General features: G+C 68.0%; 53 protein-coding genes (2 of these 53 cut by a window edge). 16 read left to right on the top strand and 37 right to left on the bottom strand.

All coding sequences use genetic code 11. The features are described 5' to 3' along the window. The 5 genes from WG212_RS18905 to WG212_RS18885 form a co-directional block, all read right to left on the bottom strand. Positions 1-1,152: the 5' portion of a hypothetical protein gene (locus WG212_RS18905; protein WP_337188671.1), read on the bottom strand. Its footprint begins 216 nt before the window's first position; 1,152 of the gene's 1,368 nt are visible here — the first part of the coding sequence; it begins with the start codon at positions 1,150-1,152; the stop codon falls past the left edge of the window. A 31-nt stretch (positions 1,153-1,183) separates the two neighbouring features. Further along, positions 1,184-2,140: a hypothetical protein gene (locus tag WG212_RS18900; RefSeq protein ID WP_337188670.1), complete on the bottom strand. Its 957-nt coding sequence runs from the start codon at positions 2,138-2,140 to the stop codon at positions 1,184-1,186. After that, on the bottom strand, positions 2,137-2,535 hold the full coding sequence (locus WG212_RS18895) for a hypothetical protein (protein WP_337188669.1): 399 nt from the start codon (positions 2,533-2,535) through the stop codon (positions 2,137-2,139). Before WG212_RS18895 ends, WG212_RS18900 begins: the two co-directional genes overlap by 4 nt. A gap of 14 nt (positions 2,536-2,549) precedes the next feature. Continuing rightward, positions 2,550-3,125, bottom strand: a complete 576-nt coding sequence (locus WG212_RS18890) for a hypothetical protein (RefSeq protein WP_337188668.1) — start codon at positions 3,123-3,125, stop codon at positions 2,550-2,552. Between the two features lie 66 nt (positions 3,126-3,191). Next, positions 3,192-3,704: a hypothetical protein gene (locus WG212_RS18885; protein ID WP_337188667.1), complete on the bottom strand. Its 513-nt coding sequence runs from the start codon at positions 3,702-3,704 to the stop codon at positions 3,192-3,194. Positions 3,705-4,061: 357 nt separating this feature from the next. Here WG212_RS18885 and cas1 point away from each other — a divergent pair, with 357 nt between their 5' ends. Next, positions 4,062-5,075 (top strand): CRISPR-associated endonuclease Cas1, encoded by a 1,014-nt coding sequence (cas1, locus tag WG212_RS18880; protein WP_337188666.1) that lies wholly within the window; start codon positions 4,062-4,064, stop codon positions 5,073-5,075. A 17-nt stretch (positions 5,076-5,092) separates the two neighbouring features. Here the strand turns inward: cas1 and WG212_RS18875 are convergent, their stop codons facing one another. Together WG212_RS18875 and WG212_RS18870 are read right to left on the bottom strand one after the other, a co-directional pair. Next, a complete protein-coding gene (locus tag WG212_RS18875) occupies positions 5,093-5,698 on the bottom strand; it encodes a BRCT domain-containing protein (protein WP_337188665.1) in 606 nt (201 codons plus the stop codon). 124 nt (positions 5,699-5,822) lie between these two features. Next, the gene (locus WG212_RS18870; RefSeq protein ID WP_337188664.1) at positions 5,823-11,921 is read right to left on the bottom strand and encodes a DUF3320 domain-containing protein; all 6,099 of its coding nucleotides are present in this window, start codon (positions 11,919-11,921) and stop codon (positions 5,823-5,825) included. 337 nt (positions 11,922-12,258) lie between these two features. Between WG212_RS18870 and recA the strand changes: the two genes are divergently transcribed. The 3 genes from recA to WG212_RS18855 all read left to right on the top strand — a co-directional run bounded on the left by recA (position 12,259) and on the right by WG212_RS18855 (position 17,174). Next, positions 12,259-13,341: a recombinase RecA gene (gene recA, locus WG212_RS18865; RefSeq protein ID WP_337188663.1), complete on the top strand. Its 1,083-nt coding sequence runs from the start codon at positions 12,259-12,261 to the stop codon at positions 13,339-13,341. Positions 13,342-13,749: 408 nt separating this feature from the next. After that, positions 13,750-16,398: an alanine--tRNA ligase gene (gene alaS / locus WG212_RS18860; RefSeq protein WP_337188662.1), complete on the top strand. Its 2,649-nt coding sequence runs from the start codon at positions 13,750-13,752 to the stop codon at positions 16,396-16,398. A gap of 110 nt (positions 16,399-16,508) precedes the next feature. After that, positions 16,509-17,174 carry a PEPxxWA-CTERM sorting domain-containing protein gene (locus WG212_RS18855; RefSeq protein WP_337188661.1) on the top strand — a complete coding sequence of 222 codons (666 nt, stop codon included), beginning with the start codon at positions 16,509-16,511 and terminating at the stop codon, positions 17,172-17,174. A gap of 87 nt (positions 17,175-17,261) precedes the next feature. On the opposite strand, the gene WG212_RS18850 is transcribed toward WG212_RS18855, so the two are convergent. Continuing rightward, positions 17,262-17,645 carry a VOC family protein gene (locus tag WG212_RS18850; protein WP_337188660.1) on the bottom strand — a complete coding sequence of 128 codons (384 nt, stop codon included), beginning with the start codon at positions 17,643-17,645 and terminating at the stop codon, positions 17,262-17,264. Between the two features lie 121 nt (positions 17,646-17,766). Between WG212_RS18850 and WG212_RS18845 the strand changes: the two genes are divergently transcribed. Beyond that, positions 17,767-18,027, top strand: coding sequence for a hypothetical protein (locus WG212_RS18845; protein WP_337188659.1), 261 nt, complete (start codon positions 17,767-17,769; stop codon positions 18,025-18,027). A 79-nt stretch (positions 18,028-18,106) separates the two neighbouring features. On the opposite strand, the gene WG212_RS18840 is transcribed toward WG212_RS18845, so the two are convergent. Then, positions 18,107-19,321 (bottom strand): NADP-dependent isocitrate dehydrogenase, encoded by a 1,215-nt coding sequence (locus WG212_RS18840; protein ID WP_337188658.1) that lies wholly within the window; start codon positions 19,319-19,321, stop codon positions 18,107-18,109. Positions 19,322-19,573: 252 nt separating this feature from the next. Between WG212_RS18840 and WG212_RS18835 the strand changes: the two genes are divergently transcribed. From WG212_RS18835 to WG212_RS18805, 7 genes are all read left to right on the top strand, one after another. Next, on the top strand, positions 19,574-20,356 hold the full coding sequence (locus WG212_RS18835) for an RNA methyltransferase (RefSeq protein ID WP_337188657.1): 783 nt from the start codon (positions 19,574-19,576) through the stop codon (positions 20,354-20,356). Continuing rightward, the gene (locus WG212_RS18830) at positions 20,353-21,513 is read left to right on the top strand and encodes a nitronate monooxygenase (RefSeq protein ID WP_337188656.1); all 1,161 of its coding nucleotides are present in this window, start codon (positions 20,353-20,355) and stop codon (positions 21,511-21,513) included. Before WG212_RS18835 ends, WG212_RS18830 begins: the two co-directional genes overlap by 4 nt. After that, positions 21,510-22,751 carry a DUF1254 domain-containing protein gene (locus tag WG212_RS18825; protein WP_337188655.1) on the top strand — a complete coding sequence of 414 codons (1,242 nt, stop codon included), beginning with the start codon at positions 21,510-21,512 and terminating at the stop codon, positions 22,749-22,751. The genes WG212_RS18830 and WG212_RS18825 overlap by 4 nt, the downstream gene beginning before the upstream one ends. A 46-nt stretch (positions 22,752-22,797) precedes the next feature. Further along, complete coding sequence (locus tag WG212_RS18820; RefSeq protein ID WP_337188654.1) at positions 22,798-24,126, top strand: DUF1254 domain-containing protein; 1,329 nt, start codon at positions 22,798-22,800, stop codon at positions 24,124-24,126. 305 nt (positions 24,127-24,431) lie between these two features. Then, the gene (locus WG212_RS18815; protein WP_337188653.1) at positions 24,432-25,907 is read left to right on the top strand and encodes a serine hydrolase domain-containing protein; all 1,476 of its coding nucleotides are present in this window, start codon (positions 24,432-24,434) and stop codon (positions 25,905-25,907) included. A 194-nt stretch (positions 25,908-26,101) separates the two neighbouring features. Further along, positions 26,102-26,719 carry a 30S ribosomal protein S4 gene (gene rpsD / locus WG212_RS18810; RefSeq protein WP_337188652.1) on the top strand — a complete coding sequence of 206 codons (618 nt, stop codon included), beginning with the start codon at positions 26,102-26,104 and terminating at the stop codon, positions 26,717-26,719. An 88-nt stretch (positions 26,720-26,807) separates the two neighbouring features. Then, positions 26,808-27,173 carry a hypothetical protein gene (locus WG212_RS18805; protein WP_337188651.1) on the top strand — a complete coding sequence of 122 codons (366 nt, stop codon included), beginning with the start codon at positions 26,808-26,810 and terminating at the stop codon, positions 27,171-27,173. A gap of 98 nt (positions 27,174-27,271) precedes the next feature. On the opposite strand, the gene WG212_RS18800 is transcribed toward WG212_RS18805, so the two are convergent. Genes WG212_RS18800 through WG212_RS18770 form a run of 7 tightly spaced genes read right to left on the bottom strand, consistent with a single transcriptional unit; the run spans position 27,272 to position 31,479 of the window. Beyond that, the gene (locus tag WG212_RS18800) at positions 27,272-28,354 is read right to left on the bottom strand and encodes a mechanosensitive ion channel domain-containing protein (protein WP_337188650.1); all 1,083 of its coding nucleotides are present in this window, start codon (positions 28,352-28,354) and stop codon (positions 27,272-27,274) included. Between the two features lie 9 nt (positions 28,355-28,363). Continuing rightward, the gene (locus tag WG212_RS18795; RefSeq protein ID WP_337188649.1) at positions 28,364-28,813 is read right to left on the bottom strand and encodes a thioesterase family protein; all 450 of its coding nucleotides are present in this window, start codon (positions 28,811-28,813) and stop codon (positions 28,364-28,366) included. Next, positions 28,810-29,151 (bottom strand): Grx4 family monothiol glutaredoxin, encoded by a 342-nt coding sequence (gene grxD / locus WG212_RS18790; protein ID WP_337188648.1) that lies wholly within the window; start codon positions 29,149-29,151, stop codon positions 28,810-28,812. The genes WG212_RS18795 and grxD overlap by 4 nt, the downstream gene beginning before the upstream one ends. A 59-nt stretch (positions 29,152-29,210) precedes the next feature. Next, on the bottom strand, positions 29,211-29,444 hold the full coding sequence (locus WG212_RS18785) for a BolA family transcriptional regulator (protein WP_337188647.1): 234 nt from the start codon (positions 29,442-29,444) through the stop codon (positions 29,211-29,213). A gap of 51 nt (positions 29,445-29,495) precedes the next feature. Then, positions 29,496-29,921 (bottom strand): hypothetical protein, encoded by a 426-nt coding sequence (locus tag WG212_RS18780; RefSeq protein ID WP_337188646.1) that lies wholly within the window; start codon positions 29,919-29,921, stop codon positions 29,496-29,498. A 7-nt stretch (positions 29,922-29,928) separates the two neighbouring features. Next, positions 29,929-30,195, bottom strand: a complete 267-nt coding sequence (locus WG212_RS18775) for a type II toxin-antitoxin system Phd/YefM family antitoxin (RefSeq protein WP_337188645.1) — start codon at positions 30,193-30,195, stop codon at positions 29,929-29,931. 51 nt (positions 30,196-30,246) lie between these two features. Then, complete coding sequence (locus WG212_RS18770) at positions 30,247-31,479, bottom strand: serine hydrolase domain-containing protein (protein ID WP_337188644.1); 1,233 nt, start codon at positions 31,477-31,479, stop codon at positions 30,247-30,249. 173 nt (positions 31,480-31,652) lie between these two features. Here WG212_RS18770 and WG212_RS18765 point away from each other — a divergent pair, with 173 nt between their 5' ends. Next, positions 31,653-32,135: a CinA family protein gene (locus tag WG212_RS18765; RefSeq protein WP_337188643.1), complete on the top strand. Its 483-nt coding sequence runs from the start codon at positions 31,653-31,655 to the stop codon at positions 32,133-32,135. A gap of 10 nt (positions 32,136-32,145) precedes the next feature. Here the strand turns inward: WG212_RS18765 and WG212_RS18760 are convergent, their stop codons facing one another. The 4 genes from WG212_RS18760 to WG212_RS18745 form a co-directional block, all read right to left on the bottom strand. Beyond that, on the bottom strand, positions 32,146-33,630 hold the full coding sequence (locus WG212_RS18760) for a serine hydrolase domain-containing protein (protein ID WP_337188642.1): 1,485 nt from the start codon (positions 33,628-33,630) through the stop codon (positions 32,146-32,148). Between the two features lie 152 nt (positions 33,631-33,782). Then, positions 33,783-34,814, bottom strand: a complete 1,032-nt coding sequence (locus tag WG212_RS18755) for an NADP-dependent oxidoreductase (protein ID WP_337188641.1) — start codon at positions 34,812-34,814, stop codon at positions 33,783-33,785. Then, entirely contained in the window at positions 34,811-35,236 is a 426-nt protein-coding gene (locus WG212_RS18750) for a globin (protein ID WP_337188640.1), read from the bottom strand. Before WG212_RS18750 ends, WG212_RS18755 begins: the two co-directional genes overlap by 4 nt. Positions 35,237-35,330: 94 nt before the next feature. Further along, positions 35,331-36,509, bottom strand: a complete 1,179-nt coding sequence (locus WG212_RS18745) for an alanine racemase (RefSeq protein ID WP_337188639.1) — start codon at positions 36,507-36,509, stop codon at positions 35,331-35,333. A gap of 102 nt (positions 36,510-36,611) precedes the next feature. On the opposite strand from WG212_RS18745, the gene WG212_RS18740 reads away from it, so the two are divergent. After that, entirely contained in the window at positions 36,612-37,178 is a 567-nt protein-coding gene (locus WG212_RS18740) for a helix-turn-helix domain-containing protein (protein ID WP_337188638.1), read from the top strand. 67 nt (positions 37,179-37,245) lie between these two features. Then, entirely contained in the window at positions 37,246-38,055 is an 810-nt protein-coding gene (locus tag WG212_RS18735; protein ID WP_337188637.1) for an SDR family oxidoreductase, read from the top strand. 66 nt (positions 38,056-38,121) lie between these two features. On the opposite strand, the gene ahpF is transcribed toward WG212_RS18735, so the two are convergent. The 12 genes from ahpF to purC all read right to left on the bottom strand — a co-directional run bounded on the left by ahpF (position 38,122) and on the right by purC (position 50,601). Beyond that, positions 38,122-39,717: an alkyl hydroperoxide reductase subunit F gene (ahpF, locus tag WG212_RS18730; protein ID WP_337188636.1), complete on the bottom strand. Its 1,596-nt coding sequence runs from the start codon at positions 39,715-39,717 to the stop codon at positions 38,122-38,124. 182 nt (positions 39,718-39,899) lie between these two features. Further along, positions 39,900-40,463, bottom strand: coding sequence for an alkyl hydroperoxide reductase subunit C (gene ahpC, locus WG212_RS18725; protein WP_293376727.1), 564 nt, complete (start codon positions 40,461-40,463; stop codon positions 39,900-39,902). A 239-nt stretch (positions 40,464-40,702) separates the two neighbouring features. Beyond that, positions 40,703-42,922, bottom strand: coding sequence for a phosphoribosylformylglycinamidine synthase subunit PurL (gene purL / locus WG212_RS18720; RefSeq protein WP_337188635.1), 2,220 nt, complete (start codon positions 42,920-42,922; stop codon positions 40,703-40,705). Positions 42,923-42,971: 49 nt separating this feature from the next. Further along, on the bottom strand, positions 42,972-43,940 hold the full coding sequence (locus WG212_RS18715; RefSeq protein WP_337188634.1) for an endonuclease/exonuclease/phosphatase family protein: 969 nt from the start codon (positions 43,938-43,940) through the stop codon (positions 42,972-42,974). A gap of 77 nt (positions 43,941-44,017) precedes the next feature. Next, complete coding sequence (locus tag WG212_RS18710; protein WP_337188633.1) at positions 44,018-44,791, bottom strand: SDR family NAD(P)-dependent oxidoreductase; 774 nt, start codon at positions 44,789-44,791, stop codon at positions 44,018-44,020. Between the two features lie 81 nt (positions 44,792-44,872). Beyond that, the gene (locus WG212_RS18705; protein WP_337188632.1) at positions 44,873-45,937 is read right to left on the bottom strand and encodes a phosphotransferase family protein; all 1,065 of its coding nucleotides are present in this window, start codon (positions 45,935-45,937) and stop codon (positions 44,873-44,875) included. Positions 45,938-46,000: 63 nt separating this feature from the next. Further along, positions 46,001-47,425, bottom strand: a complete 1,425-nt coding sequence (locus WG212_RS18700; protein WP_337188631.1) for an MFS transporter — start codon at positions 47,423-47,425, stop codon at positions 46,001-46,003. A 94-nt stretch (positions 47,426-47,519) separates the two neighbouring features. Next, positions 47,520-48,353: a flagellin gene (locus WG212_RS18695; protein WP_337188630.1), complete on the bottom strand. Its 834-nt coding sequence runs from the start codon at positions 48,351-48,353 to the stop codon at positions 47,520-47,522. A 102-nt stretch (positions 48,354-48,455) separates the two neighbouring features. Beyond that, positions 48,456-49,118: a phosphoribosylformylglycinamidine synthase subunit PurQ gene (gene purQ, locus WG212_RS18690; RefSeq protein ID WP_337188629.1), complete on the bottom strand. Its 663-nt coding sequence runs from the start codon at positions 49,116-49,118 to the stop codon at positions 48,456-48,458. 48 nt (positions 49,119-49,166) lie between these two features. Further along, entirely contained in the window at positions 49,167-49,610 is a 444-nt protein-coding gene (locus tag WG212_RS18685) for a hypothetical protein (protein ID WP_337188628.1), read from the bottom strand. Further along, positions 49,607-49,846 (bottom strand): phosphoribosylformylglycinamidine synthase subunit PurS, encoded by a 240-nt coding sequence (gene purS / locus WG212_RS18680; protein WP_337188627.1) that lies wholly within the window; start codon positions 49,844-49,846, stop codon positions 49,607-49,609. Before purS ends, WG212_RS18685 begins: the two co-directional genes overlap by 4 nt. Next, entirely contained in the window at positions 49,846-50,601 is a 756-nt protein-coding gene (gene purC, locus WG212_RS18675; RefSeq protein ID WP_337188626.1) for a phosphoribosylaminoimidazolesuccinocarboxamide synthase, read from the bottom strand. Before purC ends, purS begins: the two co-directional genes overlap by 1 nt. Before the next feature lie 274 nt (positions 50,602-50,875). Here purC and WG212_RS18670 point away from each other — a divergent pair, with 274 nt between their 5' ends. Then, the gene (locus WG212_RS18670) at positions 50,876-51,199 is read left to right on the top strand and encodes a DUF1476 domain-containing protein (protein ID WP_337188625.1); all 324 of its coding nucleotides are present in this window, start codon (positions 50,876-50,878) and stop codon (positions 51,197-51,199) included. Between the two features lie 198 nt (positions 51,200-51,397). Here WG212_RS18670 and WG212_RS18665 read toward each other — a convergent pair whose 3' ends face one another. From WG212_RS18665 to WG212_RS18645, 5 genes are all read right to left on the bottom strand, one after another. Continuing rightward, complete coding sequence (locus WG212_RS18665) at positions 51,398-52,816, bottom strand: coniferyl aldehyde dehydrogenase (protein WP_337188624.1); 1,419 nt, start codon at positions 52,814-52,816, stop codon at positions 51,398-51,400. 91 nt (positions 52,817-52,907) lie between these two features. After that, positions 52,908-53,246, bottom strand: coding sequence for an MmcQ/YjbR family DNA-binding protein (locus tag WG212_RS18660; protein WP_337188723.1), 339 nt, complete (start codon positions 53,244-53,246; stop codon positions 52,908-52,910). 23 nt (positions 53,247-53,269) lie between these two features. Beyond that, positions 53,270-54,598: an adenylosuccinate lyase gene (purB, locus tag WG212_RS18655; RefSeq protein WP_337188623.1), complete on the bottom strand. Its 1,329-nt coding sequence runs from the start codon at positions 54,596-54,598 to the stop codon at positions 53,270-53,272. A gap of 55 nt (positions 54,599-54,653) precedes the next feature. Beyond that, positions 54,654-55,268 carry a PEPxxWA-CTERM sorting domain-containing protein gene (locus WG212_RS18650; protein WP_337188622.1) on the bottom strand — a complete coding sequence of 205 codons (615 nt, stop codon included), beginning with the start codon at positions 55,266-55,268 and terminating at the stop codon, positions 54,654-54,656. 103 nt (positions 55,269-55,371) lie between these two features. Beyond that, positions 55,372-55,520: the 3' portion of a PEPxxWA-CTERM sorting domain-containing protein gene (locus tag WG212_RS18645; protein WP_337188621.1), read on the bottom strand. It continues 487 nt past the right edge of the window; the window shows 149 of its 636 coding nt (coding positions 488-636); the start codon falls outside the window, past its right edge; the stop codon is at positions 55,372-55,374.

The following is a 55,520-nucleotide window of genomic DNA, read 5'->3' as shown; positions in this document are numbered from 1 at the left end:
AACGACCTTGGCGAGGGTCGACCGAGGCACGCCTGTCGCTTCGCTGACCGCCAGCGCGCCGAACGCCTCCACGGCTTCGCGCAAGGCCACGAAAGCCCCCGCCGCGTCGCCCGGATCGCGGCTGTAAGCGATGCCGATGTCCCCTGTCTCGCCGAGGAAGAACGACTCCTCCCAATGGTCGGCTTCCTTGCCGATGTAGATCACCTCGCTCACCTCGACGTGCCTGGGCAGGGTCTCGCCCTGGTCGAAGGCGCGGCCGTTCAGGAACTTGTCTTCCGGGTGGAAGGGGTAGGGCGCGAGTGCTTGGGCGTAGCTCTCCAGGCACTCGCGGCTAACCGGGGCGCGGGTCTTGCGATCGAAGGCGGACCGGATGGCCACATCAAGGTCACGGTCGAACGGAGCCACCGGGGAGACCTTCGCACGCCCAGCGCCGCGCTTGGCGTGCAACGCGTACATGAAGCCGTGCGGCTTCACCTGGTCCTCGTAAGGCCGCCCCTCGTTGTAGGCGTCGAACCAACCCAGGAGTTCGGGGCTGGTGGCGCTGTATCGACTGACGGCTGGACCACGTAGTTTCGGGTGGTAGCCGAACCGCGGCGCCATGCTCGCGCCGCTGAGCGCGTGCGAGACGATCGTATGCCAGACGTCGTAGTGCCAGCGCGCGACGCGATCCTTGCCCTTGAGAAGGGAAGGCAGCGGCTTCGGGATGAGCTTGATGTCCGCGTCTTTGTCGTAGGGCTCCATGAGATGGCCGAGCCCATGCGCCGAAGCCTTGCGTAGGATGGGCCGACCGGCCTCGTCGAGGTTGAAGAGCGCATAGCGCTTCGACGAGATGGCGAAGCAGTAGAGCGGGCGGAGTTGGTCCTCATATCCCTCGCGCCAGTCGTAGTTCACGGCTTCGATCTTCAGGACTGAGCCGCCGAAGGCATAGGGGTTCAGGCTCTCGAACGCCTTCGGCACTTCCAACGCGAGCCGCAGGAAATCAGCTTCGGCCATGCCCTCCGGTTGGGCGATAGCCAAGCTGTCGGTGTCGCAGAACGCCCAGTCCAGACCTCGCGTCCGCGCCTGATATTCGGCGAGCGCGAGCAGGAGTCGCGCCGCGCCCGTGATCAGCGTCGCCAGCAGCGGATGGAAGTAAGGCCCCGGACGTTCCACCTTGCGCGAACGGCAGACGAAGGACGCCCCGTCAGGCCGTCTCCTGGGGCGGGGTGTCGGGCTGCGTCTCGCTCAGGGGCCGGATGCCGATGGCCCGGAACGTCGCCTTGCCGATGCTGGCCTCGCTGACCAGATCGCACAATTCGCCGGCCAAGCCGAACTCGGCGTATCGAGCCTGAAGGGCGAGGAAGCATTCCCAGGTGATCTGGACGTCGTCACGGGCGTAGTCGAGGTAGGCGGGTGTCAGGACTTCGCCATGCGCCTCGGAGTCGACCTTCTGCGTCGGCGTCTTCAACGTCACGGCCAGGGACTTCAGCGAGTGGGATTGGCTGAGGACGGCCCCGGCGACCGTCTTCACGTCGATGAAGACACCGCGATGCGGCGCGTTGTGTCGGTTGGACCTGCGCCGCGACCGGCTGGTCCGCTGGCTGCCCGGAACGGTGAATTCGATGAACGCCGCCTTGGGACCGATGTGCTTCACCTGAATCTTCGGCCAGTACGGGTTGTCGGAGAGCTTCAGGCTGAAGCCGCCCCGGAACTTCGTGCGGTTCCTGGTAGGGCGTGCCGGCGAGGCGTCGAGCGCCACGCGGCTCAGGTCGAAGGGCAGGTTGAAGCCGATGATCTTTGCTCCGATCGCGTAGCCCTTCTGAAGCAACACCTCGTCCCGGAACTGTGCGAGCGTGATCGGGGGCAGCAGCCCTTTGCTTTGGCTGTAGCTGTTGAGCAGCGAAGCCTCTTCGGCGGTCAGCATGGCCGGATCGAAGAAGAAGCGCTCTTCGTCGAGCCGCTCGCGCTCGTAGATCCTGTAGACACCGATCCGGAAGCGCTGGCGCGGATCGATAGTGGTTTCCGTATCGAAGACGATCGACCAATCCGACGAACGCAGCGGCTGGCGTTTTGATTTCCACCTCCCTGGAGCCGGCGGAGTGTCGTCGACCGGTCGTGCATAACCGCGGATCAGCAGCGGCAAGGCGTCGGCGGGCGTCATTGATCGCCCTCCGAGTTTGAAAAACCTCCCGGCGGATCGTTTTCATTCGCGACCGTAACGATGCCGAGGACGGCGCTGATGCTGCGTTTCCAGCATTCGATCGAGCGCTCGGCGATCTCGATCTGGCCGTACATCTGATGCACGAGCTCGGCGACCTGTGGATCGATGCCGGCGGGGAGTTTGGGGCGGTCCTTCTGCATGTCTGAAATCCAGTCGTGGCAATCAACGCAGATCAAAATGACGATGGGCGAATACTTTCGGCCGGCGATGTGGTGACGCTCGTAGCGGTATCGCCAATCAAACTTGCCGCAGAGGCGGCAGTAAGGAGCGATGTCGCCGAAGTTCCGGAAGCGTCTGAATTTCCGGGTTTCAATCCGAATCCGGTTTGAATTCATGGATCTGTCCTTGATTAGAAAATGATGCGGTAGATCATCTCGAACGGCTCATCGTGTGCGTGGATGGCCGCGTAGACGTCGTTGAGATCGGAGGCGAGCAGGCGCCACTTGCCGCTCAGGTCGCGGACGTAGCGCTCCCTCCAGCGGCGCTCGAAGGTCTCCCTCCAGGCGTGGTTGGCCATCGCTTGGTGCGCCTCGTGCCAATGCTGGCAGGCGACGTGGGCGCCCTCGAAATTCGTGACGATCGCCACGACACCGTCAGGCGTGATCACGGCCACCTCGCGCGAGCGTTTGTCGCTGAAGGTCCAAGCGCCGCCGACGCGTTGTGCGCCGGCATGCGCCTTGGCGTAGGTGCTCAGCCGCTCGCGCCCGACCTTCAGATCACGCGCGGCTTCGCCCAGCGGTTTGCCGCGACGGATCTCACGGATGGCCGCCTCAAGCCGAGCGTCGAATGGCGGCGCCCTGGCCCGCGGCGAGATGTAGGCCTCGCCCACCTTGGGGTGACCGCGAGCTTGGCTACGGGAGAGACCACGAGCGGCGGCACGCTCTAGGCGGCGGCGATAGGCGGACTTGTGGTCCTGGCGCGGCAAGGGGGAGCGTTCCGATATCCAGTCCGGAAATCGAAACCCGCGGAGCCTCCATAAGATACTGTTTTGTTAGGTGTTATTCGGCACGTTGCTGGTGCTTGCCGAAACTTGCCGAAGCCATTCGCGATATTGGTTGAGGTGCTTGCGTAGTGTCCTGAGTTGAGGCGCTGGCTTTAGGTTGGCAACGTCGCCATGAAGTTCGGCGTAGCGCTCTTGGAACCGATCAAGGAGCTTCTCTGGCGCTAGATCGATGTACGCTTTGTTTTCCGCTCTCAGTGCTTCGAAAACCGGGAAGCACAAGTCGTACATGCTCCGGTCTTGCCGAACTGCGGGAGCGCGCGAAGCTGGCACGCCAGCCCCCACTGCGTTCTCATCGCCAGCCTTGCGAGCGGAAAGAACGGTGACGCGCTCGTATACGTAACCCGACGCGCTCACCATGTCCGACTGCCACTCGTCCCATAGTCTGCCATCGAAAACATCGTCGGGAATGGGGATCGGACCGTCGCTGATCGTGGGGGCAGTTTGAAAGCCCATCGCATGCAGCTGACCCCTCGCCAGCTGTCCAAATATGTCGCCCATCATAAGCTTCTGGATCGCGAGGGAGGCTGGCGTTCCCAGCCGTTCCTCCTGCTGGCGCCGCTGGCGCTCGTCTCCGAAATGACGCCACGCGGACGATAGATCGACCCCGGTTCGCCACTTCTCGACGCGGTTCGTTCGATCATCGGCGGAAACACGATTCTTCAGTCGAAACTCCCTAGATTAAAGGCGCCAAGCCGTGGAAATTTATGTGAGAATCTAAGCGTCGGCGTGGAGGCTCAGATGTCTGCGGCAGAGGCTTGGATTGAACGCAATGAATATTGGCTGGAATAAAACGGCAAACCTAGCCGGCGATCAGCGCGCGGTGCCCCTCGGAGGCCGCTGATCCTCTGCGGACACGGTATGTCTCTGAATATCGACCGCGGGCGCTTGATTGTGCGTGATGGTCTGACCCACTACCCACAAGAGCGCCGCACGTTTGAATATTTCAAAGGTGCGGTCGATCGACCCGCGCGGATCATCATCCTCGACGGTAGCGGCAGCCTGTCGTTCGACGTCATAAATTGGCTGTCTGAGCAGTCGATCCCGCTGTTTCGCGTAGATTGGCAGGGCGACATCGTCAGCGTCATCGGTGGGTCGAGCTTCGCCCAAAATGCGGATCGGGTGCGGTGGCAGGTTGAAACCCGGCATGATCCGGAGCGTCGGCTGGAATTTTGCAGCCGGTTGATTGCCGAGAAGCTTCAGAACTCGCTTCAAACAATGGTCACGTGCGTGCCGGACAGCCGGTCGCGCCAAGTCGCAATCGCGCGAGCGGAAGGTGCGATTTCAAAGCTGCGAGGCGGCCATGCGCGCGATGTCGATGATGTGCGTACCACCGAGGCGTGGAGCGCCGCCGCCTATTTTCAAAGTTGGGCCGGGACTCCAATCAACTGGAAATCAAAGTGGAAGCACCCAATCCCAGATCATTGGCTACAGGTGGGATCGCGGCGGTCCAGCAAAGGCGGGCGCTTCGCGACCAACCGAAACGCCACTCACCCAATCAATGCCATGTTGAACTACGCCTACGCCGTCGCCCGAAGCGAGATTCATATCCAGACGGTGGCCGATGGCTACGACCCGTGCCGCGGCGTGATGCACCATGATCGCGATGATACTCAGGCGTTCGTCTATGATTTGATCGAACCGCGACGGCCGCTCGTGGACGCCGCTGTGCTCAGCTTCATTCAGACCCGCGAATTCACGGGGGCAGATTTCGCGCTGCGGGAAAACGGTATTTGTCGGATTGCGCCTCAACTTGCTCGTACCGTTGCAAACATCGCCGCAACCAGCCGCTCGCTCATATTTTGTGGTCGCGGCGGGTTAACGTCAGCTGTGGACGTCAAGGTCTCGGCAGGAGGCGGACTGCTCAGCGGCTGAAACTTCATCCCTTACGCTCAAAGGTAGTCCGTCCAATGCCGCTCGGAGACAATCGAGATAGGTCTCCCTTCATCGCGCCACCCGGTGGCTTTCAGAATCTTGTTGCCGAACGAAGAATGCTTCCAGGAATCCGTCGCATAGGCACCAATCACCAGCACGTCGGTCTTCTGCGTAAGGCTGCCGCAGAGGCCGCCCCGGTCATAAACGGCCCGCTCGCAATCCTTGCGCTGCCCAAAGATGAAAGTCCCGGTAAAGCAGTAAGTCTGATCCTGAAATGACAGGCTTGGGGCTGGATCGCAGAGAGGCAGGCTCGAGGACTTGAGGATTTCACCAAGCTCGAAGTCGCGGCTGGAAACGTCATTTAACGTCTCCAGCAGCAGTAGCTTCTCTTCGTCATCAAGGACGCCGTCTGAGAGTACGTCGTTAACACGCTGGTAGAGCGTCCGAATCAGCGGCTGCTGACTAATGGCCGCGTTGGCGGCTAGCCACTTCTGCAAAAATTCCACCTCGGCTTGATTGAGATCACCGTCAGCCGCCAAGCCGCGAGCGAGGCCGATCAATTCATCGATCTGCCGCGCGCTGATACGGTCAGCGCCAAGCTGGTTGAGCAGAGCTTCTTCCACGCAATCACCCCGAAGTTGTTATGGAATGAATGCTCGCCTGCACGCCCAATGCAAGGTTCGTCTGCCAACTCCACGATAACCGAGGGATAGGAGAGCTTGACAGGAGCGCTCGGCGCTTGTGGCCTCAAGCCTCGAAATGCTCTCGCACGTATGCCGCGACCTGGCTTAGCGGAATCTCCGGCGATGATGCCCCGGCGCGGACGACCAAACGAGGCGTCGCCGCGCCACCGCTATCGGCGATGCTCAGATAAACCGGTGTTCGCGAGCGTTTCACGTCAATCCGGCAGACTAGTTTGTGCTGGATCGTCGGATAGGAGACCGATACGCATCCCGCCCGGAAGCCTTCGGAGAACCGATCCTTGATCAGGTTCGTTAGGTGCAGATCGAACTTGTCCCGGCTTCCGACGAAAGTATTGAGGTCCGGCTCGAGGCCAGGGACGGAGCCGTCGTCCCGCACGCCAATCAGCAGGGTTCCGCCCTTGTAGTTGGCGAAGGCCGCAATCGCCTTGAGTGAGGAATCCTCAAGTCGCTTGTGGATCAGACCCTGACGCAGATCCCAGCGCAGTGTCTCCTTGAATTCCAGCAGTTCACCCTCGCCCTGAGCGATCAAAAGCTCAATGGGAAGCTTCAACGGCTCTTTCTCGAGCTTGGGCGCGTTCGGGCCGGCGTCAATGAGAGTGTCTCGACGAACAAGAAGGCCGCGCTCGACTGCGGACTCGAGGACCGAGCCGATCACGTCCTTGAGCTGAGCCGAGGTGGACTTCACCCCGAAGGCTCGCGAGACCGCCTGGATGGCTTGATCTTCCGTCGCCCCGAAATTGCGAGAAACGACGCTAATGAGCGCGGTTTCAATCTCGGCGGGTGGAAACATGTCTGGCCTGCGCAGGGTCGGCGACGCAGCGGCGCTCCTGTCTCGAATGGACACGGTCGCGCCGGGCACGCTGTAGAAGTCATGCGCCGCCAGAATGCGGCCTTGGCGGACGGAAACCGTTAGCGCACGTCTGACCGCGTCCCGAATTCTGGCGCCCGCTCTTCCCCGGCCCCAGGCGTCGCGGATGCGCGCCACGATCTCGTCGAAATGGACTGGGCCTTCGACCGCGACGACCTGTTCGGAGAGCTGCGACAGGACTCCGGTCGGCGCTTCATGGATTTCTCCGGCCAGATGGCCAGGCTTGGTGAGCTCCGCCTCGACATAGGTTGTCGATAGGGCATGGAGTTCCTCGACCTCGGCGAGCCCCATTTCGGTGAGGGTTTCCCGCTCCACCAAAACGACCTCGTAGGCCGGCAGCCGGTCCTTGGTCTGGCCATCCCGCGCCAACTCGACCTTCGCCGCTTCGATCGCGGCCATGGTGCGCTCAAGCTGCTCTTGAGGTCGCTTGAACCAGTCGCCGCTCCAGATGCGATGAACATGCCACCCTTGGCCCTCAAGCACGCTCCTGCGGAGGCGATCGCGATCCCGTGCCGATCGCGCCTTCCTGTAGGACGGCCCGTCGCATTCGATGGCCAAGAGATAGCGGTCCGGCTGGTCGGGATCGGCGACGGCGATATCGATGAACAGTCCCGACACCCCCACATCCCGGTGAACCTGGTAACCCCGCTCGTGAAGCGCTTGCGCGACTTGAGCCTCGAACACCGCCTCGGTGTCACGGCCAACGGACTCGGCCAGGGACATCCGGCCGGTACGTGCGAAATGCATGAAGAGCTTGAGTGCGAAGACACCCTTGCGCGTCGAGGCGAAGTCCTGATCGATGTCTTCATCCGTCATCGACGAGAAGACCTCGCATCGGCGCTTGGCGCGGCTGATGAGGACGTTCAGCCGCCGCTCGCCGCCCTCTTGTCCGACAGGTCCGAAGCGCATAGGCGGCTTGCCGCCGAGAGTGGTCGGTCCATACCCGATGGAGATGAAGATCACGTCCCGTTCGTCGCCCTGAACGTTCTCCAGATTCTTCACGAAGAAGGGCTCCGACGGGTGCGCCTGGAAAAAGGCTTCATCTTCCGGCGGCAGATGCCTGCGTAGGATCTCGAGTTGCTCCATGATCGCCTTGCGCTGCGCCGACGAGAAGGCGACGACGCCAAGCGAGAGTTTTGGTGCGGTCTTCGCGTGATGGACGATCGCCGCCGCCACGATCTTCGCCTCGACCGGATTGGTGCGGGTCGTGCCGGTCTCGAATACGCCGTCCTTAATGTGGTGAAAGCGCAGGCCAAGCCCCGATTGGGCCGTGTAGGGGCTCGGGATAATGACCAGTTTGTTCTCGTAGAACTGGCGGTTAGAGATGGCGATCAGCGATTCGTGCCGGCTGCGATAGTGCCAGCGCAGCATCCGCATCGGCAGACCGCGGGCCGTGAAGAGGCCCAGAATGCTTTCGATGTCGGCCACGCGCGCCGCCCCGTCATCGTCGTCGCCGTCTGTCTGTCCGGTCATCTTGGCGAAGAACGCCGTTGGCGGCAGCTGCTGCGGGTCACCGACCACCACCACCTGCTTGCAGCGGGCGATCGCCCCCAGTGCGTCGACCGGCTGGATCTGGCTCGCCTCGTCCATCACCAGCAGATCGAACGTCAACGCGCCCGGAGGAAGAAACTGCGCGACGGAGAGCGGGCTCATCATGAAGACCGGCTTCAGCGCCTGCACCGCCGGTGCCGCCTTCTGCATGAGCTGACGGATGGGCATGTGCCCCCGCTTTCGGGCCATCTCGCCCTTGAGGACACCGAGCGGGCCGACCGCTCCACCCGTCTTCGGAGGCACGCGACGATGGTGTTCGAGCGCCACCTGCGCGGCCGCGGCCTTGATCCGCTGGCGGTCGAGATCGACGAAGTCGCGGACATGGCGGCCGTGGAGTTCGCCGTTGAAGGACGCCAGGGAAGGCTCCGCCTCAACCTGGCCTTCGAACACCGCTTCGAAGAAGGACTGCTCGAAGTGCGGCAGGGCGTCCACCGGGGCGAGGCTGCCGTCGTGAAGGCGGTCGACGACGTCGCCAAGGCTGAGCGCATTGCCTTCATGCGCCCGCGCCCGATAGTCGATCCAAGTAGTCAGTGCCTCACACCCGTCGCGCCACGTAGTGAGCCTTTCCGCTACTTCCGCTCCCGAAAGGGTATGCACATTGTCGGCCGTGAGCGCCGCTTCCGCAGTTGCTTTTAGATCGCCCAGCAGGATGCCAAAGGCCTCGGTCCAGTCTTCTCGAGCCGCAATGATCGCTTCGCAGCGGTTCGGAAGCTCGGTCTTGTCCGGCACGCGCGAGGTGAGCATCCTGATGTCGGCGTTGGCCTCGATCCAGTCTACGATTCCACTGAGCGCCGCCCAATCGGAGGTCTCGTTGTTCCAGCGTGTTCCGAAAGCCGCACGCCCATCCGAGGCTTGCGCTTGAAGGTCAGCTCTCGCGGCTTGCCCGCGGGTCAGGTTTTCTAGGTTCTGACGCCGAGCTTCTAGCGACGGCTCCTGCGACGCCGCGATGGCGACGTAGCCGGCATGGGCTCTCGTTAAGCTTGAACAGACTTCGGCGACGGCGCTCAGATCCGCCGCGTCGGCGGTGTCGGCGACGCCGAACATGATCTTCCGCGCGCGCCCGAGATCGTCCCACAGGTCCGCGGTCAGCGTCCGCGCGGCCTTCAGTTGGACACCGAGATTCTTCGCCAAGTCCCCGATCCGCGAGCGATCCGGCTTGCGCCCGACAACCAGGCGAGGTTCGGCGCCCAGCCCCTTCAGACTACGCATCCAATCGACTAGCGCGAGAAGCGGGCCCGACGACGTGCGCTCGGCGCGCCAGTCGCTGCCGAATGCCGACCGACCGAACGCACCTTCCTCCTGGATGAGCTTGCGGGCGGCCTGCCCACGAGCCAGGGCGTCGAGCCAGCCAAGGCGACGCTGGAGCGGCGCCCTGGGATCGGCCTGGTATGAGCGAACCAGACTGTTCGCGGAACGCCAGTCGGCATTGAGGACCCGGAACAAGGATGCGCCATGCAGGGCGAGGTTGCGCCGGGCGTCCGAAAGGTCGGCGGTCCACGCCGCATCACTCAAGGCGGAACCGATCTCGGCTCGTGCATCCTCAAGCGCCTTGACTGCGTTGGCGAGGTCGGCCGCGCGCTCAATGCCGCTATCCCATAGATCCTGCGCGAACGCCGAGGCGTCCGCTTCGGGCGCGGTTGAGACACGATCGCCGACCTCGGCCATCGTTTCCAGATCGGCCAGGGACTTGGGCGCTACATCGCGCCCGATCGCCTTTGCCAGTCGCTCCGAAAGGTCGTGGATAGCATCGACGTGTTGAATCAGACTTTCCGCGCGCTCGAAGGCGGCCGCCGGCGTTCCACCTTCGAGAGGCTCCAAGACCTTGGCGATCCCGCAGACGTCCGTCTCCCAGGCCGCATCCCTAAACGCTGTCGACAGCGCCTTTCGCAATATCGTCAGCTCAGAGCCGGCGCTGATCAAGGCGCGTATTTGGCCCGGTTGTTCCCAGATGTCTGCTGCAAGGGCCTCCACCGGCATTTCCGGTGCGCCGGCCAGTCGGACCGCCAGAGCCTGAAGCCCTTCGAGGTCGCCGAGCGCCGTCGCCTCCTCGTTCTCCAGGAGAACGCGCAGGGCATCCTGATCCGCCCGTATCTGTTCGAACCGTTCGGATAGGCTCGACAGCTTCGCGCCTATGCGCAGGATTTCCGGAGGCAGGGCGCGATCGAGTTCGATGCCGCGCCAGATATGCTCGCCTGGCGCGCCAAGATCCAGCACCCGTTCCGCCAGTTCGGTGACGAGGCGCGACCGTCTGTCGAAGTCTTCGTAGGACCAGGCCTGCGCGTCTTCCAGCTGGATATAGGCCGGTTGGACGCCAGCATGGCGCAGCCGGACGAGGTGACCGATCACGTCGTAGGGCGTGTAGCCGGCCTTTCCGAGCGGTCGATGTAGTCGATCGGCATGCGCGTTGAGTTCGTCACGAACCTCCGTCAGACGGGCGTTCAGCGCCGACAGATTCTCGGTCCGGGGCGCGCCCAAATCCCAGGTGCGGCGAAGCTCTTCCAGGACGGCGCGCTTGTTGGCCTTGTTGCTGTGCAGCTCAAGGCAGGCGTCGCCGACGCCCGTCGTGTCGAGCCGGCGCTTGACGACCTCCAAGGCCGCCATCTTCTCTGCGACGAACAGGACAGTCTTCCCGTCAGCCACGGCCGCAGCGATCACATTCGCGATCGTCTGCGATTTGCCGGTGCCGGGCGGTCCCTGGATAACCAAGTCGCGGCCGCGCCTGACCTCCTCGATGGCGAGCGTCTGCGAGCTGTCGCTGTCGACAATATGGACCATCTGCGCGGGTGACACATGCGTGTCGACCGACGACTCCTCGGACAGGAGCGGCTCCCCTTCCGGGAAACCTTCGGTCATCAGCGGCTTGATGAGGGCGTGCTCGGACAGACGGGCGCCGGCCGGCCAAGTCAGAGGGTCCAGGTCTCGGTACATCAGGAACTTGGCGAACGAGAAGAAGCCGAGCACGAGATCATTCTCGTCGACCGACCATCCCGGCTTCGCCGAAACGGCGTCGGCGACCGCGGCGGCGTAAGTCGATGGGTCGAAATCGTCGCCGGCGTCGAACGTCGGAAGCTTCAGCCCGTGTACGCGATCGAGGTAGGCTTCGAGCGACAGGTTGGCGGAAATGTCCTCCGGGCGCGCCCTCAGCCGGAATTTCTCGCCGACGTTGCCGCGCTCCAGCTCCACCGGGACGAGGATGAGGGGCGCGTAGCGGATCGCAGTCGCGTTGTTGGGATCGATCCACTTCAGCGTTCCGACCGCCAGGAACAGGATGTTGACCCCTTGCTCCTCCTCGAGGGTGCGGGCGTCGTAGTAGAGGTCGAGCAGCTTCTTCTGGAGGCCCGTGGCCGTCAGCCTCGTCTGAAGTCTTGTGTCCGCATGGCGATTGGCGACGCCGCGGGCATCGACGCCGTTATCGTCGGGCTGCACGAATTCGGCGATCTCCTCGCCGCCTTCGTCCCCTTCGACGACTTCGCCTTTGCCGGCGAGGAACGTGAACGCCTTGCCGTCCCTCACCAGCAGCCGGATGACTTCGGGCCCGCTCTCGTCGACGATCTCAAGGGTTTTGGCGCTCTTGGCCGATCGGGGGATGTTGAGAAGCCGGTTGCGGGCTGAAAGGTCCAGCAGCTCCGTTCGCGCCCGATCCAGCTTTACGTCGATCGGCAAGTCGCTCTGGAACACAGACACCGGCTCCGTTGCCGGCGAGACAGCATTTTCTGTCGACATGCACGCCCCTTCCCCTTTGGAAACCACTGCACGGGATGAGGCCGCCGTCCAGATTTTTCCCCGGAGTATGCAGCTATGGATTGTGGTTTGTCGCCTGTGTGCGGGGACAAATTGATGCGCAGCGGGGCGTGTCCCACGCCAAGAAGGGATTTATTGGAGGCAGTTCGCCTTTGCCGGCTTCTGTGGTCAGCCCCTGACTCCGACGCCACCTTCGCTATACCCCCTCCGCGGCGGCCGGGGAACATCTTGCGAACACGGAACAAAGAGGGTACTTCTCGAGTCGTCGCGCGGCTCCGGCCGCCCGGTCGGCGGAATCGTGGAATAGAGGGCGAATGGCATGTCGCAATCGGCGTTGAGGCTCGTGGGAAAAGACGATTCGGAGAAGCAGCGCGCGCTGGAGGCGGCGCTGACGCAGATCGACCGGGCGTTCGGCAAGGGCTCGGTGATGAAGCTGGGCGACAAGGGCAAGGTCGTGGAGATCGAGGCCGTGTCCACCGGTTCGCTCGGGCTGGACCTGGCGCTGGGCATCGGCGGCCTGCCCAAGGGCCGGATCGTCGAGATCTACGGTCCCGAGAGCTCGGGCAAGACCACCTTGGCGCTGCATGTGGTGGCCGAGGTGCAGAAGGCGGGGGGAACGGCGGCGTTCGTCGACGCCGAGCATGCGCTGGACCCGTCCTATGCGCACAAGCTAGGCGTGAACCTGGACGACCTTCTGGTGGCCCAGCCCGACACGGGCGAGCAGGCGCTGGAGATCACAGACACGCTGGTGCGCTCGAACGCCGTGGACGTGATCGTGATCGACTCGGTGGCGGCGCTGACCCCGCGCGCCGAGATCGAGGGCGAGATGGGCGACAGCCTCCCGGGCCTGCAGGCGCGGCTGATGAGCCAGGCGCTGCGCAAGCTGACGGCGTCGATCTCCAAGGCCAAGACGCTGGTCATCTTCATCAACCAGATCCGCATGAAGATCGGGGTGATGTACGGCAGCCCCGAGACCACGACGGGGGGCAACGCGCTGAAGTTCTACGCCTCGGTGCGCCTGGACATCCGCCGCACGGGCTCGGTGAAGCAGCGCGACGAGATCGTCGGCAACAACGTCCGCGTGAAGGTGGTGAAGAACAAGGTGGCCCCGCCGTTCCGCGAGGTCGAGTTCGACATCATGTACGGCGAGGGTATCTCGAAGCTGGGCGAGATCATCGACCTGGGCGTGAAGGCGGGGGTGATCGAGAAGTCGGGGTCCTGGTTCTCGTGGAATTCCCAACGCATCGGTCAGGGACGTGACAACGTGCGCGAGTTCCTGAAGGCCAACCCCGACATGGCGAGCCAGATCGAGCGCCAGGTCCGCGGCGCCAAGGACGCCGTGGAGGAGCAGATGCTGGTGGGCCCGGCCGAGGGCGCGGACGACGAGGACGGCTCGCTCTGACCTGGCCGGCTTTCCGGAAGAGCCAGGTTTTGCCGAGCCGGGCCGGCCTCTCCGCCCACGGCCGGTTCCGCGTCGCCTTCAACCCGCGGCGGCCCTCCGCATCTTTCGGGGTTGGGAGTCCGGCGTCGCCGCCCACCCCGGGCTTCCGCAGGCTCTGACGTCCCCGCATCGGAGCCGCCCGCCGACGTGGCTTGCCGTGTTCCGCCGGCGCTCGGAGTCGAGCAGCGTTCGGAGTCGATGCGCCCGGCGCCGGGTCGCGGCCGGCCTCGGTGAGGCCGCCCCTCGCCAGGAGCGACCTTTTCCTTTGGCGGGGCGTCGCAGGTTTCGTAAAGGGTCCCGGGTTCCCACCTGAATGGATCGCGCCCGTCGCGATCCGATCCCTCTCCACGACCTGACGACAGTAGCACGATGCCGAGCCTGAACGAGATCCGGACGCACTTCCTGGACCACTTCAAGCGGAACGACCACGAGGTCGTGGCCTCGGCTCCGCTCGTTCCGCAGAACGACCCGACGCTGCTGTTCGTCAACGCGGGGATGGTGCCGTTCAAGAACTACTTCATCGGCGCCGAGACCGCGCCGTGGCCACGTGCGACGAGTTCGCAGAAATGCGTCCGCGCCGGCGGCAAGCACAACGACCTGGACAACGTCGGCTACACGGCGCGCCATCACACCTTCTTCGAGATGCTGGGCAACTTCTCGTTCGGCGACTACTTCAAGGACGGCGCGATCGAGCAGGCGTGGGCCCTGATCCGCGACTTCGGCCTCTCGAAGGACAGGCTGCTGGTCACCGTCTATCACACCGACGACGAGGCGGCGTCGCTGTGGAAGAAGATCGCGGGCTTCTCCGACGACCGCATCATCCGCATCGCCACGTCGGACAATTTCTGGTCCATGGGCGACACCGGCCCCTGCGGCCCCTGCTCGGAGATCTTCATCGACCAGGGTCCGGAACTGGCCGGCGGCCCGCCCGGCAGTCCGGACGAGGACGGCGACCGGTTCCTGGAGTTCTGGAACCTCGTCTTCATGCAGTTCGAGCGCTTCGCGGACGGGACCGAGCGTCCGCTGCCCAAGCCGCAGATCGACACGGGCATGGGCCTGGAGCGGATCGCCGCGATCCTGCAGGGCGTCCATTCGAACTACGACACGGACCTGTTCCGCACGCTGATTGCCGCCAGCGTGGAGGCGACCGGCGTGAAGGCCGAGGGCGAGGCGGCGCCGTCGCACCGCGTGATCGCCGACCACCTCAGGGCGACCAGCTTCCTGATCGCAGACGGCGTGACGCCGTCGAACGAGGGCCGCGGCTATGTGCTGCGGCGAATCATGCGCCGCGCCATGCGCCATGCGCACCTGCTGGGCGCCGAGGAGCCCCTGATGCACCGGCTGGCGCCCACCCTGGTGAACGAGATGGGCGACGCCTATCCCGAACTGCGCCGGGCCGAGGACGCCATCGTCGACACCCTGCGCCAGGAGGAGGTGCGCTTCCGCACGACGCTGGGCCGGGGCATGGCGCTGCTGGACCAGGCGACCGCCGGCCTGTCGGACGGCGGCGTGCTGCCGGGAGAGACGGCGTTCCAGCTCTACGACACCTACGGGTTCCCGCTCGACCTGACCCAGGACGCCGTGCGGGCGCGTGGGATCAGCGTGGATCTCGACGGCTTCGACGCGGCCATGACGCGCCAGCGCGAGATGGCCCGCGAGGCCTGGAAGGGATCGGGCCAGACCGCGGCGGCGGCGGAATGGTTCGCCATCCGCGACCGCCTGGGGCCGACGGTGTTCGTGGGCTACGACCAGATCGAGGCGACGGCCGAACTGCTGACCCTGATCGTCGATGGCGCGGAGGCCGACAGCGTCGCCGCGGGCGGGCGGGCGCAGGCGCTGTTCGACCGTACGCCGTTTTACGCCGAGAGCGGGGGCCAGGCCGGCGATCAGGGCGAGATCGAGTGGCCGGGCGGCCGCGCGCGCGTGCTGGACGTCCAGAAGCAGGCCGGCGACCTGCACGTCCACGACATCGAAGTGCTTGAGGGCGACCTCACGCCGGGCGTGCGGGCCCGGCTGGCGGTCGACGCCGAGCGGCGCGCGACGACGCGGGCCAACCACTCGGCCACCCATCTGCTGCATTCGGCGCTGCGCAATGTCCTGGGCCGCCACGTCACCCAGAAGGGCCAGATGGTGGACGGCGAGCGCATCCGCTTCGATTTCAGTCACGGCCAGCCCCTGACGGCGAACGAGATCGACCGGATCGAGACCGAGGTGAACGCGGTGGTCCGTCAGAACCTGCCGGCCGACACGCGCCTCATGGCGCCGCAGGAGGCCATCGAGGCGGGAGCGATGGCGTTGTTCGGCGAGAAGTACGGCGACAGCGTGCGCGTGCTGACGCTGGGCCGGGCCCTGAGCGGCGAGGGCGACTATTCGGTGGAGCTGTGCGGCGGCACCCATGTGGCGCGGACTGGCGATATCGCGCTGTTCAAGATCGTCTCCGAGCAGGGGATTGCTGCGGGCGTACGCCGGATCGAGGCGCTGACGGGCGAGGCGGCGCGGCGCTGGCTTCTGGAGCAGGCGGCGGTGGCCAGGGGGCTGGCCGACCAGTTCAAGACGCCTGTGGCCGAGGTCGCGGGGCGGGTCGAGGCGCTGCAGGCGCAGGGCCGCAAGCTGGAGAAGGAGCTGGCCGAAGCCAAGCGGCAGCTCGCCATGGGCGGCGGCGGCGGCGCTGGCCCGGCTTCGGGACCGGAGGACGTGGGCGGCGTCCAGGTCATCGCGCGCGTCATGGAGGGCGTGGGCGGCAAGGACCTGCGGCCGATCGCCGAGGAGTTCAAGAAGCAGCTTTCCGACGGCGTCATCGCCCTGGTCGGTACGGCCGACGGCAAGGCGGCGGTGACCGTGGCCGTGACCGGGACGGCGCAGTCGAGATTCAACGCCGCGGACCTGGCCCGGGCGGGCGTCCTGGCGATGGGCGGGCAGGGGGCCGGCGGGCGCCCGGACTTCGCCCAGGGCGGCGCGCCTGACGGCGGCCGGGCGGCCGAGGGGCTGGCCGCCGTGAAGGGCGCTATCGCAGGCTGAGTCGGGCGAGCCCCCGTCGCGTCTGAGGCGAACGCGCGTGCGCGCGCCCAGGTTGTGGGCTTTAAGAGAGTCTTAGGGGTTCGGCCGTCGGGGCCGTTCGGGGATCTGACATGACACGGAAATTCGTCGCGGCGCTCGCCGCCACCGCGGGCCTCGCGTTCGCGGCCACCCAGGCGCAGGCGACCGTCTTCGCCGGCACGTGGGAACTGACGGCCTACAACAGCGCGGACCCGGGCCTGGTGCTCAGCATCAATGGCCCGCTGAGCGACTCGTTCAACCTCGATCTGGGATCCGATCCGGTCCAGAGCTTCGACCTGTTCAAGCTCTACACCAACGAGACGAGCGTCAACGGCGATGACACCGCATGGTCGGCCATCTCGCTGAAGTTCACGTTCGATTCTCCGGACAACAACAACGGCCCGATCTTCATCGACGGCGACACCAGCGGCTACACCTTCTTCGGCATCTACCAGGCCGGTCAGCTGGTCTGGGACAAGGGCGGCCAGGCGCTGCTGACCTGGGGCCACGGCGAAGCCGGCCTGCTCGACCCGGGCCGCATGACCATCACCGTCAACGGCGGGACCTTCAACGAGGGTCTGTTCGGCCTCAACGAGGGCAAGAAGCACGGCCTCAAGGTGGCGGCGGAGTTCCACTGGGACAACAACCCGACCTTTGCCGCCGCCGTCCCCGAGCCTGCCACCTGGGCGCTGATGATCGGCGGCTTCGGCATGGCCGGTGCGACCCTGCGCCGTCGCCGCTCGCTGGCCCACGCCTAGCACCCGTCTGATACGACACGCGAACGGCCGGGGGCGTCCCCGGCCGTTTTCATTGTCGCCGGGTTCGACGGTGGCGGTCTCGCGCGGTCAATCGGCGAGATAGACGCACAGCTTGTTGCCGACCGGATCGCGGAAGTAGGCCGCGTAGAAGCCGCTCACGGCTTCGGGCGGTCGATATCCCGGCCCGCCTTCGTCGGCCCCGCCGCCGGCCAGGGCCGCGGCGTGCGCAGCGTCGACCTGCGCCTTGGAGGCCGCCTTGAAGGCGACCATCACCCCATTGCCCGAGCGTGGGTCCCCGCCATCGTATGGGCGGCAGAGTCCGAGGCAAGGCTCCCCCCCGAGCGGTCCGTAAAACGCCCAGCCCGGGAAGGGATCCTTACGCTCGTAGCCAAGCGCGCCCAGGACGGCGTCGAAGAACGGCAGGGCAGCCTCGACGTCGTGGGCGCCCAGGGTGACATATCCGATGCTCATGCGCGGCCTCCTGTTCGTTCGCCATCCTAACCGCCCGATCGAACAAATCAAGAACATGAATTGACAAGAAGGCGTCGCAGGCGTCTTTTCGAAGAACGCCGTTTCTTCGGGAGGTCCCGAGATGGAAGACCGCGGTCACTTTGGCGAACAGACGACCGACGTCGTCGCGCACGAGCGCACCTATCATGCCTTCAGCGTCCTGGTCCGCTGGTCGATGCTGCTGATCGGCGACGCGATCCTGTGGCTGACCCTGTGGTTCGCTTCACCCGCGGGGTTCTGGGGCGCGACCATCGCGGGTGGGGCGGCGTTCCTGCTGGGCTACGTCTTCCTCGTCCGGCACGAGGAGAAGCAGCCGCTCGACGTCTGGATTGAAGGCCGCTGAAGACGAAAGCGCCGCCGGCGGGGTCCGCGGGCGGCGCTCGAAAGACGATGTGGCCGCCTCTTTAGGGAGGCGGCGCGGATCAGGCGGCCAGCGCCTTGTCCAGGTTGTCGGCCACCTTGTCGATGAAGCCCTCGGTGGTGAGCCAGCCCTGGGTGTCGCCCACCAGCAGGGCGAGGTCCTTCGTCATCGAACCGCTCTCGACGGTGGAGACGCATACCTCCTCCAGCGTCTTGGCGAAGCGGGCCAACTCGTCGTTGCCGTCGAGCTTGGCGCGGTGGCTCAGCCCCTGGGTCCAGGCGAAGATCGAGGCGATCGAGTTGGTCGACGTCGACTCGCCGCGCTGATGCTGGCGGTAGTGGCGCGTCACCGTGCCGTGGGCGGCCTCGGCCTCCATGATCTGACCGTCCGGGGTGATCAGCACCGAGGTCATCAGGCCCAGCGAGCCGAAGCCCTGGGCGACCTGGTCGGACTGGACGTCGCCGTCGTAGTTCTTGCAGGCCCAGATGAAGCCGCCGTTCCACTTCAGCGCCGAGGCCACCATGTCGTCGATCAGCCGGTGTTCGTAGACGAGGCCGGCGGCTTTGAACCGGTCGGCGAACTCGGCCTCGTAGACCTCGGCGAAGATGTCCTTGAAGCGGCCGTCGTAGGCCTTGAGGATGGTGTTCTTCGTCGAGAGATAGACGGGATAGTTGCGGTTCAGGCCGTAGGCCAGCGACGCGCGGGCGAAGTCGCGGATCGACTCATCCAGGTTGTACATGCCCATGGCGACGCCGCTGGCGGGGAAGTCGAACACCTCGTGCTCGATGACCTGCCCATCCTCGCCCTGCCACTTGATGGTCAGCTTGCCCTTGCCGGGGACCAGGAAATCGGTGGCCTTGTACTGGTCGCCGAAGGCGTGGCGGCCGACGATGATCGGCTGGGTCCAGCCGGGGATCAGGCGCGGCACGTTCTTGCAGATGATCGGTTCGCGGAAGACGACGCCCCCAAGGATGTTGCGGATCGTGCCGTTCGGCGACTTCCACATCTTCTTGAGGTCGAATTCCTTCACCCGGGCTTCGTCCGGCGTGATGGTCGCGCACTTGATGCCGACGCCGTGCCGCTTGATCGCCTCGGCCGCGTCGATCGTCACCTGATCGTCGGTGGCGTCCCGGTTCTCCATCCCCAGGTCGTAGTACTCGATCTGCAGGTCGAGGTAGGGGAGGATCAGCTTTTCCTTGATCAGTTTCCAGATGATGCGGGTCATCTCGTCCCCGTCGAGGTCGACGACGGGGTTGGTGACTTTGATCTTGGCCATGAGGGGCGGGGGCTCCGGGCGATAGAATGTCTTAAGGGCCGTATAGCCGCCGGGAGCGACAACGCAAAGGCTCGCGAGGGGTCACCTTACGGTACGGACGCCTCCCGGGCTCGGCAACGGGCAGACCGTGGCCGGGGCCTGTGCGGCGCGGGCGAGAGGCGCGGTCGGACGCATCCTTTCGCGCTGGCGCCGCGGCGGCGTTCCTGCGGGCGAGGGTTGCCTTCCGGCGGGCGGGCGCCTCTAAGACGGAGCATGGCCAACGCCGCCCTTCCTGCACCCGCCGTCATCCTGACCACGCCTCAACTCGCCGAGAACATCGGGGCCGTGGCGCGCATCATGGCCAACTTCGGACTGTCGGACCTTCGCCTGGTGAATCCTCGCGACGGCTGGCCCCAGGAGCGCGCCTGGGCTCTGGCCTCGGGCGCCGAATGGCCCCTGAATGCGGCGCGGGTGCACGACACCGTGGCCGAGGCGATCGCCGACCTGCAACTCGTCTTCGCCACCACGGCGCGGCCGCGCGAGCTGACGCTGCCCGTGCTGACGCCGCGGGCCGCCGCGGCGGAACTGGCGGGGGCGGCCGCCGCGGGCCGCCGCGTGGGTCTGCTGTTCGGCGGCGAGCGTGCGGGGCTGGAGACCGCCGACATCGCGCTGTGCCAGGCGGTCGTGACGATTCCCATCGATCCGCGCTTTCGCTCGCTGAATCTCGCGCAGGCGGTGGCCATCAACGCCTATGAGTGGCGCACGACGGTCCACGACGCTGCGCCCCCCGCCTTCCGCGCGGGGCCGGAACCGGCCTCGGGCGAAGCCCTGCTGGGCCTCTACCAGCACCTCGAGGGGGAGCTCGAGACCGCGGGCTTCTTCCATCCGCCCGAGAAGACCCCGAACATGATCCAGAACCTGCGTTCCGCGCTGGGCAAGGCGCGCTTCACCGATCAGGAGGTGCGCACGCTGCGCGGGGTCGTCACCGCCCTCAGCCGGGGACGGGGCAAGGTGCTGGAGAAGATCGCCCGCAAGCGGCGGGAGGGCGAGGCGTGAGCCGGCCCGGCGAGGGGCGGCCGGGAGACTCTCTGGCGCGGCTGCTGGCGGCGCGGCCCATTCCGATTCTCCAGGCGCCGATGGTGGGCGCGTCCCTGGACGGACTGGCGGCGGCGGTGAGCGCGGCCGGCGGCATGGGCGCCCTGGCGGCCGGCGCCCTCGCCCCCGAGGAGATCGGGCCGACGGTGGCGCGCGTGCGTGCGGCGACCGGCGCGCCCTTCATCGTCAACCTGCTGATGGCGCCGCGGGGCGACCCGGCGCCCGGCGAGGTGGCCGGCGGCCTGGCGCGGCTGGCGCCGTGGTACGCCCGACTGGGCCTGGATCCGCCCGAGGCTCCCAACAGCTTCGCGCCCGACTTCGACGCCCAACTGGAGGCGCTGATCGCGGCTGCGCCGCCCGCCGCATCGTTCACGTTCGACATTCTGGACCGGCCGCGGGTGGCGCGTCTCCGGGCGCGAGGGACCTTCGTCATCGGCACGGCGACCACCGTCGCCGAGGCCCGGGCGTGGGCCGAGGCGGGCGCCGACGGGATCTGCGCCCAGGGGTTCGAGGCCGGCGGCCACCGCGGCCACTTCCTGGCCGATCCGGAGGCCAGCCTCGTCGGGACGCTGCCGCTGGTGGCGACGATCCGGTCGGCCGTGGACCTGCCGGTCATCGCCGCCGGCGGGATCATGGACGGACGCGGGGTGGCGGCGGCGCTGGCCCTCGGCGCGGCGGCGGCGCAGATGGGGACGGCGTTCCTGCTGGCGGACGAAGCCACCACGTCCAGGCCCTGGCGAGAGGCGGTCGAGGGGGTGGGCGACGACGCCACGCGCCTGACGCGGGCGTTCACCGGCCGCTACGCCCGCGGGATCGAGAACAGGTTCATGCGTCTGATGCATGGGGTCCAGGACGAGGTCCCGGCCTATCCTGTCCAGAACAGGCTGACCCAGCCGCTGCGCGCGGCCGCAGCCCAGGCCGATGCGCCCGAGATGATCTCTCTCTGGGCCGGTCAGGGCGTGGCGCTCGCGCGGCCCGGCCGGGCGGCCGACCTGCTGCGGGCGTGGTGGGACGAGGCCGGCGAGGCCGCCCAGGCGCTGGCGGAAAGGGCGCTGGCGGAAAGGGCGCTCGCCGCAAGGACGCTGGCGACCCGTACGGAACGGAAGGACGGATCTTGAACGACCTGAGGACGGCGGCGCGGGACGCCTACATCTACACCCTGCCGCTGATCGAGGTGGCCACCACGCGCCAGCGCGGCCTGGGCCTGGGGCAGACGATGGGCGCCATCACCCACGTGCGGAAGCTGGCGACGCCGAAGCATCGCGCGGTGACGACGCCGAACACCGACACCCTCTACTCCACGGCGCATATCGACCTCTCGGCGGGGCCGGCGACGATCACCCTGCCCCCCGCGGGCGACCGCTATCTCTCGCTGGCGCTGATGGACGCCTACACCAACAATTTCGCGGTCCTGGGCACGCGGACCACGGGGCCGGACGGCGGGACCTTCCGGCTGGTGGGGCCGCGCGAGACGGCCGAGGGCTGGAATCTCATCCGCTCGCCGACGGACCATGTCTGGGCGCTGGCCCGTATCCTGGTGGAGGGGCCGCACGACCTGCAGGCCGCGCGCGAGGTCCAGGCGGGAATATCGCTGCAGGCGCCGGCCGCCGCGCCACCCGGGCCCTACGCGGGACGCAAGGCGGACTGGCGCGAGTATTTCGCGAGCGCCGCGAAGCTGATGGCCGCCAATCCGCCGCCGGTGACCGACCTGGGTTACCTGCGGCGGCTGGCGCCGCTGGGGCTGCCGGAAGGCTTCGACCCCGACCGCTTCTCGGCGGACGAGGGGGCGGAGATCGCCGCCGGGCTCGAGGATGGCCGCAAGGCGGTGCGCGGCGGCGGTGGGCTGGGCGGCGGGGCGTTCATCCAGGGCTGGTCGTATCCCAGCGCCAAGCTGGGCGATTTCGAGCAGGACTACGGGCTGCGCGCGGCGGTCGCCCTGGGCGGTCTGGCCGCCCTTCCGCCGACCGAGGCGATGTACCTTCAAGGTCAGGGGCCGGAGCCCGGAAAGCTGTTCGACGGCCGCAAGGCGTGGCGGCTGCACTTTCCCGCGGACGCGCATCTCCCGGTGGATTCGTTCTGGTCGCTCAGCCTCTACGAGGCGACCGACGACGGGCAGTACTTCTTCTGGGACAACCCGCTGAACCGCTACGCCATCGGTGACCGCTCGCCGGGACTGGAGACCAATCCCGACGGCTCGCTGGACATCTGGGTCGGGAACGAAAGCCCCGGCGCCGGGCGTGAGGGCAATTGGCTGCCGGCGCCGCCAGCGTCCTTCGCCCTGTTCATGCGCGCCTACCTGCCGCGCGCCGAGTTGCTCCAGGGCTATTATCGTATGCCTGCGCTGGAGGTTGTCTGACGCGCGCGGGGCCGCCAATCAGACCCGGCGTTGATGGAGGGGCACGGTGAACAGGCGGGAGATCTTGGCGGCGCTGGCGGTGATCGGGGCGATCCCGACGGCGCGGGCGCATGCGGCGACCGGCGACCTGAGGTCGGCGGCGCGGGAAGCGTGGCTCTATGGCCTGCCGCTCGTCGAAATGGCCACGGCGCGCGCCCGCGCGCTGGCCGGCCCGGATGCGGTGCTGAAGCGCCTGAACGCCTTCGGCCACGGCCGCCACCTCGCCGGGCCACAGTCGCGCAACGTTACCACGCCCAACAACGACACCCTCTATTCGCGGGCGTGGCTGGACCTGAGCCGCGGGCCGGTGACGATGGAGATTCCGCCGACCGGCGATCGCTATATCTCGGTGGCCGGCATGAACATGTTCACCGACAACGACTTCGTCCTGGGCACGCGGACCACCGGGGGCGGCGGCGGGCGATACACCATCGTCGGACCGGGCCAGGCCGGCGAGGGACCGAACGTCGTGCGGCTGAAGACACCCGAGGGCTGGGTGCTGGTGCGGATCCTCGTCGATGGTCCGGACGACCTCTCCGCCGTCCACAGGATTCAGGACGGCCTGCGCATGAGCGGCCCGACAGCCCCGGCCCCCGCCGCCTATGCCGAGCGCTCGGCCCCGCCGCTGGAGTACTTCGCCTCGGTGGCCCGGCTGCTGAAGGCCAATCCGCCGCCCGCCACCGACGGGGCGCTGTTCGGCCGGGCGGCGCCGCTCGGCCTGACGGCGCAGGGCGGGTTCGATCCCCGGCGGTTCGACGCCGCGGCGACGGCCGAGATCGCGGCGGGCGTGGCCGAGGCCCGGCGCGCCCTGATGGGCCAACGGCCCGGCGGCGCGGTCCAGGGCTGGACCTATCCGCGGACGACGCTCGGCGACTTCAACCAAGACTATGCGTTCCGCGCGGCGGTGGCGCTGGGCGGTCTGGCGGCCCTGCCCCCGGCCGAGGCGATGTATATGCAGCCTGTGGCCGAGCAGGGGCGGATGTTCACGGGGGAGGGGCCGTATCGCCTGCATTTCCCCGCCGACAGGCTGCCTGCCGTCGACGCCTTCTGGTCGCTGACCCTGTACGAGGCCACGCCCGACGGCCAGTTCTTCCTCGTGGAGAACCCGATCCAGCGCTACTCGATCGGCGACCGGACGCCCGGTCTCCGGAAGAACGCCGACGGGTCGCTGACGCTGTGGATCGCCCGCGGCGATCCCGGCGGCGAGCGATCCGCCAACTGGCTGCCTGCGCCGGCCAAGGGCCCCTTCAGCCTGAGCTTCCGCGCCTATCTCCCGAAGGACGAGTTCCGCGACGGCCGCTACCGCCTGCCGGCGCTAGAGGCGGTCGCCGGCTGACGGCCGAAGGCGGCCGGAAGGATCGCGCTCCTTCAGGCCCCTTCATGGGATAGCCCAGGCGACCGAGGTCGAGGTCGCGCCGCAGCGCCTCGGCCTGTTCGACGACCTTCAGGGGATGCATGCCGGCCACGACGTCGCGGTCGCAGCGCAGCATCCGCCCCACCTGGCCGGGCGTGGAGGGGATATCGCGCCGTGTATCGAAACCGTGGCGGTCCGGGCTCATCGCGGGCGTGCGGCGCCGACGACGGCTTGGCGGAGCGGCAGGGCGACCGATAGGCTGGCGAAAACGCACGGAGGAGGGGCGGATGCGACGGACTGGAGGAATGCGGGCGGCGGTCGCCGGCCTGGCGCTGATCGTCGGGGCGACGCCGACCGTCGCGACGGCGCAGCCCGCCGCGCCGGCCGAGGCGGCCCGCAAGGCGGCCCGCGCGGAAGCGCTGCGGGTGATCGACGGGTGGCTGGCCGGCGTGCGCGACTTCGAGGACATCCCCGCCCTGACCGCCGGTGTGGTGGTCGGCGACGACCTGGTCTGGGCGAAGGGCTACGGGACCCTGGACGCCGCCCGCAAGGTCCCGGCGACGCCGAAGACGGTCTACTCCATCTGCTCGATCTCGAAGCTGTTCACCGCCGTGGCGGTGATGCGCGAGCAGGAGGCGGGGCGGCTGTCGATCGACCAGCCGCTGACCAGCTACATCTCCTGGGCGAAGCTGAAGCCGGCGCAGGGCGACAGTGGGGCGATCACGCTGCGCGGCCTGCTGACCCATTCGGCGGGCCTGCCGCGCGAAAGCGATTTCCCGTACTGGATCGGCGAGAGCTATCCGTTCCCCACCCAGGCCGAGATGCGGGCGAAGACGCCGGAGCAGGCCGCGCTGTTCCCGCCCGGACGGTGGTTCCAGTATTCCAATCTCGGGATCACCCTGGCCGGCGAGGCCGTCGAGGCGACATCGGGTCAGTCCTATGCGGCCTACATGCAGGCCTCGATCCTGGGGCCGCTCGGCCTGAAGGACACTCAGCCCGGCTTTCCGACCGCACGGCTGGGCAAGGACATGGCCGTGGGCTGGGGCGCGCGGAAGCGCGACGGGACCCGGGACCTGCTGAACACGTTCGACACCCGCGGAATCGCTCCGGCGGCCGGCTTCACCTCGACGGTCGAGGACCTGGGCAGGTTCGCCTCGTGGCAGTTCCGGCTGGCGCGAACCGAGACGCCCGAAATCCTGAAAGCGTCCACCCTGCACGAGATGCAGCGGGTGCAGTTCGTCGATCCCGACTGGCGCACCTACTGGGGCCTGGGCTTCCAGGTGGGGCGGGCGGGCGCCCGCACCTATGTGGGCCACGGCGGTTCTTGCCCCGGCTACGAGACGCTGCTCCGGCTGCACATGGACAGCCAGACGGCCGTGATCGTGATGCAGAACACGCCCGAACGGCCGGGCGACCTGGGCGCGGGCGTCTTCGGCCTGCTGCAGAAGCGGGAGGGCTTCGCGTTCAAGGCGCCGGCGCCGGCCAGGGACGTTCCGCTGGAGGATTACGCGGGACGCTATGGCGGCCAGCCGTTCGCGGCCGAGATCCTGGTCTCGCCGTGGGCCGGCGGGCTGGCGGTCCTGCGCCTGCCTTCGCGTTCGCCCTCCGATGACCTGCAGATCCTCAAGGCCAAGGGCGGCGACGTCTTCCTCCGCGTCCGCCAGGACGGCAGCGAGGCCGAGGAGGTGGTGTTCCAGCGCGACAAGGCCGGCAAGGTCACGGGCATGCTGACTTTCAGCAACGTGCGCCCGAAACTGCCGTAGCCGAGGCTGGCCTACGCAGCCGGGCCCAGCCCGCCAGCTTGACTCGGAGGGTCCCGACCGTCATACACCGCGCCTTCCAGCCGCCGGGCCAGCCCGCGTGGCCGGAAATCCATGACGGGTTGATGCAAGGCCGCCGTTGAAATCGCGATCTCCGTTTCGAGAGGTCGCCGGCCCGCGTCGCAAGAGAGTGAACAATGTCGAAGCGCCATAGCGCCAAGTACAAGCTCGACCGCCGGATGGGCGAGAACGTCTGGGGTCGCCCGAAGTCTCCCATCAACTCCCGCGCCTACGGCCCCGGCCAGCACGGCCAGCGCCGCAAGTCCAAGGTGTCGGACTTCGGCCTCCAGCTCCGCGCCAAGCAGAAGCTGAAGGGCTACTACGGCAACATCACCGAGAAGCAGTTCGTCCGCATCTACACCGAGGCGGCGCGCCGCAAGGGCAACACCTCGGAGAACCTGATCGCGCTGCTCGAGTCGCGCCTGGACGCGGTGGTCTACCGCGCCAAGTTCGTGCCGACCCCGTTCGCCGCCCGCCAGTTCGTCAACCACGGCCACGTGCTGGTGAACGGCAAGCGCGTGAACATCGCGTCGTACCGCGTCAAGGTCGGCGACGTGGTGTCGGTGCGCGAGCGGTCGCGCCACATGGCCCTGGTGCTGGAAGCCCTGGGTTCGTCCGAGCGCGACACGCCCGACTACATCACCGTGGACGCGAAGGGCATGGCCGCCACCTTCGTCCGCGCGCCGGAACTGGCCGAGGTGCCGTACCCGGTGAAGATGGAACCGAACCTGGTGGTCGAATTCTACGCGTCGTAAAGGGCGCCGACCGCCGATGAGCCTTGCGGAGGCCCCGGAGAGATCCGGGGCCTTTTGCTTGGGCGCGGCCTATGGCCAAGTCGCGCGCATGGACCGCCGCGCCTTCCTCCTCGCCGGGCTGTCGCTCAGCGCGTGTGCGACGCTCAGGCCGCCGGCCGTCAGCCCCGCGCCCGAGCCGCGGGCCGAGCTGGAACCGCTCCAGGGTTTCGAGGTGACGCGGGCCGGCCTCGTGGTGCGCGTGCGGGCCGACGGCTGCACGCCGGCGGAAGACTACGTCGCCTATGTCGACCGGACGTCGCGCCCGGCCACCCTGGCGATCGCGCGCCGCAGGCTCAGGCCGTGCCCGCCCGGCGCGGGGCTGGGCTATCTGACGGTGACGCTGCCGTGGTCAGGCCTCGGCCTGCGCCCGGGCGAGCCGGTCCTCCTGCTCAACCCGGTCGCGGCCGTCCGCTAGAGCGCTTTCCGGCGAAGTGGATGCCGGTTCGCCGTTAGAAAGCGCGCTAAATCAAGAACCTAGAGCGCCGCTCCGATTCAATCGGAGCGAATGGCGCTCTAGGGCTCGGCGGGCGCGAGCTGGAGCCGGGCGTGCGGCAGGGCCTCGGGATGGGCCTCGCGCAGCCAGCCGATGATCTGCTCGCGGATCAGGCAGCGCAGGTCGAAGGCCTCGCCCGAGCTGCGGGCGCTGGCCAGGATGCGGACCTCCATGGTGCGTTCGCGCGCATCGGTCACCTGCACGACCGAGACCTTGCCGTCCCAGAGCCCGGTCCCGGCGAGGATCCCGGCCAGGCGCTCGCGGATCGCCTCCACCGGCGCGCGGTAGTCGAGGTAGAGCATCACCACGCCCAGCAGCTCGGCCGACTCCCGCGTCCAGTTCTGGAAGGGCTTCTCCATGAAGTACTTCAGCGGCACGATCAGGCGACGCAGGTCCCAGATGCGGATGACGACATAGGTCGAGGTGATCTCCTCCACGCGGCCCCATTCGCCCTCGACGATCAGGGCGTCGTCGATGCGGATGGGCTGGGTCAACGCGATCTGGACCCCGGCCAGCAGGTTCGACAGCACCGGCTGGAGCGCCAGGCCCACGATGATGCCGGCCGCGCCGCCCGCGGCCAGGAGGCTGACGCCGAGCTGGCGCACGCCGGGCACGGTCATCAGGGCGAAGGCGATGGTGAGGATCACGACCAGGGTGGCGGCGGCCCGGCGCAGGATGCGCACCTGGGTCTGGTGCTTGCGGGCCTCCAGGTTGTCGCTGACGTCGATCCTGTACCGGCCGAGGTAGAGCGTCGAGGCGATGTCGAGGGCCGACATCGCGGCCATGCCGACCAGGACGATGAAGGCGACCAGCAGGCCGTGATGCGCCAGCGCCTCCTGCCGCTCGGGCATGGGCGCCACATGCACGGCCCAGGCGACGGCGCCGATACAGAGCGCCAGCCGAGCGGTGCGGCGGGTGCGCAGGAGGAGCGGACGCCAGAACGAATCCTCAGCCGTCAGCCGCTTTCTGAGAATCCGTACGACGCCGCCGTAGGCCGCCAGCGCCACCGCCAGGGCGAGGCCTATGAGGATGAGGCCGAACAGCCAGGATGGCGCCCAGCCCAGGTGCTGCCGCGCGGCGGCCAGGAGGGTCTCGATCTGCATGAGCGCGTTTTAGCGCGCGACGGCGCCGGTCGTTCCGCACTCACGAAAAAATGCGGGAATCCAGTCGGGCACGCGGCGCGGGCGCCCGGTGGCCTGCTCGATCAGCACCCAGGTGGTGCGCACCTGGGCGCACATCGCGCCGTCGGGGCCGTCGATGCGGATGAAGCGGTCGAAGCGCGGGCCTTCGGGCGCGTCGGCGACCCAGGTGCGGCCGTGGGCAGTCTCGCCCAGCTTGAGTTCGCGGCGGTAGTCGATCTCGTGGCGCAGGGCGACCCAGGCCCAGGCGGCCTGCGCCTCGGCGCTGGCGCGGCTCTTCCAATGGGCGACGCCAAGGTCCTGAGCCCAGCGCAGGTAGACCACGTTGTTCACGTGGCCGTTGTCGTCGATGTCGTCGGGAACGGGCTCGAACGTCAGGTGGAAGACCTGCCGGCCCTCCGGGGGTTCGAGCAGTCGGCTCACGCGTCCAGGACGCCCTGTTCCTGCAGGAAGGATTTCAGTTCACCGGATTCGAACATCTCGCGGACGATGTCGCAGCCGCCCACGAACTCGCCCTTCACATAGAGCTGCGGGATGGTGGGCCAGTCGGAGAAGGCCTTGATGCCCTCGCGCAGAGCGTCGCTCTGGAGGACATCGACGCCGACGAAGTCCACGCCCAGGTGATCCAGCACCTGGACCGTCACGGCCGAAAAGCCGCAGCGGGGCTGTTCCGGGGCGCCCTTCATGAACAGGATCACGGGATGCTCGGCCACGGACTTGGCGATCCAGTCGTGGACAGGGTTGGCGGCGGCTTCGGACATCGGGTCGCCCTTTCGGCGAAGAGGTGCAGGCCAAGAGCTAGGGACGCCGGGTTCCCGGGTCAAGCGGGCGCGCTGGTCTCCAGCGCCAGGGCGTGCAGTTCCCCGCCCATCTTCCCCTTCAGCGCGGCGTAGACGAGTTGATGCTGGCGCACGCGCGGCAGGCCGGCGAAGGCGACGGACACGATCCTCGCCTTGTAGTGGTCGCCGTCGCCGGCGAGGTCGGTGATCTCGATCTCGGCGTCGGGGAAACCCTCGCGCAGGGCGGCTTCCAGGTCGGGCTGGGACATCGGCATGCGGAGGGCTTAGGCCGAACGGGCCTGCGCCTCAAGCGGCCGTTGCCCGCACTATCGCGGCGTGACGGTCAATCGTCCGTCCCGCACCAGCGCCAGGATCGCCTTCCGGACTCTCTCGTAGAGCGCCGGCGGCAGATGGCCATAGGCCCAGCGGTCCGGCCCGACGGCTTCGAGATCGTAGCCGGGCCAGGCCGTCTCGTTCACCTCGTCCAGCACGATCCACGATGGGGCGGCGTCCAGCCCCAGGTGCGCCTTCACCCTCGGCGGCAGCTCCAGGACGTGATCGCCTGCCCTGGGCGGCGAATGTGTGATGGCCGCGAGAGCCGCCAGCAGCATGCCGTCCGCGCGGCGGCGGTAGGTCAGGACGACGGCGCACGGCCGCGCGTAGCGGGCTTCCGCACGACCGCGATCGCGCTCCCGCCGCCACAGGTAGTTGAAGCGCACGACGAGGCCCGGCTCCGGGCTCGGGACGGTCATGCCCCGATCAGTCGTCGAGCAGGGCGTTCAGGTGGTCATGGCTCGGGTCCATCCGCGCACCCTCCAGGGCGGCGATGGCCTCATCTGAAAGCTCCGAGGCCGCCAGCGCGCGGGTCGCGAGGCTCTTCAATCGGAGGTAGTCGTCATAGTCGCTCTTCGACATGAGGACTTCAGTGACCCGGCCGTGGTGCGTCACCGCCACCGGCGAACGCTGCGCAGCTTGCCGGTAGCGGGAGAACCGCTTGGCGACTTCGGTGGCGGAAACTTCCAGCATGACAGGCCTCCAGTGCGGAAAATGCGGATTTTCCGCACTGGAGGCAAGCCCTCAGTCGATGATCGCCGAGTAGATGATGTTCTTGAGCTGGCCGCGGAAGTTGAAGGTGCCCGAGGGCATGAGCTGGGTCATGAAGACGAGGCAGAGGTCCTCCTTGGGGTCGACCCAGAAGATGGTCGAGGCCGCGCCGCCCCAGTAGTAGTCGCCCGCGCCCAGGCCGCCCGCCTCCACCTCGCCCAGGGTGGAGGCGAAGCCCAGGCCGAAGCCGACGCCGTCGTAGGCGGTCTCGGAGAAGCCGCCGAGGGCGAGGTCGGTGAGCTGCCGGCCGCCGGGCAGGTGGTTCATGTGCATCAGGGCGATGGTGCGCGGGCCCAGGATGCGGTGGCCGTCCAGCTCGCCGCCCCGGCGCAGCATCTCGCAGAAGCGGAGGTAGTCGGCGGACGTGCCGGTCAGGCCGCCGCCGCCCGACTTGAAGCCGGGCTCCCTGGTGAAGGCGCTGGTCGCCGGGTCGTCGATGAGCTTCAGCGTCTTGTCGGGGCCGCGCTGATAGTTGGCGGCGAAGCGGTCCACCTTGTCGGGCGCGACCTGGAAGGCGGTGTCCTTCATGCCCAGGGGCTCGAAGATCTCGTCCTGAAGGTACTGGGCGAACGGCTTGCCCGAGATGATCTCGACCAGGGCGCCGCAGACGTCGGTGGCGAGGGAGTACATCCAGGCCGTCCCCGGCTGATAGCGGAGCGGAACCTGCGACAGCTTCTCCATGAAGCCGTCCATCGTGTCGGGCGCGTCGAACGAGCGGATCTTCAGCCGGCGGTACACATTGTCGATCGGATGCTGGATGCCCACGCCCGGCAGGCCGCCGCCGTAGGTGAGGCCCGCGGTGTGGCTGAGCACGTCGCGGAAGGTGATGGGCCGGTGCGGCGCCTCGGTCTGCATGGCCTCGCCTTCGCCCGAGACCCACACGCGGTGGTTCTTCCACGAAGGGACGTAACGGCTGACCGGGTCGTTGAGCTGGAAGTAGCCCCGCTCATAGAGCGTCATCAGCGCGACCGAGGTGATCGGCTTGGTCATGGAATAGATGCGGTAGATGGTGTCGTCGCGCGTGGGCTTGCCGCGTTCCAGGTCCATCGACCCGAAGGACTTGAAATAGGCCAGGTGGCCGTGGCGGGCGACGCTGACCTGGCAACCGGCGATCTTGCCGGGGCCGATGTAGTTGCGCTCCAGGTGTTCGCCGATCCGTTCCAGGCGTCCGGCGTCCAGGCCGGTCCATTGCGACTGGGCGTCCATGAAATCCTCCCGACAGTATGGTGTCTTGCTTGAATGGCGGCATCATGGGCGCCGAACGCGTGTTTGGCCAAGAGCGCAGTCCGCCGGCAAGGCGGTCGGCTCGGCGGTGGATTGCGCTCTTGTTTCATGGGGAACGCCCGTCCCATGCGGGACGGCTTGGTGGAAGGACGGGTATGGACGAACTGGAGGCCCTGGCGGCGGAGATCGGCGACAAGCTCAAGGCGCGCGGCGAGAAGGTCGCCGTAAACGAAAGCTCGTCAGGCGGACTGGTTTCGGCGGCGCTGCTGAGCGTGCCGGGGGCCAGCGCCTATTTCCTGGGTGGGGCGGTGGTCTACACGCCCAAGGCGCGGGTGCTGCTGACCGATATCCCGCGTGAGGCGCTGGAGGGTGTCCGGTCGGCCAGCGAGGGCTATGCCCTGATCCTGGCCCGCAACGCCTGCGAGCGCTATGGCGCGACCTGGGGCGTCTCCGAGACAGGCGCGGCGGGACCGACCGGGAACGGCTATGGCGACGCGCCCGGTCATACCTGCGTGGCGGTGTCGGGACCCGTCGAAGCCGTGCTGACCGTCGAGACCGGTTCGGAGGACCGCAGCGCCAATATGCGCGCGTTCGCCGCCGCGGCGCTGGAACTGCTGAAGCGGGCGCTGGACTCCTGACAGCGCTCGGTCAGGGCGGGGCCACGGACAGGTCCAGGGCCTGGAGGGTCACGGCGGGCGTGGGCGCGCGCTGGACGCGGCCCGTCAGACGGCCATGTTCGCAGGTCCAGGTGAAGGTCCCTTCCATCGCCGAGGTCGCGGTGACCGGTTCGCCGGCGGCGCAGGCCCCGACCTCGGTCCGGAGCGCCGCGAGGCGCCTGCGCCAGGCGGCGGCGTCCAGGTCCAGCAGGACATTGTTCGCCAGCGGCGCAGCCGTGATCTCACCCTTCCGCCAGACGTCGCGAGCGGCCTCGTAGGCTGTCGCCAGGCCGGGGGAAACAGGAAGCGGCGCCGTCTTCAGCGCTCCCGCCGCCTCGAGCAGCAGGGCCGCACGCCAGGCCGGAAGGGCCGGCCCGCCGTAGGTGCGGCTGGCGAAGGCGAAGACGCCCACGCCGGCGTCCGGCAGCAGCAGGACGATCGATCCGTAGCCCGGATAGCCGCCCGTGTGGGTGACGACGCGACCCAGTTCGCAGTCCTGGATGACCTGCCAGCCCATCGCATAGGTCATCGCCTGGCGGCAGGGCGTGGCGCTGACGCCGGCGCGGCGCATGGGCGCCGCCGGATAGTTCGCGCCCTCCACGATTTCACGCACCGTCGCGCGCCGGAGCGGCCCGGCTTCGGGATCGTCGCGGGCCGGCCACGCGGAGAGCAGGAAGGCGACCCACCGCGCATAGTCGCTTGCGCTGGTCTCGACACCGCCCATCGCCCCGAAGGCGCCGTCCTTCATGTCGGCCTCGCGCACCCATTTCCCGTCCTGCCAGCGGTAGCCCAGGGCGCGGCGATCCTGGGGCGAGGCGAGGACGTCGTATCCGCTGGACGCCATACCCAGCGGCGCCATGATCTCGCGGCGGATATAGTCCTGGTACGTCGCGCCCGACACATTGGCGACGATGCGGCCCAGGGTGGCGTAGCCGAAGTTGGAGTACTCCATCGCCAGGCCGGGGGTGCGGGCGAAGGGCACGCCGTCGGCCAGCATCCGGGTGAACTCGGCTTCGCTGAGCACCTGCTGACGGTCGCCCCACGGGTTGTCCTCGACGAAGCCCGCGGTGTGGGTGATGAGGTCGCGCACGGTGATCTTCCGGGCATCGGTCGTGGGATATCGCCAGCCCTTCAACTCGGGGACGTAGGTCTCGGCGGGCGCATCGAGGCTCAGCCTGCCGTCGTCGCGCAGCTTTAGGATCGCCAGCGCGGTGAAGGCCTTCGACATCGAGGCGATGCGGAAGAGGGTGTCCGGCGTGACGGGAGTCTTCGTCGCGGTGTCCTGGACCCCCAGGCCCTTCACATGCACCAGCCGGCCGTCGGCCACGACGCCGTAGACGAGGCCCGGCGCGTGCGCGCTGAGGCGCCAGTCGGCGAAGGTCCGGTCGATCTTCTCCAGGGTCGCGGCGTCGGGCGCGGCGGCCAGGGCCGGGAAGGCGACGGCGAGGAGGGCGGCGATGAGGGGGCGGAGAAGCATCGGGACCTCGAGTGGCGACGCCGCAAGGCTTAGGCGATCGGGGTGCGGCCGTCACCGTGGCCCTGAGGGCGGGGCGTCACCGAAAGTGAGCGCTGCACGCCGGTCGGGCGGCGACACCACATCGGCGGGTTGGAAAGGAAGCGCCGTGCCCCCTACAGGGTCGGGTCCGGGCTGATCCGGACCAGGGTCTTGCCGAAGTTGTCTCCCTTCAGCATCTGGGCGAAGGCGGCGGGGATGGCGTCGAAGCCTTCGCGAACGTCTTCGAGATAGCGCACCTTTCCCGCCGCGACCCAGGGCGCCACCTCGGCGAGGAAGGCGTCGTGATGGCTCTCCACGTACTCGCCCACGAACAGGTTCGAGACCGTGACGTCGCGGGCTTCGGCGGCGTCGCGTTCGGCCGCGCCGGCGTCGCCGGCCTCGTCGCCATAGTGGGAGATCAGGCCGCAGATGGTCATGCGCGCGCCGGGACGGAACAGGGGCAGCACCGCCTGGAACACGGGGCCGCCCACGTTCTCGAAGTAGGCGTCCACACCGTCGGGACAGGCGGCCTTCAGGTCGTCGGCGAAGGTCGGCGAGAGATGGCTGACGCAGGCGTCGAAGCCGAGGTCTTCCAGGACGAAGCGGCATTTCGCGGGCTTGCCCGCGATCCCCACGACCCGGGCGCCGCGCTGGCGCGCAAGTTGGCCGGCGATCTGGCCCACGCCGCCCGAGGCCGCCGAGACCACGACCGTCTCGCCGGGCCTTGGCTGGCACTGGAGGATCATGCCGGCGTAGGCGGTGAGGCCCAGCATGCCCAGAACGCCGACCGCGTGGCTGATCTTCCCCTGGGCCGGATCGAGCCGCCGAGGGATCATGTAGCCCGGCCTGGCGACTCCCTCGCCCATCAGCCCGTACTCGGCCCATCCGTTGGTGTTGAAGACGAAGTCGCCCGGCGACAGGCCGTCGATCCGGCTTTCGACGACCTGCGCCACCGTGCGGGCGTGGCACGGCGCGCCCTCAGGCTCGACGCCGCGGCGCTTGTAGCCCCACTGGTAGGGATCGAGGGAGACGTAGATCGTCCGCGTCAGCGCCTGGCCCGGTCCGGGCGAGGGGATCGGGGCGGTGCGCGCCTCGAAGGTCCCTTCGTCGGGCCAGGGCGGGGGCGGGCGCTTCGCCTGGGTCCAGTACCGGTAGGTTCCGCTCACGCGGCGGCCCCGACGCGCGGCGTCGCGCGGACATAGGCGTCGATGTCGGCCAGCATCGCGGACCATGCGGCGTCTGTCCCGGCGGTCCAGTCGTCGCCCAGCAGATCCTTCAGCGTCTCGCCCACCGTGGCGAAGAAGGTGGCGAAGATGTCGCGCGGGACGTCGTAGCCCTCGTGGGTGATGATCTCGTTGCGGATCATGTGGCTGGCGTAGCGGCGCTCGCCGATGAAATCGAGGATGGCTTCGAACACCTTGGCCAGCATCTCGCCGCGGATCGCGCCGTCCTGGTCGCGCCAGAAATGCGGCTTCATGTCGGGATGCGTGGCGAACAGGCGCTCATAGACCTGGGCGGTGGGATCGATGCCGAGTTCGGCGATCCGTTCCAGGCTGGCCTCGACGGCGGCGGAATAGCTGTAGGCCATTCGACGTCCTCCTCTCGCCCGGTCTGCCGCGGGCGTCCCCTGTAGCATCGGCGGGCCGGGTCACCGAGGCAAGCGTCAGACGAAGATGATCCGACTATTGCGAGGCGCCTCGCGCGTCGACGCGGACGATGTCGACCAGGACGTCGCCCTGCACCAAGTGGAAGACGTCGTAGCGGTCCAGGGTGGGGTCGATATGGCCTGGCGCCAGCGCGAGGCGCTCGCCCCGGGCCACGTGTCCCGCCGCCGGCCGCATCAGCAGGCCCTGTTCGTCGCCGAAGAAGCGGTAGGCGCAGCCGGCGAACTTCGGGGTCAGGGGCTGTGGGAACGGCCCGTCGGTGTTGAACGCCTTCAGTCCGGCGTCGGTGGACACCCACTTCGGATGGTTGGCGGAAATCACGGTGGTGACCACCGTGGCGCTCTGCTCGAAGGCGCCTTCGGGATCGTCGCCGAGCGCGTCACGGTATTCCTTGTCCATGAAGGCGTAGGATCCGGGCTGGATCTCGGTCAGCACGCCCTGCGCCGCGTCGGCGGTGAAGGTGCCGGTGCCGCCGCCGGTGACGACGTCCACCGTCCCCCCGACGGCGCGGATCTCAGCGATGGCGGCGGACAGCTTCGCCATGCCGTCCGCCACGGCGGCGGCGCGGGTGTTCGCCCCTTCCATGTGCTGCCAGGCGCCGCCGTAGCCCTGGACTCCCAGCAGGCGGAGGTCGGGGTGCGCCAGGATCGCGCGCGCCGTCGCCGCCGCCTGGGCGGGATCATGGCAACCCGTGCGACCCAGGCCGACGTCGATGTCGATCAGCACCTGGAGGGGCGAGGTCGCCGCGGCGGCCAGTTCCGTGGCGCCGTCGGGGTGGTCCGCCACGATGCGGAAGTCGGGCAGGGTGGCCGCCAGGCGCGCGGCGCGGGCGGCGTTTTCGGCCCCGGCGACGGGCGAGGTGACCAGGATGTGGCCGATCCCGCGCGCGGCCAGCGCCTCGGCCTCGCCCAGCTTGGCGCAGCAGACGCCGACGGCGCCGGCCTCGATCTGCCGCCGGGCCAGGGCGGCGCACTTGTGGGATTTGGCGTGCGGGCGCAGCGCGAGGCCGGCGGCCCGGGCGCGGGCGGCCATCTTGGCGACGTTTCGATCGAAGGCGTCCAGGTCGATGGCGACGGCCGGGGTCGGGATGCGGTCGGCCGAGCCGGCCCGGCCCAGGATCGAGAGGGCGAAGGCGATGTGGGGCCGGGCGGCGAGGGGCCCCAGGTCGGCGCGGATCTCGTCTGGCGTGCGGCTCATGGCGCGCCAGCCTCCGGGAAGATCGACCGGATGAAAAGGGCGGCCCCGGAAGCTTGCCGAAAAAAGCTTGCCGAAAACTGAATATTAATTCATTACCGGGGAATGCGACAAAAGGACGAGTCCAAGGCTCAGGACATCCTGCGGGCGGCGCTGGACGAGATCCAGGCGGTCGGGCTCGCCGGGCTGTCGATCGAGGCGGTGGCGCGGCGCGCGGGGGTGGCGACCGGCACCGTCTATATCTATTTCAAGGGGAAGGAGGCCCTTCTGGAGGCGCTGTATCGTCAGGTGAAACTGGCGTTCGCAGACTTTGTCCTGCGTGACGACGGTCGGCCCCTCAAAGCCACGTTCTTCCGGATGAGCAAGGCCTATATGGACTATGTCATTCAACATAATCCAGAAATCGTCTTCGTTCGGCAATTGGCCAACTCGCCCTACATGACCGATGCGTCCCGCGAGGTCTCGGCGCTGGGGGCGCGGCCGGTGACGGCCATGCTGGAGCGGGGCAAGGCCGAACAGTTGCTGAAGGACGTCGACACGGCGTGGATGGTGACGTTCCTGAGCGAGACCCTGAAAGCGATGGCGGACCTGGCGGCCGGCATGCCGAAGGACCAGTACCCGGCGTTTCAGGAGACGGTGGCGACCCTCTGCTGGGATGCGCTGAAGGCCTGACGGGCGAGATCGTATGGGCACATCATGTGTCAAAAGTGATTCTATATTCATTTTAAAGGAAGCGGATATGGGCAAGACCATCTTCATCACCGGCAGTTCCACGGGCCTGGGTCGCGCCACGGCGCTGCTGTTCGCGCAGAAGGGCTGGAAGGTGATCGCCACCATGCGCAATCCGGCGGCCGAGACGGAACTGCCGGGCCGAGGGATCATCGTGATGCCGCTGGACGTGACCGATCCCGCCCAGATCGGCGAGACGGCGAAGGCGGCGCTGGCGCTGGGTCCGGTGGACGTGCTGTTCAACAACGCCGGCTACGGCCTCGCCGGGGCGTTCGAGGGGGCGAGCGACGACCAACTGCGGGATCAGCTCGACACCAACCTGCTCGGCGTGATGCGGGTGACCCAGGCTTTCCTGCCGGCGATGCGCGAGCGGGGGCAGGGGACGATCGTGACCACCACCTCGATCGGGGGGCTGGTCACCTTCCCGTTCAACTCGGTCTACCACGCGACGAAATGGGGCCTCGAAGGGTGGAACGAGAGTCTCGCCTTCGAGCTCGCGCCGTTCGGGATCAAGGTGAAGACCGTCGCCCCCGGCCTGATCCACACCGACTTCGCCGGCCGCTCGATCGTGCGCACCCTGCACCCGGCCTACATGGACGCCATCGGCAAGATGATGGCGACGTTCTCGGACCCCGGCCGCCGCGCGGGCGGTTCCACGGCGGAACAGATCGCCGAGGAGGTCTGGGCGGCGGTCCATGACGAGGGGGACGGCGTCACCCACGTGGCGGGCGACGATGCCCGCGCCCTTTACGCCCGCCGCCTCGCAGATGGGATCGACGCTTTCCGCAAGTCGATAGGGGCGCAGTTCCTGGGCGGATGAGCCCGGCCCCGGGATCTTCGCACGAGGCCCCCGCGTTCGCCGCGCGATGGCCTCGCGCGTGGCGGCTCAGGCCGCGTCCGCCGTCTCGGCGACCGGCTCGGCGGCGGGCAGGCGGATGAGATAGTCGAAGGCCGAGAGCGCGGCCTTCGAGCCTTCGCCCATGGCGATCACGATCTGCTTGTACGGCGTGGTCGTGGCGTCGCCGCCGGCGAAGACCCCGGGCACGGACGTCGCGCCGCGATGGTCGGTCTCGATCTCGCCATGCCGGCTGAGCGTCACCGAGCCCTTGAGCCATTCGGTGTTGGGGACCAGTCCGATCTGGACGAACACGCCTTCCAGGTCGACGCGATGGACCGCGTCGCCGTTGCGGTCCTTGTAGGTGAGGCCGGTGACCCGGGCGCCATCGCCGTGGACTTCGGTGGTCAGCGCCGAGGTGACGATGCGGACGTTGGGCAGGCTGGCCAGCTTGCGTTGCAGCACCGCGTCGGCGCGGAGCTGGCTGTCGTATTCGATCAGGGTCACGTGGGCGACGATGCCCGCCAGGTCGATGGCGGCCTCGACACCCGAGTTGCCGCCGCCGATCACCGCGACGCGCTTGCCCTTGAAGAGGGGGCCGTCGCAGTGGGGGCAGTAGGCAACGCCCTTGTTGCGGTACTCGTCCTCGCCCGGCACGCCCATCTGCCGCCAGCGCGCGCCGGTGGCGAGGATGACGGTGCGCGACTTCAGACTGGCGCCGTTCTCGAGTTCGACCTCGATCAGGCCGCCCGGCACGCCGGCGGGGACCAGCCTGGCGGCGCGTTGGAGGTTCATCACGTCGACGTCGTAGTCCTTGACGTGCTGCTCCAGGCCCGACGCCAGCTTCGGTCCTTCGGTGTGGGGGACCGAGATGAAGTTCTCGATGGACATGGTGTCCAGCACCTGGCCGCCGAACCGCTCGGCGGCGAGGCCCGTGCGGATGCCCTTGCGCGCGGCGTAGATGGCCGCCGCGGCGCCGGCGGGGCCGCCGCCGATCACGAGCACGTCGAAGGCGTCCTTGGCCCTGATCTTCTCGGCCGCGCGCGCCGCGGCGCCGGTGTCGAGCTGAGCCAGGATCTGTTCCACGGTCATGCGGCCCTGGGCGAAGGGCTCGCCGTTCAGCAGGGTGGTGGGCACGGCCATGACCTGGCGCGCTTCGACCTCGTCCTGGAACAGGGCGCCATCGATGGAAACATGGCGGATCCTCGGGTTGACCACGCTCATCAGGTTCAGCGCCTGCACCACGTCGGGGCAGTTCTGGCACGAGAGCGAGAAATAGGTCTCGAAGCGGAAGTCGCCGTCGAGGCTGCGGATCTGCTCGATCACCTCGGGCTCGACCCGCGGCGGGTGGCCGCCCACCTGGAGCAGGGCCAGCACCAGCGAGGTGAACTCGTGGCCCAGGGGGAGGCCGGCGAACGTCACGGCGACGTCCGAACCCTTGCGGCGGATCTCGAAGGCGGGGCGGCGCGCATCGTCGCCGCCGGTCGAGACCGTGACCTTGCCGTCCGAGACCGAGGCGATGTCTTCCAGCAGCGCCAGGAGTTCACGCGACTTCGCGCCCTCGTCGAGGGAGGCGACCAGTTCGACCGGCTCTCTGACGTTCTGCAGGTAGCCCTGCAACTGGGATTTCAGGTTCGCGTCCAACATGACGGCTCCGGGGGCTAGGGGAGGGGGTGCGCGGCGGCCTTGCGCCCCCTCCGTCTCGGCCTTCCAGGCCGATCCACCTCCCCCAGGAAACGGGGGAGGGGCTGGAAACTCTCGCTCCTCTCCCGCCTGCGGGGGAGGTGGATCGCGCGGAACGCGCGAGACGGAGGGGGCGCGAAGGGCCCTTAGATCTTGCCGACGAGGTCCAGCGACGGGGCCAGCGTCTTCTCGCCTTCTTCCCACTTCGCCGGGCAGACTTCGCCGGGGTGGTTGCGGACGTACTGCGCGGCCTTGACCTTGCGCAGCAGCTCGGCGGCGTTGCGGCCGATGCCCTCGGCGGTGACTTCCGTGAACTGGATCACGCCGTCCGGATCGACCAGGAAGGTGCCGCGGTCAGCCAGGCCCTGGCCTTCACGCATCACGCCGAAGTTGTTGGTGATGTCGCCCGAGGGATCGCCCACCATGAAGTACTTGATCTTGCCGATGGCCGGCGAGGTGTCGGCCCAGGCCTTGTGCGAGAAGTGGGTGTCGGTCGACACCGAATAGACTTCCACGCCCAGCTTCTGGAACTCCGCGTAGGTGTCGGCCAGGTCTTCGAGCTCGGTCGGGCAGACGAAGGTGAAGTCGGCGGGGTAGAAGAAGACGACCGACCACTTGCCCTTCAGGTCGGCGTCGCTGACGGCGACGAACTTGCCTTCCTTGTACGCCTGGGCGGAAAACGGCTTCACCGTGGTGTTGATGAGGGACATGGAGCACTCCTGAATGAGACGCTCCATCTAGGCCCTGATCGGCTATCAGCAAAATTGATTTTTGCAGCGCAGAAGCATTGATATTATCTATGCTGCATCGCAGAACGCGGGTATCTTAATTCCTGCCCCGGCTTGGGGTTCCATGGTGAAGCTCGTTTAGGGACGCAGGTGGGCTGTTTCCCGCCAGGATCGAGTGTTTCGATGGAATGCCGTGGAGACGAGAGGGGCCGGCCGCCTCGTCAGGCGTCCATGAAAGCCGGCATCCAGCCCTCGTGGGCGGCGCGCAGATCATCGAGCTGTATCGCCGCCAGGAGGCCGCCAGCGCCGGTGAACGACACCTCGTCGCCGCCGGCCTGGCCGACCACGAGATAGTCGACACGGGCCTCGGCCGCGGCGGCGTCGAGGTCGTCGAGACGGTCGGCGGACAGGGCGATCAGGTAGCGGGCTTGGTCCTCGCCGAAGAGGGCCGCGTGGTCGGGCAGGCCGGCCTCGACGTCCAGGGCCAGGCCGACGCCCGAGGCGAGGGCCATCTCGACCGCCGCCGCCGCGAGGCCGCCGTCGGACAGGTCGTGGACGGTCGAGGTCACGCCCGAGCGGATCAGGTCGCGCACCAGATCGCCCGTCCGGCGCTCCAGGGCCAGGTCCACCGGCGGCGGCGCGCCGTCCTCGCGGCCCAGGATCTCGCGCAGGTACATCGACGCGCCCAGCTTGCCCTGGGTGGCCCCCACCAGGACCAGCGTCTGGCCGGGTTTCAGTGAGCGGAAGTCGGCGCGCTGCGCGTAGTCGGGGATGAGGCCCACGCCGCCGACCGTGGGCGTGGGCGGAATGGCCGCGCCGTTGGTCTCGTTGTAGAGGCTGACGTTGCCGCTCACGACCGGGAAGTCGAGGGCCGCGCAGGCCTCGGCCATGCCGTCGATGGCGCGCACGATCTGGCCCATGATCTCGGGCCGCTCGGGATTGCCGAAGTTGAGGTTGTCGGTGATGGCGATGGGCGTCGCGCCCACGGCCGTCAGGTTGCGCCAGGCCTCGGCGACGGCCTGCTTTCCGCCCTCGTAGGGATCGTTCTGGACGTAGCGCGGGGTGACGTCCGACGTCATGGCCAGCGCCTTGCGCGTACCGTGGACCCGTACGATCCCGGCGTCGGCGCCGGTGGCCGAGTCCTCCAGGGTGTCGGCCATGACGTGGCGGTCGTACTGCTCCCAGAGCCAGCGCTTCGACGCCATGTCGGGGCACGACATCAGCTTGAGGATCGCCGCCGTCCAGTCGGTTGGCGCCGGCACGGCGGCGGGATCGAGCCGGGGCTGCGGCGCTGGCGCGACCCAGGGGCGGTCGTAGAGCGGGGCGTCGTCGAACAGCGGGGCGAGTGGCACGTCGGCCACCACCTCGCCGTGGTGCTTCAGCACCAGATGGCCGGTGTCGGTGGTCTTGCCGATGACGGCGGCGTCCAGGCCCCACTTCTCGAACACGCGGTGGCCGTCGGCCTCGCGCCCCGGCTTCAGGATCGCCAGCATCCGCTCCTGGCTTTCCGACAGCATCATCTCGTAGGCCGTCATGCCCTCTTCGCGCTGGGGCACGTGGTCGAGGTCGAGTTCGATGCCCACGCCGCCCTTGCCGGCCATCTCGACCGAGGAGGAGGTGAGGCCCGCGGCGCCCATGTCCTGGATGGCGGCGACGGCGCCGGTGGCCATCAGCTCCAGCGTGGCCTCGATCAGCAGCTTCTCGGCGAAGGGGTCGCCGACCTGCACGGTCGGGCGCTTCTCCTCGGCGTCCTCGGTGAATTCGGCCGAGGCCATGGTGGCGCCGTGGATGCCGTCGCGGCCGGTCTTCGAGCCGAAATAGACCACCGAGAGGCCCGCCGCCGGGGCGGCCGAGTAGAAGATCTTGTCGGCGTCGGCCAGGCCCACGCACATGGCGTTGACCAGGATGTTGCCGTCGTAGCCGCGGTGGAAGTTGGTCTCGCCCGCCACGGTGGGCACGCCCACGCAGTTGCCGTAGCCGCCGATGCCGGCGACCACGCCGGAGACCAGTCGCTTCGTCTTCGGATGCGACGGGTCGCCGAAGCGGAGCGCGTTCAGCAGCGCGACGGGCCGCGCGCCCATGGTGAAGACGTCGCGCATGATGCCGCCCACGCCCGTGGCCGCACCCTGGTAGGGCTCGATATAGGACGGGTGGTTGTGGCTCTCCATCTTGAAGATGCAGGCCTGCCCATCCCCGATATCGATGACGCCCGCGTTCTCGCCCGGACCCTGGATCACCTTCTGGCCCTTGGTGGGGAACTTGCCGAGGTGCCTGCGGCTGGACTTGTAGGAGCAGTGCTCGGACCACATCACCGAGAAGACGCCCAGTTCCACGTCGTTGGGCTCGCGGTTCAGCCGGCGGACGATCAGGTCGTACTCGTCGGGCTTCAGGCCGTACTCGGCGGCCTTCTGGGCCAGGGTCTTGGAGGGCTGGGCGCTCATGGCGCGCCTTCTAGCGGGACTCTCCGGAGAGGGCGATAGGGGGAGGGGATCAGACGCCGAACTCGACCCAGAGGGGGTAGTGATCGCTCATCCGCCACGACAGCTGATTGCGGTCCAGGTCGGTCAGCACCGCACCCTGGAAGTCGACGTGGCCCGAGGCCCGGAAGTCCAGCGTCAGGTACGGCCTGCCCCTCACGGTCTCGAACCAGGCGATCTGGTCATAGAAACTCTTGAGGTCGGGCTTTTCCAGCGATGAGAACAGGGTGCGCGGAAAGCGCTCGAGGCCTGGCGCCGGCGTCAGCCCGGTCGAGGTGAAGGCCTGCCAGAGCGGGTCGCCGCGGCGATCGATGTTGAAGTCGCCCATGCAGATGAGGTTCTGGCCGTAGTCGTCCATCCGCTCGGCCCAGTTGCGCAGCCAGCGGGCGATGCCGGCCAGTTCGCCCACCCGGTCGGCCGGCGAACCGCCATAGTTCACGTGCAACGTGACGAGGACGAACGTCTTGTCGCCTCGCAGGAAGCTGACGGCGTAGGGCGTCCGGGCGAACTGCCGCTGGAGCCGGTTCACCGGGATGGCGTGGTTCGGATCTCCGATCTCGGGCACCACCAGTTCGCAGGCCAGGCCCGAAGGGCGCACGCGGCGGGTATCGAACAGGAAGGCCAGCCGTTCGCCGTTCCCGGGATCGCCGAGGGTGACGTCGGTGAGCAGAAAGCCGTACTCGGGACCCAGCCTTTTCAGTACGTGGCGAAGGGCGCGCAGGTTGGCCTTCACTTCCTGCACCGCGATCACGTCGAACCGCGACAGGATCTCGGCGATCAGGACGCCGGCGTGCAGGTCGCGGCGCGGGCTGTCCCCGGCCGCACTGGCCCATTTGGAGGTGAGATCGCCAAACGCACGGATGTTCCAGGTGGCGATGAGCAGGTTGTCGCCGGCGCGGGCGGGAACGTGGGCCAGTCGCGAATCGAGCCGGGCCAGATCGTCCCGCACGACCGGAGGCGGCGCATCGGTGATGTCGGGCATCCGTTCGCTCCCACTCTACCCAGGGAAGCATCCCCCTGCGCAGGGGTTGTGGCAAGCAGACGGCGTCCGGCTGGAGTTCAGCGTGTCTGGCCGCCGTCCACGGGGACGACGGCGCCGGTGACGAAGCTGGCCAGCGGGCTCATGAGGAAGGCCGCCACGGCGCCGATCTCCTCGGGGCGGCCATAGCGGTTGAGCGGCACCTCGCGCTTGATCCAGCGGGCCCAGGCTTCGGACCGGGGACCCGTGGAGTTGGATTCCCACGTCCCGCCGGGAAAGATGATGTTGCCGGGCGCGATGGCGTTCACGCGTACGTTGGACGGACCGCTGATACGGGCCAGTTCCTTGGTCAGGTGGTTTATCGCCGCCTTCGCCGTGCCGTAGGTCAACGGCGTACCGAGCGCGCCCAGGCCGGCGATGGACGAAATCAGCAGCACCGAGCCGTCGCCTCGCGGAGTCATCCGGCGCAGCACCGCGCGCGACAGGCGCCAGGCCGAGTCGAGGTTCTGCGTGAATCCGGCGTCCCAGGTGGAGTCGTCCACCTCGATTCCCGGCGGGCAGGGATGGAGCCCGACATTGGCCACCGCACCGAAGATCGGGCCGAAGGACTCCTCGGTCCGGGCCACGGCGGCGTCGATGACGGCCGTGTCGCGCATATCGCCCGAGATGGCCAGCAGCCGGTCGGCGCCGTAGGCCTCGGCGAGGCGGGCGCGCTGTTCCTCCAGCGCCTCGGCGCCGCGGGCGGTCATGACCACCTTCGCGCCCTCGGCGAGGCAGGCCTCCACGATCCCCATGCCGATGCCGCGGCTGGCCCCGGCCACGAAGATCACCTTGCCGTCGAGTTGCAGATGCATGTCACCCCCAGAGGCCGCGCGGCGGCGGCGTTCGATTCGCGGTCGGAGAACGTCATGCTCCCGCCGGCGCGGATGCGGTCCTCATTCCCGTCCTTCGAGGATCGCCAGGGCCTGCTCCGCAAGGGGCGGGCATCCGTTGACGGCCTCGCGCTCGCTGGCCAGCACGCCGGCCAGGGTGCGTGCATAGACGCCCTGGGAGATCGAGGCGAGGCGGAAGATGGAGAACGCCATCAGGAACGGCCAGTCCTCGATCGTGTCACGTCCGACCCGCTCGCAGTAGCGGGCGACATACTCGGCCTCGGTCGGAATGCCGCTGGTCGCGAAGTCGACGCCGTCCAGGCTGCCCCAGTGCGGCGAATGCGAGCGCCAGATGAAGCCGTTGTAGGCGATGTCGGCCAGCGGATGGCCGATGGTGGACAGTTCCCAGTCCAGCACCGCGATGATCCGGGGCTCGGTGGGATGGTACATCACGTTCTCCAGCCGGTAGTCGCCGTGGGCGATCGATACCGACTGGTCCGCCGGGATGCGGCCGGGCAGTTGCGTGATCAGGGCGTCCATCGCCGGGATGTCCTGGGTGGCGGCGTCCCGGTACTGGCGCGTCCAGCGGGCCACCTGGCGCTCGAAGTAGTTCCCCGGCCGGCCGTAGTCGCCCAGGCCCACGGCCTCGAAATCGACCTTGTGCAGCTTGGCGAGCGTGGCGTTCAGGTCGTCGTAGATCGCCGCACGTTCAGTCGCCGTCATTCCGGGCAGGGCCGCGTCGCGGAAGATCCGGCCCTCGAGGTAGTCCATGACGTAGAAGGCCGTGCCGACGACCTCGGTATCCTCGCAGAGCGCCCGCATCCTCGGCACGGGCACAAGGCCATCCAGCGCCTTCATCACCCTGTACTCGCGGTCCACCTGGTGGGCGCTGGCGAGGAGCTGGCCCGGCGGCTTCTTGCGCAGCACGTAGCGGCGGCCCTCGCCGTTCGTCAGCAGGAAGGTGGGGTTCGACGCCCCGCCCTGGAACTGCTGGACCCTGAGGGTGTCGCCGACTTCGGGGACCGCGGCCTTCAGCCAGGCGTGGAGGCGCGCCTCGTCGAAGCGATGCTTCTCGACGACGTCGCGGACGGGCGGTTCGGTTGCGGGCGGATCGTTGGCGGCGCTCATGATGCTCCATTGCCGCCAAGGAGCCGCCCGCGGTCAACGGGGACCCTGCGTAAGGCTCTGGCCCTACTTCGCCACCATGTCGCGCTGGAGCCAGCGGCACGACAGGATGAAGAAGCCGCCGCCCACGGCGTACAGGGCCGACGTGATGAGCATCGACCGCTGGAGGCTTTGGGGGTGCGCCACCTTGCAGACGGCCTGGAGATCGGCCGGAAGCGGCGCGCGCGCGGCGCCTTCACAGGCCTTTCGCGTCAGCTCCGCCGCGCCCATTCCGGTCGCCTGGAGATGGAACAGGGCGTCGCTGAGCGCCCCGATGAAGAGCGGCCCCAGGCCGTAGCCCAGCAGGTTGACCACGAACAGGAGGATGGCGATCGAGACGGCGCGGACCTGGGCGCTGACCACGCCCTGGCCGATCGTGTACTGGCCCGTCAGGTAGCCGTATTTCGACATGCCGCCGATGCACAGGCCCGCGAGGCAGAACCACAGATTGTGGGTGGTGAAGGCCAGGACGTAGAACGGCACGCTCACGATCATGCCCAGGCCCGGCAGCCAGCCGATCGCCGTGGGATGACGGGGCGTGAGCCGCTGGACCAGCCAGCCCATGGCCACGGTGCCGAACGCCGAGATGACGCCGACCGGCGCGTTGATCATCACCGCGGCGTCCCCGGCCGAGAGGCCGAACGAGCGGTTCAGGAACAGCGACTGGAAGGTGGCGATGCCGTAGCCGCAGAAGGCCGCGATCGTGGCGCCGGCGGTCATGGCCCAGAACGACGGTTTCGAGGCGATCTCGCGCAGGCCGTCGCGGAAGCTGGTCTTGGCCTTTCGGACGGTTCCCGGCGGATCAGTGTAGCCGCGCGGCGGTTCCTTGACCGTCATCTTCAGGACGATGGCGATCAGGACGCCCGGCATGCCGACGATGAAGAACGCCCAGCGCCAGCCGAACGCGTCGGTCACCGGGCCGCCGATGACATTGGCCAGCACGCCGCCCAGCGTGACGCCCATGGCGTAGTAGCCCAGCGCGGCGGCGCGGTTCTGGGGCGGGAAGTAGTCGGCGATCAGGGAATTGGCCGGGGGCGTGCAGCCGGCTTCGCCGATGCCCACGCCGACACGGCAGGCCAGCAGGACCCAGAAGGCGCCGATGGTTACGCCGCCGATGACGATGGGCGCGGCCAGGCCGCACAGCGCGGTCATGAACGACCACAGCGCCACGCAGATGGTCATGATCCACACCCTGTGCCGCGTCTCTGAGACCTGGGCCAGGGGAATGCCGACCACGGTATAGAGCAGCGCGAAGCCGAAGCCGGTCAGGAGACCGAAGGCGGTGTCCGAGATACCCAGCTCGGGCTTCATCTGCGGCGCCACGACCGACAGGAGCTGCCGGTCCACGAAGTTCATGATGTAGATGACGAGAAGGGCGGTCAGGACGTAGCTGCGATAGGCCTTGCTGCCGAAGCCGTGGATGTGGCCTTCGGCGGCTGTGGTCGTGGTCATGCGCTCTTCCCCCCGGTAAGGCGCGGGAACGTACTGAGGCTTCGAGGACGCCGCAACGGGACATCCCGTGCGCTCGGCGGCCGGGAGCCGTACCTCAGCGGACCTGGAAGAGCTGAAGCAGGTAGGCGGGTTGCCGGTTGGCGATCTGCATCGCCATCAGGGCCAGTTGCTGGCGTACCTGAAGGGCCTGGAGGCGCGCCGATTCGCGCGCGAGGTCGGCGTCCACGAGGTTGCCGATCGCCGCTTCCAGCGTGTCCTGCTGCTTGACGACGAACTTCAGGTGGTTGTCCAGCGCCTTGGCGCCGGTCCCCAGCTTGCCGATCGCGCTGTTCACCCTGTCGGTGGCGGTCTTGATGTCGGTGATCCCCGTGGCGCTCAGGCCTCCGAGGAGGTCCGTCGGCAGTCCGGCCAGCAGTCCGCCACTGGTCGACATGTCCATATGGTCGACATCGATGGTGGAGGTGGCCGAGGTGTTGGCCAGCGCCCGGACCCGGTCGGTTCCGCCGGCCGAAAGCAGGTTGGCGCCGTCGAAGCCGGCATTGGCCACGGTGATGTCGATCTGCCTGCGGAGGGCCATGTACTGGTCGTCGAGCGCGGCGCGCGAGGCGTCGCCCAGGGGAAAGTCCGAGGCGGCGACGGCCAGGGCGCGCATCTCGTTCAGCAGGTCCGACACGGTCTCGGCGGCGCTCATCGCCACATCGACGATCGATCGTCCGCGCTGGAGCGAGCCCTTCACCGCATCGAGGCTGCGCAGCTCGCCCCTCTGGTTCTGGGCTATGGCCCAGATGGCGGGATTGTCCTTGGGGCTGTTGATCTTCCGGCCCGTGGTGATGCGCATCTGCACCTGGGCCATCTCGGCGTTGATCGCGTTGAAGGCGGCGACCGCCTGCATGGCGGCGATATTCGTGTTGATGCTGTTCAAGGGCATCACGCGACCCACACTTCACGGAGACGGCTCAGGCCGTGGGACATTCTGCCCTGGGCGCACCGTGCTTCGGCGGGCCTTACCCGGAGGTTACGGCGACCGCCGTCAGGCGCTCGCGAGGGCGCTCTGGAAGAGGATGGCGCCGTCGGCTGAGCCGAGTTCGGGTTCGAAGGCCCGGTCGGGATGGGGCATCAGCCCCAGGACGTTTCCGTTCGCGTTGACGATGCCGGCGATGTCGCGGGCCGAGCCGTTCGGGTTCTCGCGGTAGCGGAAGACCACCTGGCCTTCGCCCTCCAGCCGGTCCAGGGTGGCGTCCTCGGCGAAGAAATTCCCCTCGCCGTTGCCGACCGTCATGGTCACCTCGCGGCGGTCGGAATAGCCGGCGGTGAAGCGGGTCTGGCTGTTGACCACGTCGAGGGCGACGGTCTTGCAGACGTACTTCAGCTTCTCGTTGCGCAGCAGGGCGCCGGGGAGCAGGCCCATCTCGCACAGGATCTGGAAGCCGTTGCAGATGCCGACCGTGGCGACGCCGCGGTCGGCGGCCGCCTTCACCTCGGCCATGACAGGCGACAGCGCCGCCATCGCCCCGCAACGCAGGTAGTCGCCGTACGAGAAGCCCCCCGGGAGGACGATGAGGTCCAGGCCGGCGGGCAGGGCGGTGTCCCTGTGCCAGACCATGTCGACCGATGCGCCGGTGGACCGCTCGATGGCGACCTTGCAGTCGCGGTCGCAGTTGGAGCCGGGGAAGACGATGACGGCGGCTTTCATGGCGCGGCCCCTAGCACTGTTTTCGCCGCGCGGCGAGGCGACGGACCGTCACTTCCGCGTCCAGGCCTTCAGGCTGTCGAGATAGGCCAGGAGCTGATCGTAGGCCGCCTGGTCGCCATAGCCGCAGCCCGTGGTGATCACATCGGTTCCGCGCGCCCTCTGCATCATGATGGCGGGGTGGGCGGGCGCTGTCGGTTGGGTGACGAGGTACGACGTGCGGCCGTCGGCGCTGGAATAGAAGCGGTAAGGTTCGGCAGGTTCGACCGGTGCGGGGTTGAGCTTCGCCTGGGAGACCACAGCGGCGGACTGGGCGTCGAACGGCTGCTGGCAGTCGAGGTCCAGGTAGGTGGTCCGGGACTCCGGCTCGGGGGCGCAGGCGCAGAGCACCGCGAACAGGGATGAGCCGACGGCGCCGGGCAGGGCGCGGGACACGGCCCGGGACAGGGCGCCGGAAGCGCTGCGGCTCCCCCGGACGGGGAGCGCCGGCTTCACGCCAGCTCCACCCGGTAGCTTTCGATCACCGTGTTGGCGAGGAGCTTCTCGCACATCGCCTTGACTTCGGTCTCGGCGGCGGCCCTGTCGCCGGCCTCCAGGTCGAACTCGATGGTCTTACCCACGCGGACATGTTCGACGCCGCCCCAGCCCAGGCCGTGCAGCGCCTGTTCGACGGCCTTGCCCTGCACGTCGAGGACGCCGGGCTTCAGGAACACATGAACCTTCGCGCGCATCAGTGGAGCCCTCCCTGAATCACGGTCGGCATCTCCTTCATGATCCCGAGGCGGCGCGCAACCTCGGCGTAGCTCTCGATGACGTTGCCCAGGTCGCGGCGGAAGCGGTCCTTGTCCAGCTTCTCGTTCGTCTGGGTGTCCCAGAGGCGGCACGAATCGGGGCTGATCTCGTCGGCCAGGATCACGCGGCTGAAGTCGTTCTCCCAGATGCGGCCGAACTCGATCTTGAAGTCCACCAGGGTGATGCCGACGCCCAGGAACAGGCCGCTCAGGAAGTCGTTCACCCGCAGCGTGAGCGCCATCATGTCGTCGATCTCCTGGGTCGAGGCCCAGTTGAACGCGGTGATGTGCTCCTCCGAGACCATCGGGTCGTGGAGCTTGTCGTCCTTGAGATAGAACTCGATGATCGAGCGGGGCAGGGCCTGGCCCTCGGGCAGGCCGTAGCGGGTGCTGAGCGAACCGGCCGCGACGTTGCGGCACACCACCTCGAGCGGGATGATCTCGACCTCCCGGATGAGCTGCTCGCGCAGGTTCAGGCGCTTGATGAAGTGGTTCTGAACGCCGATCGCGTTCAGCTTCGTCATGATGTACTCGCTGATGCGGTTGTTGATGACGCCCTTGCCCTCGAGCACGGCCTTCTTGGTGGCGTCGAAGGCGGTGGTGTCGTCCTTGAAGTACTGGATCAGGGTGCCCGGCTCGGGCCCCTCGTACAGAATCTTGGCCTTGCCCTCGTAGATCTTCTTACGGCGGGTCATGGGTGGGCCTTCTCCACGGCGAGGACTTGTCCGGTGTCGGGAAACGAAAAACGCGCGCGGCTTGATCGTCGCGCGCGGGTCCGACTTCGGCCTCTCGCCAAATTCCAGGCCAGGCGAAAATAGCGAAAGCGGCGCTGCGGCGCAAACGCGGGCAGGTAGCATCAGGCGGGCAATGTGAGGTCGACGAACGCGAGGGGGACGCGGCTTTCCGTTGCAGGCCGTTCCGGCGCGCGATATGGGATCGCCCGCTTACGAAGTTTGACCCTGGGACCCGATGACGACCTTCGACGATCGCGAACAAGGCTTCGAGAAGAAGTTCGCCCTCGACCAGGAGCAGGAGTTCAAGGCGCACGCCCGCCGCAACCGGGCTCTGGGCCAGTGGGCGGCCGGCCTGATGGGCCTGGAAGGCTCGCATGTGGACGAGTACGCCAAGGCGGTCGTGAAGTCCGACTTCGAGCTGCCGGGCGACGACGACGTGTTCCGCAAGGTGTTCGAAGACCTCAAGGGCTCGGGTGTCGCCGTCACCGAGGGCGAGGTGCGCATGAAGATGGCCGAACTCCTGGCCCAGGCCCGCGAGAGCGTCCGCAACGGCGGCTGATCGTCCTACACCCCTGTGGGCCTCGTCCGATTCGGGGCGCGCCGAAGGCGCAAAGTGAAGAGAACCGCGGAAAACGCGGAAGAGCGCGGAAGGGACCGCGTCTGCTGAACGTCCGCGTCCTTCCGCGTTTTCCGCGGTCTAATCCTTTCGGCGCTGACGCGCCTTCGCGGCTGAAAAGCGCGCGCCAGCCGGCCGCCGCTACGCCTTGAGCTGGCTGTCGAGGTACTTGCGGATGCCGGCGCCATAGGGCGGGCGGAGCATCTTCAGGGGGCCGATGTCCTTCTTCATCTGGGTGAAGACCGCCTTGCGATGGCTGAACTCGCGGAAGCCGTCGACGCCGTGGTAGCTGCCCATGCCCGAGGGGCCGACGCCGCCGAACGGCAACTCCTCCTGGGCCACGTGCATGACGACGTCGTTGACGGTGACGCCGCCGGCGGTGGTCGAGGCCAGCACCTTCTCCCGCTCGGCCGCATCGTCGCCGAAGTAGTAGAGGCCCAGCGGCCGGTCGCGTCCGTTCACATAGGCGATGGCGTCGTCCAGGCTGCGGTAGCCCTTCACGGGCAGCACCGGGCCGAAGATCTCCTCCTGCATCACCTTCATGTCGTCGGTGGGGTCGAGAATCAGGGTCGGGGCGATCTTGCGATGCTCCTGCTGGGTCAGGTCCTCGCCCTCGGGCTTCAGCTCGATCACCCGGGCGCCCTTGGCGCGGGCGTCCTCGACGTAGCCGGTGATGCGCTCGTAGTGCCGCTGGGCGACGACCGAGGTGTAGTCCGGATTGTCCTTCAGCGTCGGGAACATGCGCGTGACCGCCGCGCGGGCGGCCTCGACGAAGCCGTCCACGGTGTCTTCCGGGGCCAGGACATAGTCCGGGGCCAGACAGATCTGGCCGGCGTTCAGCGTCTTGCCGTTCATCACCCGGGCGGCGGCGGTCGACAGGTCGGCCGAACGGCCCAGGATCACCGGGCTCTTGCCGCCCAGTTCCAGGGTGAGGGGCACGAGATTCTCGGCGGCGGCGCGCATGACGTGGCGGGCGACCGAGGTGGCGCCGGTGAAGATCAGGTGGTCGAAGGCCAGGCGGGAGAACGCTTCGCCCACCTCCGGCCCGCCGGTGACCACGGCGATCTCCTCCTCGGAGAACGACGAGGCGAACATGGTCTTCATCAGCTCCGACGTGGCCGGCGTATATTCCGATGGTTTGATCATCGCCCGGTTGCCCGCCGCCAGGATGCCGGCGAGGGGGCCGAAGGTGAGGTTCACGGGGAAGTTCCACGGGCTGATGACGCCGACGACGCCCTTGGGCTGATAGCGGACTTCCGCCCGGGCGCCGAACAGGCTCAGGATGGCGGGTGTCGTCTTCCGCTTCTCGGGCCGCATCCACGTCCGGAGGTGGTCGCGCGCGTGCGTGAGCGGGCCGATGGATCCGGCGATGTCTGTGACGGCTGTGGCGTCACGCGAGCGCGAGCCGAAGTCGGCGTTCACCGCATCCTCAATGGCGGTGCGGTTCTCGCGCAACAAGCGGATGCAGCGGTCGATCCGCTCGATGCGCAGCTCGGCGCTCGCCTCGCCGTCGCGCAGATGCGCCGCCTTCTGGCGCTCCAGGGCCGTCTGCATGTCCATCGGATCGTCCTCCCTCGTGGGCAGAACAGGCGCAAAGATGACGCCTCCGTCAAGATGAGACTGCGTGGCGACGACCGCCCCGGGCGACGACTCAGCGCCGCGCCGCCTCAAGCACCGGCCGGCTGATCGTCTTCGGGACCACCTGCGCCCAGGCCTCGCGGACGAGGTCGGCAAGCTCGGCGTCGTCGAGGTGGGAAAGCTCCACCGCGGCCCAGTGGACGGTGGCCACCGGGAACTTCTGGAACGTCTCGGGCCGGATCTCGAACAGCAGTTCCTGGTGGCCCCGATCCAGCTTCAGGACGACGCGGCCCTTCCAGCGCAGGGCGAAGGTCTTCTTGCCCACGTTGAACCAGGGCTCGTCCCGGTAGGTCACCTCGTGGGCGCCGGGAAGCGCGAGGGCGAGGCGGCGGAGGTCGTCGAAGGTCGCGATGACGGGCCTCCTCCCGTGACCGGCTACTCCGCCGCGAGGGCCTTGGCGTGAACGTCTTCGCCGAAGACGCGGGCGAAGATCACGTCCACGTTCTTGAAGTGGTAGCCCAGGTCGAACAGCTCGCCCAGTTCGGCGTCAGAGAGCGTGATCTCGGGGTCGGCCTTCAGGAAGTCGAGGAAATTGCCCTCGCCACGCCAGACCTTCATGGCGTTGCGCTGGACCGCCGCGTAGCTGGCCTCGCGCGAGAGGCCCTTCTGGGTCAGGCCGAGCAGCACGCGTTGCGAGTGGACCAGGCCGCCCAGGCGGTCGAGGTTCTTCGCCATGTTCTCGGGATAGACCACCAGCCGCTCCACCACGCCGGCCAGGCGGCGAAGGGCGAAGTCGAGGTGGACGGTGGCGTCGGGGCAGATGCCGCGCTCGACCGAGGAGTGGCTGATGTCGCGCTCGTGCCAGAGGGCGACGTTCTCCATCGCGGGCGTCACCGCCGAGCGGACCAGACGAGCCAGACCGGTCAGGTTCTCGGTCAGGATCGGGTTGCGCTTGTGGGGCATGGCCGAGCTGCCCTTCTGGCCCACATCGAAGAACTCCTCGGCCTCCAGCACCTCGGTGCGCTGGAGGTGCCGGATCTCGACGGCCAGGCGCTCGACGGAGCTGGCGACCACCGCCAGGGCGGCGAAATAGGCGGCATGGCGGTCGCGCGGGATCACCTGGGTGGAGACGGGCTCGACGGCCAGGCCCATCTTGTCGGCCACATAGGCTTCCACCTCGGGCGCCACATTGGCGAAGGTGCCGACGGCGCCCGAGACCGCGCAGGTGGCGATCTCGAACTTCGCCATGGCCAGCCGCTCCTTGGCGCGCTGGAACTCCGCATAGTGGCCGGCGAGCTTGAGGCCGAACGTGGTGGGCTCGGCGTGGATGGCGTGGCTGCGGCCGACGGTCGGAGTCAGCCGGTGCTCGTAGGCCCGGCGCTTCAGGGCCGCCAGCACGAGGTCGACGTCCTCGATCAGAAGGTCGGTCGCACGCACGAGCTGGACGGCCAGTGTCGTGTCGTTGACATCGGACGAGGTCATCCCCTGGTGCAGGAAGCGGGCTTCAGGGCCGACGATCTCGGTGACGTGCGTCAGGAAGGCGATGACGTCGTGCTTCACCTCGCGCTCGATCTCGTCGATGCGGTCGGCGTTCCAGATGGCGTCGCGGCCCTTCTCCCAGATGACCCGGGCGGCTTCCTTCGGGATCACGCCCAGGTCCGCCATGGCGTCGGCGGCGTGGGCCTCGATCTCGAACATGATCTTGAAACGCGTCTGGGGCGACCAGACGTCGGCGGCTTCCTTGCGGGTGTAGCGGGGGATCATGGCGCGCGGTATCCGGCTCGCGGGAGCCGGAGTCAACGCCGCCCCGCGCGTTCCGTCAGGCCAGGGTCGCGCCGCGGCGGCGCAGGGCCGAGCCGGCCAGGCCGAAGCCGCCGATCAACAGCGCCCAGGTCGCGGGTTCAGGCACGGCGGTGACGGCCGGCAGATCCCGCGTCGCGATGTCCTGCTGGTCCGGTCCGGGCATGGATGTCTGACTGAAGGATTCGTCCTCGACGCGTGCGGAACTGAAGAGGCCGAAGCCCCCGCCGGCGGCGGGGGGCGGGATGAGCGCCAGCACCAGGACCAGGTCGCCATCCTCCGGGTTCCAGACGAAGGCGTCGCCCGTGAACGACAGGACGTCGCCGCCGATGCCGCCCATGACGAACTTGCCCCAGGTCCCCAGCTCCTCTCCGTTCAGCGCGAACGAGAGGCGGAACATCTTGGAGTCGAGCGCGCCCAGCACGCTACGGTCGAGGAGAAGCTGACCGATCGTCACCGGTCCGCTGAAGTCGGAGGCCGAGAAGGTCCGCGTGACGACGCCCTTTTCGTTGAAACAGGTCGTCTTGCCGCAGCTCGTGTCCCAGCCCGCGCCGAGAATGGTCGCCGCCTGGGCGGGAAGGCCGCCCAGAATCAGAGCTACGCCGGCCGCAGCCGCCGCCAGATATCCACGCATGTTCGATTCCCGTGCCGAATCGGGTTGAGCATGCACAACGGACGGTAGAGCCGCAATCGCCTGCGCCTGGAAAGAGACTGGCGCTCGCCTGGCGGGCGTATGCTCAGCCGGATTGCGGGCTGCGGCGCCTGTTTCTGAGCATCGCGCCAGCGCCGCCGAACCCGAGAATCATCGCGGCCCAGGCGTCCGGCTCGGGCACGGCGGTCGCCAGGAACCCGGCGCCGGGCAGCGACGGCCGGGCGGCGGGGAAGC

Source organism: Phenylobacterium sp. (assembly GCF_037189685.1).
Lineage (GTDB): Bacteria > Pseudomonadota > Alphaproteobacteria > Caulobacterales > Caulobacteraceae > Phenylobacterium.
Note: the sequence above shows the minus strand (reverse complement) of the source record. Positions and strands in the feature narration are given on the sequence as shown.

What these genes read in the sequence shown, in the direction of transcription:
- WG212_RS18900 (WP_337188670.1), bottom strand. Translation starts at nt 2,140, where the DNA reads ATGACGCCCGCCGACGCCTTGCCGCTGCTGATCCGCGGTTATGCACGA.
- WG212_RS18895 (WP_337188669.1), bottom strand. Translation starts at nt 2,535, where the DNA reads ATGAATTCAAACCGGATTCGGATTGAAACCCGGAAATTCAGACGCTTC.
- WG212_RS18885 (WP_337188667.1), bottom strand. Translation starts at nt 3,704, where the DNA reads ATGATGGGCGACATATTTGGACAGCTGGCGAGGGGTCAGCTGCATGCG.
- cas1 (WP_337188666.1), top strand. Translation starts at nt 4,062, where the DNA reads ATGTCTCTGAATATCGACCGCGGGCGCTTGATTGTGCGTGATGGTCTG.
- WG212_RS18870 (WP_337188664.1), bottom strand. Translation starts at nt 11,921, where the DNA reads ATGTCGACAGAAAATGCTGTCTCGCCGGCAACGGAGCCGGTGTCTGTG.
- recA (WP_337188663.1), top strand. Translation starts at nt 12,259, where the DNA reads ATGTCGCAATCGGCGTTGAGGCTCGTGGGAAAAGACGATTCGGAGAAG.
- alaS (WP_337188662.1), top strand. Translation starts at nt 13,750, where the DNA reads ATGCCGAGCCTGAACGAGATCCGGACGCACTTCCTGGACCACTTCAAG.
- WG212_RS18855 (WP_337188661.1), top strand. Translation starts at nt 16,509, where the DNA reads ATGACACGGAAATTCGTCGCGGCGCTCGCCGCCACCGCGGGCCTCGCG.
- WG212_RS18850 (WP_337188660.1), bottom strand. Translation starts at nt 17,645, where the DNA reads ATGAGCATCGGATATGTCACCCTGGGCGCCCACGACGTCGAGGCTGCC.
- WG212_RS18845 (WP_337188659.1), top strand. Translation starts at nt 17,767, where the DNA reads ATGGAAGACCGCGGTCACTTTGGCGAACAGACGACCGACGTCGTCGCG.
- WG212_RS18840 (WP_337188658.1), bottom strand. Translation starts at nt 19,321, where the DNA reads ATGGCCAAGATCAAAGTCACCAACCCCGTCGTCGACCTCGACGGGGAC.
- WG212_RS18835 (WP_337188657.1), top strand. Translation starts at nt 19,574, where the DNA reads ATGGCCAACGCCGCCCTTCCTGCACCCGCCGTCATCCTGACCACGCCT.
- WG212_RS18815 (WP_337188653.1), top strand. Translation starts at nt 24,432, where the DNA reads ATGCGACGGACTGGAGGAATGCGGGCGGCGGTCGCCGGCCTGGCGCTG.
- rpsD (WP_337188652.1), top strand. Translation starts at nt 26,102, where the DNA reads ATGTCGAAGCGCCATAGCGCCAAGTACAAGCTCGACCGCCGGATGGGC.
- WG212_RS18805 (WP_337188651.1), top strand. Translation starts at nt 26,808, where the DNA reads ATGGACCGCCGCGCCTTCCTCCTCGCCGGGCTGTCGCTCAGCGCGTGT.
- WG212_RS18800 (WP_337188650.1), bottom strand. Translation starts at nt 28,354, where the DNA reads ATGCAGATCGAGACCCTCCTGGCCGCCGCGCGGCAGCACCTGGGCTGG.
- grxD (WP_337188648.1), bottom strand. Translation starts at nt 29,151, where the DNA reads ATGTCCGAAGCCGCCGCCAACCCTGTCCACGACTGGATCGCCAAGTCC.
- WG212_RS18785 (WP_337188647.1), bottom strand. Translation starts at nt 29,444, where the DNA reads ATGCCGATGTCCCAGCCCGACCTGGAAGCCGCCCTGCGCGAGGGTTTC.
- WG212_RS18780 (WP_337188646.1), bottom strand. Translation starts at nt 29,921, where the DNA reads ATGACCGTCCCGAGCCCGGAGCCGGGCCTCGTCGTGCGCTTCAACTAC.
- WG212_RS18775 (WP_337188645.1), bottom strand. Translation starts at nt 30,195, where the DNA reads ATGCTGGAAGTTTCCGCCACCGAAGTCGCCAAGCGGTTCTCCCGCTAC.
- WG212_RS18770 (WP_337188644.1), bottom strand. Translation starts at nt 31,479, where the DNA reads ATGGACGCCCAGTCGCAATGGACCGGCCTGGACGCCGGACGCCTGGAA.
- WG212_RS18765 (WP_337188643.1), top strand. Translation starts at nt 31,653, where the DNA reads ATGGACGAACTGGAGGCCCTGGCGGCGGAGATCGGCGACAAGCTCAAG.
- WG212_RS18760 (WP_337188642.1), bottom strand. Translation starts at nt 33,630, where the DNA reads ATGCTTCTCCGCCCCCTCATCGCCGCCCTCCTCGCCGTCGCCTTCCCG.
- WG212_RS18750 (WP_337188640.1), bottom strand. Translation starts at nt 35,236, where the DNA reads ATGGCCTACAGCTATTCCGCCGCCGTCGAGGCCAGCCTGGAACGGATC.
- WG212_RS18745 (WP_337188639.1), bottom strand. Translation starts at nt 36,509, where the DNA reads ATGAGCCGCACGCCAGACGAGATCCGCGCCGACCTGGGGCCCCTCGCC.
- WG212_RS18740 (WP_337188638.1), top strand. Translation starts at nt 36,612, where the DNA reads ATGCGACAAAAGGACGAGTCCAAGGCTCAGGACATCCTGCGGGCGGCG.
- WG212_RS18735 (WP_337188637.1), top strand. Translation starts at nt 37,246, where the DNA reads ATGGGCAAGACCATCTTCATCACCGGCAGTTCCACGGGCCTGGGTCGC.
- ahpF (WP_337188636.1), bottom strand. Translation starts at nt 39,717, where the DNA reads ATGTTGGACGCGAACCTGAAATCCCAGTTGCAGGGCTACCTGCAGAAC.
- ahpC (WP_293376727.1), bottom strand. Translation starts at nt 40,463, where the DNA reads ATGTCCCTCATCAACACCACGGTGAAGCCGTTTTCCGCCCAGGCGTAC.
- purL (WP_337188635.1), bottom strand. Translation starts at nt 42,922, where the DNA reads ATGAGCGCCCAGCCCTCCAAGACCCTGGCCCAGAAGGCCGCCGAGTAC.
- WG212_RS18715 (WP_337188634.1), bottom strand. Translation starts at nt 43,940, where the DNA reads ATGCCCGACATCACCGATGCGCCGCCTCCGGTCGTGCGGGACGATCTG.
- WG212_RS18710 (WP_337188633.1), bottom strand. Translation starts at nt 44,791, where the DNA reads ATGCATCTGCAACTCGACGGCAAGGTGATCTTCGTGGCCGGGGCCAGC.
- WG212_RS18705 (WP_337188632.1), bottom strand. Translation starts at nt 45,937, where the DNA reads ATGAGCGCCGCCAACGATCCGCCCGCAACCGAACCGCCCGTCCGCGAC.
- WG212_RS18700 (WP_337188631.1), bottom strand. Translation starts at nt 47,425, where the DNA reads ATGACCACGACCACAGCCGCCGAAGGCCACATCCACGGCTTCGGCAGC.
- WG212_RS18695 (WP_337188630.1), bottom strand. Translation starts at nt 48,353, where the DNA reads ATGCCCTTGAACAGCATCAACACGAATATCGCCGCCATGCAGGCGGTC.
- purQ (WP_337188629.1), bottom strand. Translation starts at nt 49,118, where the DNA reads ATGAAAGCCGCCGTCATCGTCTTCCCCGGCTCCAACTGCGACCGCGAC.
- purS (WP_337188627.1), bottom strand. Translation starts at nt 49,846, where the DNA reads ATGCGCGCGAAGGTTCATGTGTTCCTGAAGCCCGGCGTCCTCGACGTG.
- purC (WP_337188626.1), bottom strand. Translation starts at nt 50,601, where the DNA reads ATGACCCGCCGTAAGAAGATCTACGAGGGCAAGGCCAAGATTCTGTAC.
- WG212_RS18670 (WP_337188625.1), top strand. Translation starts at nt 50,876, where the DNA reads ATGACGACCTTCGACGATCGCGAACAAGGCTTCGAGAAGAAGTTCGCC.
- WG212_RS18665 (WP_337188624.1), bottom strand. Translation starts at nt 52,816, where the DNA reads ATGGACATGCAGACGGCCCTGGAGCGCCAGAAGGCGGCGCATCTGCGC.
- purB (WP_337188623.1), bottom strand. Translation starts at nt 54,598, where the DNA reads ATGATCCCCCGCTACACCCGCAAGGAAGCCGCCGACGTCTGGTCGCCC.
- WG212_RS18650 (WP_337188622.1), bottom strand. Translation starts at nt 55,268, where the DNA reads ATGCGTGGATATCTGGCGGCGGCTGCGGCCGGCGTAGCTCTGATTCTG.